Genomic DNA, 56,607 nt, shown 5'->3' on the forward strand with positions numbered 1-56,607 from the left:
GTGAGGACGACGAACTCGTCTTCATCACCTCCGACGCGCAGCTATTGCGCTTCGCCGCCTCCTCCGTGCGCCCGCAAGGCTGCCCGGCCGGCGGCATGGCCGGCATCAACCTGGGCGCGGGAGCGCACGTCATCGCCTTCACCAGCGTCGACGCGGATGCCGCGGCCGAGGCCATCGTCGTCACCGTCGCCGCCGGCAGCGAGACCCTGCTCGGCATCGACCCCGGCAGCGCGAAGGTCAGCGACTTCTCGGAGTTCCCGGCGAAGGGGCGCGCCACCGGCGGAGTGCGCGCACAGCGCTTCCTCAAGGGCGAGGACCAGCTCACGCTCGGCTGGGTGGGCACGCCGCCCGCCCTGGCGGTCGGGCCGGACGGAGCCGCGCGGCCGCTCCCGGACGGCGGCTCCAAGCGCGACGCCTCCGGCGTGGCGGTGGACTCCGTGATCGGCTCCGTCGGCCAGCAGATCGGCTAGGCGCCCGGCGCCCCGTCCGCGGCTCCGCGGTGCCGCAGCTCCGCGGTGCCGCGGCTGCCGCTGCCGCCGGGGCGCACCCTGCGCCACTTCGTCGCCCTCCGCGCCCGCTCATGTGGCCCGGAGGACGACGAAGTGGCGCAGGGCGAACGGGCCCAGGTCAGCGGCATGCTGTGTTCTCCACACTGCGCGTCGGCCGCCCCGCTCTCCACAGCGCGCGGTTGCACCCGTTGCGGACTCCCGGCGGGGAGCAGAATCCAGCCATGTCGAACCCATTTCCCACAACCCCCGACGGTCTCGTGCTCAGTCGGGATGCGGAGGCGATCGGTCTCCGCGAGACGCTGCTCACCGCTCGGAACGCGGCGCGGCTGCTTCCGCTCCGTCGAGGCGTCTACGTCTCGGCCGAGCATGCCGCCGCGCTGAGCCCGCTCGCCGGCTACCGGGCGCTGACGCTCGCCGTCGGACTCCAACGCCGCGAGCCGGTGTTCGCCGGGTTCTCGGCCGCCGTGCTGTGGGGCCTGCCGGTCGTCGGCCCGGTGCCGGGTGAGGTCTACCTGCTGGCGAGGGGCGCCTCTGGTCGGCGGCGCAACGGCGTCGTCGAGTTCGCCCGTCGTGACGCCGTGAGGGTGGACGAGCAGGACGGGCTGCTGTTGACGACGCTGCCCGACACCCTGCTTGATGTTGCGCGCACCTTTCCGCTCACCACCGCGCTCGTGATGGTTGATGCGGCCCTGCGCGTCAACCGGTTCGACGCAGTGCCGCCCCGTGTCACGCCGGAGGAACTTGTCGCCGCGTTCGAGCGCAGGCTGCCGTTCCCCGGAAGCGCCAGGGTCAGGGCAGTCTTCGACCGCGGCACGAGCCTCGCCGAGAGCCCGCTCGAAACGGTCAGCCGCGTTCAGATCGAGGGGCTCGGCTTCCCCGCACCGGTGCTGCAGCACTCGGTGCGCCTCCCCCGCAGCGGACGCACCGTCTTCTTGGACATGGCGTGGCCGGAGCACGGCGTCTGGGGCGAGGCGGACGGCGACGGCAAGTACCTCGGAAACGCCGTGAGTGCGGGTGACCGACGCTCCCCAGCGAGCATCGTGCTCGACGAGAAGAAGCGCGAGAACGCGGTGCGCGCGACGACGCGGTGGACCCCAGCGCGCTGGGACTGGCCTGAGGCGAACCGGGCGCAGCTCCTGCGGGCGATCCTGCTGGAGGCGGGCCTGCCGGTCACCCGCCGCGCGCGCCGGCTGCGCTGACTGCACTGAGTGCGCTGAGCGGGACGCGCTGCGCCACTTCGTGGGGCTGCGCGCCACCCTGTCTGGCGCGGAGGCCGACGAAGTGGCGCAGCGCGAGCGGGCGCGGGCGGGCGAGGGGCCGTCGGCACGCGCCGGGCGGCACGGGCGACGTATGCTGGATGAGCTGCGACGACGGATCCTCCTGCCGTCGAACGCATCTCGGCGCAGGCCCGCGCCAGCCGAGATTGCCAGGAGCACAGCATGATTCAGCGCACCACCGCGCGCGTGGCGGCCATCGCCGCCGCCGCCCTCGCCCTCACCCTCACCGGGTGCGCCCCGGCCACGGCGCCCGCACCGAGCGAGACGCCCCGGGCCGCGGCAGCACCGACCGCGACACCGACAGAGACCCCGGGCACCGAGCCCGCCCCGAGCACGGACAGCGCCTGGCCGGCCGGCTGGACGGAGGAGCTGCCGCACCCGACGAGCGGCACCGTGCTGTACAGCCACACCGAGCGCGCCGCGCTCTACAAGATCGGGCTGGTCTCCACCCCCGAGGCGTTCGGCGCGCTCGTCACCGAGTTCGGCGCCGCGGGCTACGCAGACGAGGCCGGGCGAGACGACGAGGGCGACGAGCACGCCGAGGTGCACAACTTCACGAAGGACGGCTGGCGCGTGATCCTCCGCGGTGTGAGCACCGGCGCCGGATTCGAGCTGCACTACCTCGCCAAGCAGGAGCGCTAGGCGGGAGCGCTAGCGCGAGCGCTGGCCGGCGCTAGACGTCGATGCGGTCGCGCGAGAGCGTCTCCGAGCTGTCCACGATGAACTCCTTGCGCGGGGCGACATCGTTGCCCATCAGCAGCTCGAAGACGCGGCCCGCGTTCTCCGCGTCGGACATGTTCATCCGGCGGAGGGTGCGGTGGCGCCGGTCCATCGTCGTCGTCGCCAGCTGGTCGGCATCCATCTCGCCCAGGCCCTTGTAACGCTGGATCGGGTCCTGGTAGCGCTTGTTCTGCTTCTTCAGCCCGGCCAGCACGCCCTGCAGTTCGGCCTCCGAGTAGGTGTAGATCGTCTCGTTCGGCTTCGAGCCGGGGTTCATCACGACGACCCGGTGCAGCGGCGGGACGGCGGCATACACCCGGCCCTCCTCGATCATCGGGCGCATGTAGCGGAAGAACAGGGTGAGCAGCAGTGTGCGGATGTGAGCGCCGTCCACGTCGGCGTCGCTCATGATGATGACCTTGCCGTAGCGGGCGGTCGACAGGTCGAAGCTCCGGCCGGACCCGGCGCCGATCACCTGGATGATGGCTGCGCACTCCGCGTTGCCCAGCATGTCGGCGACGGACGCCTTCTGCGTGTTCAGGATCTTGCCGCGGATCGGCAGCAGCGCCTGGTGCTCGCTGTCGCGGGCCACCTTGGCGGTGCCGAGAGCCGAGTCGCCCTCGACGATGAACAGCTCGCTGTTGGCGACGTCGTTGGAGCGGCAGTCGGCCAGCTTGGCAGGCAGCGAGGAGCTCTCCAGCGCGTTCTTGCGCCGCTGGGTCTCCTTGTGGGCGCGCGCTGAGATGCGCGACTTCATCTCGGCGACGACCTTCTCCAGCAGCAGCGAGGACTGCGCCTTGTCGTCGCGCTTGGTGGAGGCGAAGCGGGCGGCCATGCTCTTCGCGACGACGTTGGCGACGATGGCGCGCACAGCCGGGGTGCCCAGCACCTCCTTGGTCTGGCCCTCGAACTGCGGCTCGGGCAGGCGCACGGTGATGACGGCGGTGAGCCCGGCCATCACGTCGTCCTTCTCAAGCTTGTCGTTGCCGGCCTTCAGGCGGCGCGCGTTCAGCTCCACCTGCTGGCGCAGGAACTTGAGCAGCCCCTGGTCGAAGCCGAGCTGGTGGGTGCCGCCCTTGGGGGTGGCGATGATGTTGACGAAGCTCTTCACGACGGTGTCGTAGCCGGTGCCCCAGCGCAGGGCGATGTCGACCTCGCAGTCGCGCTGCAGCTCGGTCGGCAGCATGGCGCCGTGCTCGTTCAGCACCGGGACGGTCTCGGTGAAGTGGCCGGTTCCGTGCAGGCGCCAGACGTCGGTCAGCGGGGCGTCCGTGGCGAGGTGCTCGACGAACTCGGAGATGCCCCCCTCGAACTGGAACGAGGTGGTGTGCGGCTCCTCGCCGGTCTGGTCGAGGATGTCGATGGCGAGGCCGGGCACGAGGAATGCTGTCTGCCGGGCGCGGCCGAGCAGGTCCTCGACCTGGAAGCCTGCACCCTTGGTGAAGATCTGCCGGTCGGCCCAGTAGCGGATGCGGGTGCCGGTGACGCCCTTGGCCGTCTTGCCGACGACGCGCAGCTCGCTCTTCTTCTCGAACGGGGTGAAGGCGGCATCCGGGCTCGGGTTCTTCGGGTCGGCATCGGCGAAGACGCCGGGCTCGCCGCGGTGGAAGGACATCGCCCACGTCTTGCCGCCGCGGTCGACCTCGACGTCGAGCCGCTCGGAGAGGGCGTTCACGACGGAGGCGCCGACGCCGTGCAGGCCGCCGGACGCCGCGTAGGAGCCGCCGCCGAACTTGCCGCCGGCGTGCAGCTTGGTGAAGACGACCTCGACGCCGCTCAGCCCGGTCTTGGGCTCGACGTCGACGGGGATGCCGCGGGCCTTGTCGCGCACCTCGACGCTGCCGTCGGCGTGCAGCACGATGGCGATCTCGTTGCCGTGGCCGGCGAGGGCCTCGTCGACGGAGTTGTCGATGACCTCCCAGAGGCAGTGCATCAGCCCGCGGGAGTCGGTGGAACCGATGTACATGCCCGGGCGTTTGCGCACCGCTTCGAGGCCCTCGAGAACGGAGAGGTGGCGGGCGGAATAGTCAGAACTCACGACAGCCAAGCCTAGTAACTCTTGGCCCGTCTGCCGTGCGCGAAACACGTCTCGACGCGGCGGGATCCGGCCCAGGTCACGACTTGGGCGTCAATGCCTACGCGGTGAGCGAAATAGCACCGCGTTTGGGCATGGACGGCCCCTCCGCGTGCTTACATGGAGTGTCAGCAGATGTTGTGCAGACACCATGCATATCGGTTCGATGGAGGAGGAGCCCATGTCACAGATCACCAGCCCGAGCGGTGCGGTCGACGAGCTCGAGACCCCACACCAGCTGACGGCCCTCGACCGTTGCGACGCGTGTGGCGCACAGGCCTACATTCGCGTCGTGGTCTCGAGCGGCGAACTGCTGTTCTGCGCCCACCACGGGCGCAAGCACCAGGAGAAGCTCTCCGCGCTCGCGCACAGCTGGCACGACGAGTCCAGCCGCCTGCTCGAGGACAACGCCCGCTAAGACAGACCCAGCGCAGACAAACTCTGCGAGAGCTATTCGCTCTCAAGCCCGAGCCGCACCGCAATCTGATTGCGTGCGGCTCGTGCTATTTCATCGACGGATGCCGCGCGCTCCCCGCGCTGGTAGTCCAGCCCGGCCCGGCGGAACATGCGCCCGAGCAGCTCGTCGGCCAGGCCCGGGTTCTTCGCCAGGACCGGTCCGTGCAGGTGGGTGCCGAAGACGTCGCCCATGACGACGCCCTCCTGGCCGGAGCCGCGGCCGTTGCCGCTTCCGGAGAGCACCCGGCCGAGCGGGGACGCCTCGGCGTGGTTGTAGTCGCGGGCGTGGTTCTCGAAGCCGACCAGGCGGCCGAACTTGCTCTTGACGACGAGGTCGTCCGTCACGCGGGACTCCCGCGGCACGGCGCGGCCCGGCAGGATGCCGATGCCCTCGATCGCGCGCACGGGGCCGCCGTTGGCCCCGGCGAGCTCGATGCCGTGGCTGAGCAGCTCCCAGCCGGTGCCGACCGCGAGGATCGGGACGCCCTCCGTGCCCCAGCGGCGCAGCTCCGAGAGGAGGGTGCGCAGCTTGTCGCGGGCGGCCTCGAGCTCGTTGTCGGAGCCGGAGCCGATGACGACGGCGTCGACGTGGTCGGGCAGCTCGCTGGCGTCCTCGACCGCGACGACGCGCGCGCTCACCCCGGCCCACTCAGCCCGGCGGGCCAGGACGCGGGCGTTCTCGGCGTCGCCGTTGCTGTTCAGCAGGCTGGGGAAGAGCGTGACAATGGTGAGCTCGTCGCTCATTCGGGTGCCTCCACGGCGCTCAGCCCGAGGTGCGCGCGGGTGCGGCGCATCGAGTCGGCGGAAAAGATGACGGTCTTGACGCCGCGCGACGGCTCCGGCATCGCCAGGAACTCGTCGACGGCCTTGCCGAGGTCGCGCTCGATGCGGCCGATCTGCACGTTGTCGTAGCTGAGCTGCAGGGCCAGCTCGTCGGCCTTGGAACCGGAGACGATGTCGACGCGGCCGAGGCCGGAGGTGTCAACCGGCCAGAAGTAGCTGGGGTCGCGCACGTCGGAGCCGACCGCGAACAGGATCTGCTCGGTGTCCGGGTCGAGGTGGTCGATGTTCAGCTGGAAGCTGGCCGGGTTCTGCACCAGGACGAACTCGACCGTCGTGCCGCGCACCTGCAGCGTCTCACCGCGCCCGAAGACGGGCGGGATGGAGCCGATGGTGGAGACGGCGATGGCCGGGTCAAAGCGGGTGCCCAGCACGGCGCGGGCCGTGGCCAGCGCCGCGGCGGCGTCGACGGCGTAGTGGGTGCCGCGGGCGGGGAGGCGCACGGTGGTGACCGCTCCCCCGTCGATGGTCACCTCGGTGCTGCGCCCGGACACGGAGCGCACCAGCACACCGGCCTCTGACGGCATCCGCCTGGGCGTCATGGCGGCCAGGCCGAGCCCGCGCGGGTTCGCGTCGAGCACGTCGACGCTGACGCCGAAGCGGGGCGTGTCGACGGTGCCGCGGAGGCGGGTGACGATCTGCTCGAGGAAGGCGTCATCGGCGTTCACGACCACGGCCTGGGTGGCGCGGAGGGCGATCTTCTCCAGCATCCCCGCGACCATCTCGGAGTCGTGGAAGCGGTCGATCTGGTCGACCATGACGTTGGTGAGCAGGACCACCTTGGGCTTCAGCGCGTCGGCGATGAGGGCGCCGTGGCCCTCGTCCATCTCGAGCACGGCGATGTCGCCGGCGATCCTCCCGGTCAGGCTCGCCTCCTCCAACAGGGCCGACGTGAGGCCCTGCGAGATGTTGGCGGTCGACGGGTTCGTGAAGACCTTCTTGCCGTGGCCGCGCAGGGCGGCGACGAGCATCTTCGTCGTGGTCGACTTGCCGCTGGACCCGGTGACGATGACGAGTCCCTCCGGGAAGGAGTTCAGCGTCTCGGTCAGGAATCCGGGCGCGATCTTGTTGACGACGAGCCCGGGCACGGCCGAGCCCCCGCCGGGCTTGCGCAGGCGCGCAAGGACCCGGACGCAGCGACCAATCAGGATCGCCGGGGCATAACGGAGTCCCACCGGCCTACTCGAGGTAGTCGCGCAGCGACTGCGAGCGGCTCGGGTGGCGCAGCTTCGCCATCGTCTTGGACTCGATCTGGCGGATGCGCTCGCGGGTGACCCCGAAGGTGTCGCCGATCTGGTCCAGCGTCTTCGGCATGCCGTCGCCCAGGCCGAAGCGCATGCGGATGACGCCAGCCTCGCGCTCGGAGAGGGAGTCGAGCAGGCTCTCCAGCTGCTTCTGCAGCATGGTGAAGCCGACGGCGTCCGCGGGGACGACCGCCTCGGTGTCCTCGATCAGGTCGCCGAACTCGCTGTCGCCGTCCTCGCCGAGTGGCGTGTGCAGGGAGATGGGCTCGCGGCCGTACTTCTGCACCTCGACGACCTTCTCCGGCGTCATGTCGAGCTCGCGGCTGAGCTCTTCCGGCGTGGGCTCGCGGCCCAGGTCCTGCAGCATCTGGCGCTGCACGCGGGCGAGCTTGTTGATGACCTCGACCATGTGCACCGGGATGCGGATGGTGCGGGCCTGGTCGGCCATGGCGCGCGTGATGGCCTGGCGGATCCACCAGGTGGCGTAGGTGCTGAACTTGAAGCCCTTGGTGTAGTCGAACTTCTCGACCGCACGGATGAGGCCCAGGTTGCCCTCCTGGATGAGGTCGAGGAACTGCATTCCACGACCGGTGTAGCGCTTGGCCAGCGAGACGACGAGGCGGAGGTTGGCGCCGAGCAGGTGGCTCTTGGCACGCGCGCCGTCCTTGGCGACCCACTGCAGCTCGCGGCCGAGCTGCGACTTCTTCTCGGCGTCGGTCATGTGCGAGAGCTTGTCCTCGGCGAACAGGCCGGCCTCGATGCGCATGGCCAGCTCGACCTCCTCTGCCGCGTTCAGCAGGGCGACCTTGCCGATCTGCTTCAGGTAGTCCTTGACCGGGTCCGCCGTGGCGCCGGTGATGGCGCTGGAGTAGACGGGGACGTCGTCCTCGTCGTCGGTGACGGAGAGGACAAGGGCGCCGGTGGGCAGCGGCTCGGTGACGACGGAGCGCTTGGGCTGGCCGTCCTCATCCTCGTCGTCGACCTCGTCGGCGGCTGCGGCGGACTCGTCGACCTCGTCCTCGACGGCGGTCTTCTTGGCGGCGGCGCGCTTGCGCGGCGCGGCCTTCTCTGCGACCGGCGTCTCGGCTGCGGCCTTCTCGGCGGCGGCCTTGGTGGTGGTCGCCTTCGCGGCGGTCTTGCGCACGGGCGCCTTCTTGACCGGGGCGGCCACAGCCTCGGCGGACGCAGTGTCGGCGGGCTCGGTGGCGGCGTCTTCGCTCGCGGCGGGCTTCGTGGATCGGGTTGCCATTCGAGCACCTCTCAGACTGGCGAGCGACGGCACGCCCCGTCGGGGCAGCCATCTCTCGTTGTTGTTCCTCTCGGGGCGGAGCCACAAAAGGACATTACGAGGACCCATGTCAAGTCCTGGGCCGTCTCCCGAGCGCGAGCAAGGGAAACCCAAGTCAAGAACGGGTCCGTCTTTGATTATTGCACGGATTCGTGATCGCGGATGCCGCAGGCACCCGCTCCGGCGCTAGTGGCCCCGGCTGTGCCGCCACCGCCTGGACAGTGCAACCCAGATGGGGGCCACTTCTATTCCCTCTTCGTGGCGCATCTGGCGCCGCGTGCGGCCCCGGGCGCGCAGCAGCATCACGACGCCGAAACCGATGACCGCGTACTGCACCACGAAGGCGATGCGGAAGGAATCCGCGGAGTAGAGGTCACTCGGCTCCCCCGCTGCCTGCCGCGCCTGGTCGAGCAGGTCCAGCACGGCTCCGATCAGGAAGATCATCACGAAGCCGGCCGAGAAGCCGCCGATGTTCACGATCCCGTTCGCCGAGCCGAGGCTGCGCAGCGGGTTGAAGGTGCGGGCGAAGTCGAGTCCGATCAGCGAGCCCGGCCCGCCGATGCCGAGCACGACGACGAGAACGCAGATCACCCAGAACGGCGGCTCCCCCGGCCAGAGCAGCACGACGGTCCAGGCCACGGCGATGCCGAAGACGATGGCGAGCACGAGGGTGCTGCGCCGCAGCGGGAAGCGCGCGGTCAGGATCCCGATGATCGGCCCGGCCACCATGCCGGCACCGACCAGCACGAGCAGCATGGCGGCGGCCGTCTGCTCGCTGTAGCCGAGGCCGAAGACGAGGAAGGGGATCCCCCAGAACATGGTGAACACGGTGCCGGCCGACTGGGTCACGTAGTGCGACCAGAAGCCGAGCTGGGTGCCGGGGCGTTTCAGCGCGCCGCGCAGGTGCTTGATCGCGTCCGCCAGCGAGGAGGCGCGGTGCCCCTCCGGCGTGCCGGCCGGCCTGTCCCGCAGGGCGATGATGCCGAGCAGCAGGGCGAGCACCGAGACGGATGCCGCCGAGACGAACGCCGGGGTCCAGCCGAAGGTGTGCAGCACCCACGCGAGCGGGACGGCGGAGAGCACCTGGCCGAGCTGGCCGATGTTCCCGGCCCACTGGGAGAGCTGGGGCACGATCGGCCCGGCGAACCAGGAGCTGATCAACCGGATCAGGGAGATGAAGATGGCGGCGTCGCCCGCGCCCACCAGGATGCGTCCGACCACGGCCAGCGTGATGCTCGGCGCGAACGCCATGAACAGCTGGCCGGCCACCATCAGCGCCGTGCCGGCGAGCATGAGGGCACGCGGGCCGAAGCGGTCGATGAGCACGCCGACGGGGATCTGCATGGCCGCGTAGACGAGGAGCTGCACCACGGCCAGGCTGGAGAGCGCGGCGGCGGAGCTGTCGAAGCGGTCTGCCGCCGCCACACCGGAGATGCCGAGCGAGGTGCGCTGCATGACGGCGACGAGATAGACAAAGGCGCCGACGCTGAAAATCAACCAGGCTCGACGAGAATTCACTGATCTAGCCTAACCAGCCCGGGGCGGCCTCCCGCGCCACCGGGCGCCGCGCGCTACGGGGCGAGCGGCGGCTCGCCGTCGTTGTGCCGCTTGAAGGCGAGGAACTTCTCCAGCTCCGCCGCGATCTCGTCGGCGCTCGGCAGCTCGCCGTCCTCGTCGGTCAGCGGCGACCGCAGGGTGGTTCCGGCCATGTAGCTGTCGTGGCGCTCCTCGAGGGCGCCGACCAGCTTCGCCAGCTCGCCGTTCTCCGCCACCTGCGCGTCAATCTTGCCCAGGAACTCCCGGTTGGCCTCGCGGAGCCGGTCGGTCGGGAAGATCAGCCCGGTGGCCGCGCTGACGCTCTCCAGCGCCGAGATGGCGGCGGCCGGGTACTCGGTGTCGGCCAGGTAGTGCGGGATCAGCAGGATGAAGCCGACCGTTGGCCTGCCCTGCTCGGCGAGCCGGTACTCCACCAGGTGCAGTGCGTTGGCGGGCACCTGCGTGTGCGGGCGCCAGACGGACATCGCCGAGGTGAGCTCCTCGCGGTTGCCGCTGACGGTGACGCCGATCGGGCGCGTGTGCGGGACGGGCATCGGGATGGAGTGCACCCAGGTCGTGCTGGCCACCCCGAAACGGTCGACCAGGTCGAGCAGCGCCTGGCTGAACTGCTCCCAGCGGAAGTCGGGCTCGAACCCGGCCAGCATGAGGAAGGGCTGCCCGAGCTCGTCGCGGGCCAGGTGCACCCGGAGGGCCGGCGGCTGGTAGTCGGTGAGGTGGTCCTCGTCGAAGTAGATGATGGGGCGCCGCGAGCGGTAGTCGAGCAACAGGTCGGCGTCGAACTCGGCGACGACCACGTGGTTCATGGTGCCGAGCAGGTACTCGGTGAACTGGCCGACCGCGCCGCCGGCATCGGCGAAACCGGTCAGGCCCGCAACGAGGTGCAGGCCCTCTGGCACACTGGCGGCATCCGGGGTCAATCGATACAGTTCACTCGCGTCGCGCATAGCAACATGCTATGCGTGCGGGGCGGCGCCGGAACCGCAGAACGGCCATGCCGTGAGCGAACACCCTATTCCCGCACGCCTAGCATTGGGGGTATGACTTTCTCCCCTGCCCTCGTCAGCACCGAATCAGCCCTCAGCTCCGACGCGGACGTGCTCCTGCTCGCGGCCGTCTCCGTCGACGGCGCCCCGGTGCTGCGCGCGTCGGACGAGTTCGCCGAGCTCGGCGGAGCGCTCGCCGCCCTCGGCTTCACCGGCGCTGCCGAGCAGCTGGTGCGCATCCCCGCCACCGTCGGCGCGGCCGGCAGCATCGCCGTCGTCGGCCTCGGCAAGACCGTCTCCGCCGACAGCCTCCGCGGCGCGACCGCTGCGGCCGTGCGCACGCTGACCGGCGTCGACACCGTCGCCATCGCCATCCCCACCGCGGATGCCGCACAGGCCGCGGCCGTGCTGGAGGGCGCCGGCATCGGCAGCTACTCCTTCACCGAGTTCCGCAGCAGCACGCTGGAGCGCACCAAGACCCCGGCCGCCCAGATCACCGTGCACCTGGACGCGGAGGCAGCCGAGCTCGACGTCGAGTCCCTGCTCGGCCGCGCCGACGTGCTCAGCGAGGCGTTCGCCCTGGTCAAGGACCTCGTCAACACTCCCCCGTCCGAGCTGTTCCCGGCCAGCTTCGCCGAGCGGGCAGAGGCCGCCGCAGAGGGCCTGCCGGTCGAGCTGGAGATCTGGGACGAGGCCGAACTGGCCGCCGACGGCTTCGGCGGCATCCTCGGCGTCGGCCAGGGCTCCTCCCGCCCGCCGCGCCTCGTCAAGGTCAGCTACTCCCCCGAGCCGGCCGACGGCGGCAGCTTCAAGCACCTGGCCCTGGTCGGCAAGGGCATCACCTTCGACACCGGCGGCATCTCGCTGAAGCCCGGCGCCTCCATGGTCGGCATGAAGTACGACATGACCGGCGCGGCCACCGTGCTCGCCATCGCGCTCGCCGCGGCCAAGCTGGCGCTGCCCGTGCGGGTGACGGCCTGGCTCTGCCTGGCCGAGAACATGCCGTCTGGCACGGCGACGCGCCCGAACGACGTGCTGCGCATCCGCGGCGGCCAGACCGTCGAGGTGCTGAACACGGATGCCGAGGGGCGCCTCGTCATGGCCGACGGCCTCGCCGCGGCATCCGAGGAACAGCCGGACGCCATCGTCGACGTCGCCACGTTGACCGGCGCGCAGATCGTGGCCCTCGGCAGCCGCTACTCGGCCGTGATGGGCGATGACGCCCTGCTGGCCCGGGTGCTCCAGGCCGCCAGCGCCGCCGACGAGAAGATCTGGCCGATGCCGCTGCCGGAGGAGCTCCGCGCCACCATCGACTCGGATGTCGCCGACATCGCCAACGCGAAGATCGGCAACCCGGCCGGCGGCATGCTGCTCGCCGGCGTGTTCCTGCAGGAGTTCGTCGGGATGCAGGCCGACGGGGAGACGAGGATCCCCTGGGCGCACCTGGACATCGCCGGCTCCTCGCACAATGAGGGTGCGGCGTACGGCGCGACCGGCGCGGGCCCGACCGGGGTGACCCTGCGCACTCTGCTCAATCTGGCCGAGGACTATGCCCGCCCGTAGTAGGCTCGTATGGGCAAGAAATGCTTGCCAAACACGCCTGCTCGCTGGCCACAAACCCGCGGAGCAGAACAGGCCGATCGACCTGATGCAAAGGGAGTAACTGAGTGTCCGAGCAGAATTTTGACATTGTCGTTCTCGGTGGAGGAAGCGGTGGCTATGCGGCCGCGCTCCGGGCTGTACAGCTCGGCTTCACCGTGGCCCTGATTGAGAAGGACAAGCTCGGCGGCACCTGCCTGCACCGCGGCTGCGTCCCGACCAAGGCCTTGCTGCACACCGCGGAGGTGGCCGACGTCGCCCGCGACGCAGCCAAGTACGGCGTCAACGCCACCCTCAACAGCATCGACATGACCACCGTCAACGCGCACCGCGACGGCATCGTGACGAGCAAGTGGAAGGGCCTGCAGGGTCTGATCAAGGCCCGCGGCATCACCGTCATCGAGGGCGAGGGACGTCTCGTCTCCCCCACCAGCGTGCAGGTCGGCGCCGACACCATCGTCGGCAAGAACGTCATCCTGGCGACCGGCTCGTACTCGCGCTCACTGCCGGGGCTCGAGCTCGGCGGCCGCGTCATCACGAGCGAGCAGGCCCTCACGCTCGACTACATCCCGAAGAAGGTCGCCGTGCTCGGCGGCGGCGTCATCGGCGTCGAGTTCGCCAGCGTCTGGAAGTCCTTCGGCGCCGACGTCACCATCATCGAGGCCCTCCCGCACCTGGTGCCCAACGAGGAAGAGTCGATCTCCAAGCAGCTCGAGCGCGCCTTCCGCAAGCGCGGCATCGAGTACTCGCTCGGCGTGCGCTTCCAGAGCGTCAGCCAGAACGAGTCGGGCGTCGTCGTCACCCTCGAGGACGGCAAGACCATCGAGGCCGAGCTGCTGCTCGTCGCCGTCGGCCGTGGCCCGGCAACCGCGGGCCTCGGCTTCGAAGAGGTCGGCATCACCATGGACCGCGGCTTCGTCATCGCCAACGAGCGCCTCGCCACGAACGTGCCCGGCGTCTACGCCATCGGCGACATCGTCCCCGGCCTGCAGCTCGCGCACCGCAGCTTCCAGCAGGGCATCTTCGTCGCCGAGGAGATCGCGGGCCTGAACCCGATCATCGTCGAGGACATCAACATCCCGAAAATCACCTACTGCGACCCCGAGGTCGCATCGGTGGGCTACAGCGAGGCCAAGGCCGCCGAGAAGTTCGGCGCCGACCAGATCTCCAGCTACGACTACAACCTGGGCGGCAACGCCAAGAGCTCGATCCTCGGCACCGCCGGCTCCGTCAAGGTCGTCCGGGTGAACGACGGCCCCGTCGTCGGTGTGCACATGATCGGTGCCCGCGTCGGCGAGCTCATCGGTGAGGCACAGCTCGCTGTCAACTGGGAGGCATACCCCGAGGACATCGCGCCGCTGATCCACGCGCACCCCACCCAGAACGAGGCCATGGGCGAGGCATTCCTCTACCTGGCCGGCAAGCCGCTGCACGCGCTGTAAGCGCCGCGCGCCCCGACTGCAATAAGCTCAGAATGAATAACGCTTTGAAGGAGACAATCGCATGAGCGAATCCGTCAGCCTCCCGGCACTCGGTGAGAGTGTCACAGAGGGTACGGTCACCCGTTGGTTGAAGAACGTGGGCGACCGCGTCGAGGTCGACGAGCCGCTGCTCGAAGTCTCGACCGACAAGGTCGACACTGAGATCCCGTCGCCGATCGCCGGCGTGATCGAGGCAATCCTGGTGCAGGAAGACGAGACCGTCGAGGTCGGCACCGCGCTGGTCACCATCGGTGACGGCTCCGGCGCCGATGCGGCCCCCGCCGAGGCCCCCGCCCCGGCCGCCGCACCCGAGCCCGTCGCTGCTCCGGCCGAGGCCCCGGCCCCGGTTGCCGCCCCGGCCCCCGCTGCCGCTCCGGCCCCCGCGGCCCCTGCTGCTCCGGCAGCTCCCGCCGCACCGGCCTACGCTCCGGCCCCGCCCGCAGCACCGGTCTACGCCCCGGCCCCGCCGGCTGCCGCCCCGGCACCCGCTGCCGCCCCCGCGGCAGCACCCGCCGCCGCCGCCCCGGCAGCGCCGAGCGGATCGCACGCCTCCACCAGCGGCTACGTCACCCCGATCGTGCGCAAGCTCGCCAACGAGCAGGGCGTCGACCTCAACACCCTCACCGGAACCGGTGTCGGCGGTCGCATCCGCAAGCAGGACGTGCTCTCCGCACAGGCTCCCGCTGCCGGCGCCGTCGCCGCGGCCCCCGTCGTCGAGGTCTCGCCGCTGCGCGGCACCGTTCAGCCGATGTCGCGCCTGCGCAAGGTCGTCGCCGAGCGCGCCGTCATCTCGATGAACTCCACCGCACAGCTGACCACGCTGGTCGAGGTCGACGTCACCCGCGTCGCCATGCTGCGCGACAAGGTCAAGGCCGAGTTCCTCGCCAAGACCGGCAACAAGCTCTCCTTCATGCCGTTCTTCGCACTGGCCGCCGCCGAGGCGCTCAAGGCGTACCCGGTGATCAACGCCACCGTCGACGGCGACTCGATCGTCTACCCGGACCACGAGAACCTGAGCATCGCCGTGGACACCGAGCGCGGTCTGCTCACCCCCGTGGTGCGCGACGCGAGCTCGCTGAACATTGCAGAGCTGGCAGCCCAGATCGCCGATCTGGCCGGCCGCACCCGCGAGAACAAGCTCAAGCCCGACGAGCTCGCCGGCGGCACCTTCACGCTGACCAACACCGGTTCGCGTGGCGCGCTGTTCGACACCCCGCTGGTGTTCCTGCCCCAGGTCGCCATCCTCGGCACCGGTGTCGTCGTCAAGAAGCCCGTCGTCGTCAGCGACAACGGCATTGACTCGATCTCGATCCGCTCGATGGTCTACCTCGCCCTCTCCTACGACCACCGCATCGTCGATGGCGCAGACGCGGCCCGCTTCCTCACCACGGTGAAGGCGCGCCTCGAGGGTGCGGCGTTCGAATCGCAGCTCGGCTACTAGTAGTCGAACAGCTCTCGTAGCAGCCAACCGGCCTCGCCCCTGATCATCAGGAGCGAGGCCGGTTTCGCGTTGTCCCCCGACTCTCCCCGGCTGCGTGTCGTCAGTGCGAGCAGGGCCGCGCCGCCGTTCTGCTCGACCAGGCTGAGCGAGGCGGGGTCCACGGCGTCGGGCAGCAGCACGGCCCCGTCGAGCTGTGCGCGGCGGATGAGCGCGGCATCCGCCCCGGCCAGCGGCCCGCCGGGATCCAGCACCCCGTCCAGGCAGAGCAGCGACGACTCCCGGAAGCAGCCCTCCCGTCGGGCGAGCAGCCGGGCGGCGGCCGCCACCGGCTCGACCTCGACCCCTGCCTCCACCTCGACCTGTGCCGCCGCGCCGGGCGGAGGAGGATCCGTGGCCGGCGCGGCAGGCGCGGGTGCGACCGCCGCGCTCCCGTCTCCCCCGGGTGGCAGCAGCGTGATGGCCAGCACGAACAGCGCGCCGGCCAGGGCCGCCGCGACGACGACGGGCCGCCGGTGGGCGTGCAGGCGGTCCCGCAGGGCACCGGCCAGCCTGTCCTGCCCGCCCAACCACGCCAGACCGTCCGGCAGCGCCCAGCCCCGCCAGCGCGCGGGCGGCGGCCGGTTCGGCTCGTCAGCACCCTCCGCGGCCGGCTCCAGGGGCTGCCCGGCCAGGCGCAGCGGCATGCCCGCGGGGTCGCGCGGATCGGCGGCCGAGCGACCGAGACGCACGGAGAGGGGCCTGGCGAGGCCGAACAGCCGGCGCTCGAGCTCGGCCGCGCACGGCAGGAACGGGTGGGCGGCGACGCGCTCGTCCAGCCAGTCCAGCAGTTCCTGCACCTCGTGCGGGGCGGCGCTGCCCGCATCGACGGCCCCGCAGACCAGTCGGGCGACGGCCGCCAGACCCGCATACTCGGCGCGCAGCACCCGGGTGCGCTCGGCGCCCGCCGCCAGTGGGCGGGCTTCCGCCCAGCCGGCCAGGTGCGCCCACCCCGCCGCGTCGAGACGGACGGCCCCGGCATCCACCGCCCCGTGGCTCCAGCCGTGCCGGTGCAAACGGTCCAGGGCGACGGCCAGCGGCGCCAGGATGGTGACCGCCTCCCCCGCGCGGATCTGCCCCCGGTCGGCGAGGAACTCGGCCAGGCTGGGGCCGTCATCGCGCTCCAGCACGAGGCAGATCCGCCCGTCCGGCAGCGTGAGCACATCGTGCAGGGTGGCCGCTATGCCCGGCGGCAGCCCGCAGAGCACCGCGATCTCCCGGTCCACCCGCTCGGCGTCCGCGCCCGCGTGGAAGACGCGCAGGGCGAGGGGGCCGGCGTCGGCATGGGCGAGGTAGACGGCGGCGCTCCGCCCGACCGCCAGCCGCCGGATCACCCGGTAGCCGGCGAGGTGCGCTGGCGCCGCGGCGTCCGCGCCCCCGCCCCCGCCGAATGCGGCGGGGGCGTCCGCGTCCGCCCGTCGTCCGTCGCTTCGCCGCGTCCATCTCACGGGCCCATCCTGCGCCGAGAACCGGGCCGCGCCGGGGACCGGCCAGGGCCTGTGCAGAACTTCCGCGACCCGCCCCGCTGTGCACAACAGCCCACCCGACCGACGCGGTCACGGGGGCGCCGCCGACTCGGTATTCTAGAGAGCATGGCACGTAGCTCGGAGAAGTCTTCCACCCCCAAGCAACCCGGTCGCTTCAAGCAAATGTGGCAGGTCTTCCAAATGACCCGCCGCTACGACTCGAGCGCGCAGTGGCTCATGCTGCTCGGCTTCCTCGCCCCGATCATCGTCGGCGTGGTGCTCGGCATCGTGCTCGGCAACGGCAACGGTTTCACGATCGCCCTCTGGGTGGTCGCCGGCGTGCTCGCCGGCGTGCTGATAGCCCTGATCATCCTCGGCCGTCTCGCCGAGAAGGCCGCCTACTCGCAGATCGAGGGCCAGCCGGGGGCCGTCGGAGCCGTGTTGCGCAGCTCGCTGCGCCGTGGCTGGATCGGCAGCGAGATGCCGGTCGCCGTCAACGGCAAGACCCAGGATGCCGTCTACCGCGCCGTCGGCCGCGGCGGCATCGTGCTGATCGCGGAGGGCGCGTCCTCCCGCACCGCCCGCATGCTCGAGGACGAGAAGCGCAAGATCGGCCGCATCCTGCCGAACGTCCCGGTCGAGTTCGTGACCGTCGGCCGCGGTGAGGGCGAAGTGCCGCTGCACAAGATCCCGCGCAGCCTCTCCCGCATCAAGAACACGCTGAGCAAGGCCGAGGTGCTCGCCATCAACAACCGCCTGAGCTCGCTCGGCACCCAGCTGCCGATCCCCAAGGGCATCGACCCGTTCAAGGTGCGCCCGCAGCGCGGTCGCTAGCCAGCAACGACACGAGACGGATTCCGCAGCGCTGCGGCATCCGTCTCGTGCGTTAACGCCGCAACCCGCGCGCTCGGGCCAGAATGGAACCGATCGGCGACGAGCGGACATTCCAGGGTATGAGCACAAGCGACGAAGACGACTGGGCGCTGGCGTGTGCCGGCGACTCGGCCGCTTTCGGCGCCCTCTTCGACCGGCACCACGCCCGCGTGCTGCGGCACTGCCTGCGCCTCGTTCCGCTGGCGCACGAGGCGGAGGATGTCGCGGCCATGGTCTTCTTGGAGTGCTGGCGGAAGCGCCGCCAGGTGCGCTTCGTCGATGGCTCGCTGCTGCCCTGGCTGCTGGTGACGGCGACGAATGTCGCGCGCAACGCGAGCAGGAGTGCCCGTCGCTATCACGCACTGCTGGCGCGGTTGCCGGCGCCGGAGGAGTCGCATCGCCCCGACGATGCAGTTGACGAGGACGTCCGCGCTGCGTTTCTCGCTCTGTCGGGCACGGACCGCGAGATTCTGACTCTTCGCGTTCTGGAGGGATTCAGCGAGGCCGAGGCCGCTCGCGCGTTGGGCATCGCCCTCGGAACGGCCAAGTCGAGGCTGGCCCGCGCGAAAGCTCGACTCGCGGCCGGGCTCGGAGAGGCTGAGGTGCCCGCCGGCTTCGCGACACCCGCAGCCGCACCGCTGACGGAGGCACAACGATGAAAACCAATCCGGCACCCGATCGCACCTCCGCGCTCCGCAGCGCCCTCCTCGACGAGCACGCCGCCCGGTACCGGCGCTCGAAGGCCCGGCGGCGGCTGGGCGCCGCCGCAACGACTGGTGCGGCGGTCATCGCCATCGCACTGACGGCCGCGTTCCTCGTGCCAGGGCAGGGCGCGCCGGGCGGCACCCCTCAGGACGCCGCCCCCGTTCCTGACTACAGTGCCGTGACCAGCGGCGGCACCGCTGACATCGTTGTCTTCGGATCCCCGGCTGAACTCCTGCCGTATGCCAGCCTCGTCGTCACCGGGCGCGTTGTCGGTATCGATTCCCTCGAGGTCTCCGGAATCCTCGGGCCCGCCACCGTTCCGGTGCTGCGGCTCGATCGAGTCGAGACGACGCACGGCCAGCGCGAGCCCGGCGATCCGGAATCCGACACCATCGGCATCGTGTTGGAGTCCCCGGACCCGCACGTCGAGTACCTCCAGTCCGACGGCGCCCTCGAACGGCTCTTCCCGTGGGGAACTCAGGTCGAGGCCTATCTCCAGCCCGGATTCGACTACGAGGGCTTGGGGGTCCTCGATCCCTGGCGCACCGTGCCAGACCCGCGCGCGACTCGGACGCTCGTCGGCTACTGGCCCGTGCACCCACAGGCGCTGACGATCCAGCTGCCCGACACCGACGTCGTCTTCTGGCCGCTGTTCAACGGCATCCCGGTCATCGGCTTCGAGCCACCCCAGGGCTAGGCGGGGATCACGAGGATCAGCAGCCAGCTCCGGCGTCAACCGGGCTCCCGCCCGCCGGAGTCCAGGCGGAACGGCGGATACACGTCGGTCATCAGCCCGAGGTACGCGAGCGTCCGGTAGACCCAGCGGCTCACGCCGACCAAGAACTCGAACAGTGGTCGCGGGTACCGGCCGGTGACCAGCAGTAATGTCCCCGCGATCACCACGAGCAGGTTGAAAACGGAGTAGCCGCCGCTCGGCGGCCCGCCCTGCCAGTCCAGGAACACGTCCCACGGGTAGAGCATGATGACGCCGACGAACAGGCCGATCAGCACCAGGTGTGGGATCCCGAGCAGCCATTTGACGAGCACGCGGGGCGCGACAGGCGCTCGGGATAGTCAACGGAGAACTCCGCCGGGTAGTCGGTCTGGGCGAGCGTCATGGGCGGGTACCGGTCGGTTCCGAGGCCGGCGTAGACGTAGAAGCCGACTCGCCAGTGCCAGCGGAGCACCCCGACGGCGAAGTCGAACAACCGCCGCGGATACCTCCCGGTCACGAGGATCGCGGCGCCGGAGACGACGGTGGTGACCACGAGCGCTGCGGTGAGGCCGAGCAGAATCAGATAGTGCGGGATCGCAAGGATCATCTTCACCAGCCACAACCACCGAGAGAGCCGTGGATCGCGGGCGGCCTCGAGCCGCACCGGAGAGCGGGTGATCATGGGCCGGGCCCTTTCCTGTGGAGTCGGCATCAGCCGACGTCGATGACGACGTTGCCACGCTTGCGGTTGGTGTCGACGCGCCGGTGCGCGGCGGCGATCTCGTCGAGAGGGTAGCGGCGATCGATCACCGCACGGAGCCGACCCGCGTCCAGGAGGCACCCGAGGTGCTCGAGGTCGGATGCCAGGTAGGGCCCGGGTGCGGTTGCGACCGTCAGCCCGTGTCGCCTCGCCTGCGCGGGCGCCGTCACGAGCGAGCGGAGGTTGCCCGCCACCAGCAGGACGGCCCCGCAGGGCCTCAGCACCGGGCGCACCCGGGACACGGGCGCGTTGCCGACACAGTCGATCACAATGTCGTAGCGATCGGGCCCGCCTGCAAAGTCGGCGGCGTTGTAGTCAACGGTGCTGTCGGCCCCGAGCGAGCGCACCAGCTCGGCATTGCCGGCGCTGCTGACAGCGGTCACCTGGGCGCCGGCGGCGGCGCACAGTTGAACCGCCGCGGAGCCGACGGCACCGGAGGCGCCGTTGACCAGCACGCTGCTGCCGGGCTCCACGCGGGTCTGGTTGAGGAAGGCCCTCGCGGTGATGCCGCCGAACACCAGGGCCACCGCCTCGGCGAAGCTCGCGGTGGTGGGTTTGAGGGCGATGGCGCTGGACTCGTCGGCGACGGCGAACTCCGCGTGCCCGGCGAAACGGCTGCCGAGCATGGCGACCACCTCGTCGCCGGGCCGGAACCGGGTCACCCGCGCCCCGACCGACTCAACAACGCCGGCGACATCCATGCCGAGGATCGGCCGCCGGGGGCGCCTGATCCCGAGAACCAGGGAGGACGGAAGTGCCAACCCTGCTGGCACGTCCTTGCTGCGTGCGCGCCGGTCGGCGGCACTGACGGTGGTCGCCCGCACCCGGATCAACACCTCGGTGGCGCCGACCTCCGGCTGGGGCACCTGCTCGACGCGCACAACGTCCGGTCCGCCGAAGCGGTGGTACACGGCGGCCTTCATCGGGTCACCCCGTCGACGGCGGCACGGCGGCGGATGACCAGCTCGGCCACGGCCAGGTTGAGCGCCCACGCGGTGCCCATGACCACGGCGCGCGGAATCTCACTGTGCGCGCCGAAGAGGATCCCCGAGGGAATCAGCAGCAGGGCCTGCGTGCCCGCACCGAGGGCAATGGCGTACGCCCGCGTCATCCATTCGCTGTGCGTGACGAAGTCCCGGCGGATGATGGCGCGAACCGCCAGCGCGATGCTCGCCAGCATCGCCGAGCCGAACAACAGGCGCAGCACGAGCAGGGCGAAGCCGTCTCCGGCGGGGAGCTGGTAGAAGACGGCCATCCACATCCCCGAGAGGGCCGACAGCACGCCGGCGGGGATGAGGATGCGTCCGGCGGTGCGATGCCAGCGGGCACGACCACGACGGAGTGCGGGGACGAATTGGAACGCCCCCAACAGGCTGAACACGGTCACGCTCACGATGTGGGTCAGCACCGGGATCGGCGAGTCGAGGAAGCGCGCGTTCTGCGCCGTCTCGAGCGCCCCGCCGGTGATCTCGCTGAGCCTGGCTGCGCCCGCGAGGACGGGGATGAGGCTGAGCAGCACGAGCCCGACGGGCGCGAGCCACTGTCGCCGGCTGGCCCGGGTGGCCGCCGCGGCGGCGATGGTGGTGGTCATGGCGACTCTTCTCCCTGCGGTTCACGGTGTAGCTCATTCACGGAAATGAGGGTGGCGCCGAGGGCTCCGAGCCGGCGCAGCAGGCCGTGCAGGGCGGCCTGGTCGGCCACCGGGCCGGTGAGGACGGTCGTGCCGTCGACATCGCCCGCCAGCGTGAACCCGTCGAACCACTCGGCCCAGTTGTCGTCGAGCAGCCCGCCCAGGCGGACCTGGTACGTGTGCGTGTTGGTGGTCATACGCGCAATCTACGGAGGCGCGGGGTGAGCGGGCATCACCACACCTGGTGAGCGGGGTGGTGATTCGGTTAGAGCAGCCCCCGCTCGCGCGCCCGCCGAACGGCCGCCCGGCGGTTGCCGACCGCGAGCTTCTCGAAGATGTGCCGGGTGTGGGTGCGCAGGGTATTCACCGAGACGAAGAGCGCCCGGGCGATCTCGGGGCCGCTGAGCTCCGAGGCGAGCAGGGTGAGCACCTGCAGCTCTCGCTCGCTCAGGCGCGGCCCCTGCGCCCCCGCGGGTGCGACGGGCTGCCGCTGGAGCTGCCGGATCTCGGCGACGACGCCGAGTCGCCCGCCGGCCAGGGCCGCGTCGTGGAGCCGGCCGAGCAGCGGGCCGGCCGACGCGTCGCCCTGTGCGAGCAACAGCCGCGCCAAGGTGAGGTGGGAGTACTCGCGCAGGTAGTCGAGCTCGTCCTGTGGCGTCAGGCCCTGGGCGTCCAGCCAGGCCCGCGCCTCCGGCAGGTGGCCCTGCTCGATCCGGATGCGCGCCTTCATGGCGCCGATCGGGCGCGCCTCCGCAAAGAAGCCGCGCCGGTAGGAGCGCTCCGCCTCCTCCAGGAGGGCGAGGGTTTCCTCTGGCTGAGCCTGCGCCCGGCGGAGGAGCGCCTTCGACACGAACCAGCGGTAGCGGTGCTCTGAGGAGAATGCGCCGGCCCCGAGTGCCTCCGCCGCGGCGAGTTGCTCCTCCGCCGCGGCCAGCTCGCCCAGCTCGATCAGCACCTCGGCGAAGCCGCCGTGCAAATCGGCAGTGGGCGGCCCACCACCCAGCCGTGCGCGGGCCTCGCCGAGCGCGGACTCGTAGGCGCGGCGCGCCTCCCCCAGCCGCCCGAGGGGCACCAACATGTCTGCGCACACCATCGTCGTGCTGAGGGCGTCGGTCAGGTTTGCGGCCAGTCGGAGGCTGTGGCCGGCATCCGCGAACGCACGCAGCCCGCCCTCCAGGTCGCCGCCGGCCCAAAGCCCGAGCCCGAGCAGCCCCGCCGCAGCGCCCCGCCCGAGGTGTTCCTCCGGGCCCGCCAGCTCCAGTGCGCGGCTCGCATGCCGGGTGACGCCGGGCACGTCCCCGGCGGCCAGGGCGACGGCGGCGCGGTAGAGCGCGATGGTGATCGGCAGCGCGTCCAGTTCGGCGCCGGGCTCCGACTCGTGTGCGGGTGCGCCCGGCGCCAGCAGCCGCTCGGCGGCCACCAGCCGGGGCTCGACGGCCGCGATCTCGCCGGCGACGAGAGCCGACCAGGCGGAGAAGACCAGCAGCACGGGGCGGCGGGCCATCGTGTCAGCTGGCAACAGCGAGAGCCAGCGGAGCAGCGCCGCATCCTGTCTGCTCTTCCGGACGCCGGGGATGCTGGCCTCGATCAGCCGCGCGGCCCTGGGCAGGTCGCCGGCCGCCAGCGCATGCCGGACCGCCTCCTCCAGCGCGTCGTGGTGCTCGAACCACGCGCTGGCGCGCGCGTGCAGCACCGCGGCCCGTTCCGCGCCGGGGCCGAGCAGCCGGGAGCGCAGCACGTCGGCAAAAAGGTGGTGGTAGCGGCACCACTCGCGCGCCTCGTCCAGCGGCACGACGAACAGGTTCGCCCGCTCCAGCGCGGCCAGCATCGCGCCGCCGCCGGTGGCCCCGGTGACCGCGTCGCAGAGCGGGCCGCTCAGCCGGTCCAGGATGGCCGTGTCACGGAGGAAGTCGCGCGTCTCCTCTGGCGCCCGCTCGAGCACCTCCTCGATGAGGTAGTCGATGACGAAGCGGTTGCTGCCGGCGAAGCCGGCGATGAAGGCGGATGCGTCGGCACGGTCTCGCATCGACAGCGCCGCCAGCTGCAGGCCGGCAATCCAGCCCTCCGTGCGCGTCTCGAGCGCTGCCACGTCCTCCTGCGAGAGCGAGAGTCCCATCGCGGTGTTGAGGAACTCGGCCGCCTCGGCGGGCGTGAAGCGCAGCTCACCGGCGCGCAGCTCGGTCAGCTCGCCCCGGGCGCGCAGTCGCGCGACGGGCAGCAGCGGGTCGGAGCGGCTGGCAATGGCGATGTGCAGACTGGCGGGCAGGCGGTCGAGCAGGAAGCCGAGTGCGTCGAGGATCGCGGCATCCTCGATCACCTGGAAGTCGTCGAGGACGAGGACGATCTCCTGCCCGCTGTGCGCGGCCTCGTTGATCAGCAGGGCGAGCCCTGCCTCCAGGCTCGGTTGGCCCGCGTGCGCGTGGACGCCGATGGCCGGATCGGCGGAGTGGAGCGCGGCGCTCAGGTAGGCCAGGAACCGCGCGGGGTCGTTGTCGCCCTCGTCGAGCGAGAGCCAGGCCGCCCGCACTCCGGACCGGGCACGGAGCGCGGCGACCCACGCGCTGAGCAGGGTGCTCTTGCCGAAGCCGGCCGGGGCAGAGACGAGGCTCAGCCGTCGACCGCCGCGGAGGCCGGCATCCAGCTCGTCCACCAGGCGCGGCCGGTCAACGGCCTGGGAGCGTGGCGCTGGCGCGAAGAGCTTCGTGGCCAAGATCGGCGTCACCATGCGCCCATGCTAGTGCGGGGCGGAGTTGCGGGGCCCGTGCCGCCTAGACCCAGTGCTGCCTAGGCGCGGATCAGCACCGTGCCGGCGACCTTGTCGTGGAAGCCGCGCTGGTCCGAGTCCCAGACCAGGGCGGGGATGACGACGACGAGCAGCAGCGTGCGCACCAACACCCGCCAGAACGCGGGGCTGTGGCCGTCGAGGCCGATCAGGCGCATGCCGAACACGCGGTGCCCGATGCTGGCGCCGAGCGCTGCGATCGCGAGGACCTGCAGAACGGCGAAGAGGCCCAGCGTGTAGAAGGAGTACGCGAGCGACTCGTAGGGCGCGAGGAGCAGGGCAAGGCCCATGGCGATGGCCCAGTCCACAGCGATACCGCCGATGCGGCGCCCGGCGCGGGCGACGGAGTGGGCGCCCTCGTTCGGCAGGCCGAGGCGCTCCCCCGGCCACTTGCTCGGGGGGAGCTGGCCGAAGGTTTGCTTGGCGGCGATGTTTCGGCCGGTGGGGCGGGGAGTTCGGGAAGCAGACATCGCAGCCCAGTCTACCGATCGGCCGGCCACGTAACATGCTCGAAACATTCGCGACATTCACGAGTAATTCACCGGTCATAATCTCGGGGCAGGTTGCGCGGAGTAGCCGTACTGGTTCCAGATCTGGGAGAATTCCGACATGTTTAGCGATTCATCTGAGGTGCTCAGCTTCATCAAGGAGACCGACGTCAAGTTCCTTGACATCCGGTTCACCGACCTGCCCGGCGTGCAGCAGCACTTCAACATCCCCGCGGCCACCGTCGACGAGGAGTTCTTCACCGTCGGCCAGATGTTCGACGGCTCCTCGATCCGCGGCTTTGCGACGATCCACGAGTCAGACCTGCAGCTGATCCCCGATGTGAGCACCGCCTACATCGACGTGTTCCGCAAGGAGCGCACCCTGGTGATGCTGTTCGACATCTACAACCCGCGCAACGGCGAGATCTACTCGAAGGACCCGCGCCAGGTCGCCCGCAAGGCCGAGAAGTACCTGGCGTCGACCGGCATCGCCGACACCGCCTTCTTCGCCCCGGAGGCCGAGTTCTACATCTTCGACGACGTGCGCTACGAGGTCAACCAGCACACCAGCTTCTACTCCGTTGACTCCAGCGAGGGCGCCTGGAACTCGGGCAAGCAGGTCGAGGGCGGCAACCTCGCCAACACGACCCCCTACAAGGGCGGCTACTTCCCCGTCAGCCCCGTCGACCAGCACGCCGACCTCCGCGATGACATCAGCCTCAAGCTCATCGACGCCGGCCTGCAGCTCGAGCGCAGCCACCACGAGGTCGGCACCGCCGGCCAGGGCGAGATCAACTACCGCTTCGACACCATGGTGCACGCGGCCGACGACATCCTGAAGTTCAAGTACATCGTCAAGAACACCGCCAACCAGTGGGGCAAGACGGCCACCTTCATGCCGAAGCCGCTGTTCGGCGACAACGGCTCCGGCATGCACACCCACCAGTCGCTGTGGAACGACGGCAAGCCGCTGTTCTACGACGAGAACGGCTACGCCGGCCTCTCCGACATCGCCCGCTGGTACATCGGCGGCCTGCTCAAGCACGCCCCGGCCGTTCTGGCCTTCACCAACCCGAGCGTGAACTCGTTCCGCCGCCTGGTGCCCGGCTTCGAGGCGCCCGTCAACCTGGTCTACTCGGCCGGCAACCGCTCCGCCTGCATCCGCATCCCGATCACCGGCTCCAACCCGAAGGCCAAGCGCATCGAGTTCCGCGTTCCGGATGGCGCGAGCAACCCGTACCTGGCGTTCGCGGCCCAGCTGATGGCCGGCATCGACGGCATCAAGAACCGCATCGAGCCGCACGAGCCCGTCGACAAGGACCTCTACGAGCTGCCGCCCGAGGAGGCCAAGTCGATCCCGCAGCTGCCCGGCTCGCTCGAGGCGGCCCTCGACGCGCTCGAGGCCGACCACGACTTCCTGCTGCAGGGCAACGTGTTCACGCCCGAGCTGATCGAGACGTGGCTCGACTACAAGCGCGAGCACGAGATCAAGCCGCTGCAGGCACGCCCGCACCCGTTCGAGTTCGAGCTGTACTACGGCGTCTAACCCGCCGATCCCGCAGCACAACAGAATGGCCCGCACCGGCAGGTGCGGGCCATTCTGCATCCCCTTGCTACGATCGGAATGACTGCACTCCCGCCGGGGGACGACCCTCGGCCGCCACCATTTCGAGGACGACCTCGGCACAGAGGTCGGCTCATGCAAGACTCCCCCGAACCACGCGATGACTCCTGACCGGCGTGGGTGCGCTGCACCACGCCGGAGCGCGCCCGCCACACCGTGCTCCTCTACCTCGCCGCCTTCCTCATCGTCGGCGCGGCGGCGCTCTCAAGCCCCGACGCCGTGCCGTGGATCGAGCTGGCGATCGTGTCCGCCGGCACCGTCTGGGCGTTCGCGCAGTGGCGGTTCGTGCGACGACAGCAGCAGCGCTTCGATGCGGGGCTGCACGAGTTCCTGCAGGAGCTCGAATCGCCGCCATCCGGCAGATGACCCGGTGGGCGGGCCAAGAACCACGAGAGACCGGGTCAGGACGCGCGCTGCGCCCGCTGCCTGCGACGCTGCGCGCCCAGTGCCAGGCCGAGCCCCGTCAGCAGCACGAGCAGGCCGGCGAGGGCGATGCCCCCGTCGACGCCGGTGGTGGCCAGCGGGGCCGCCGCCGCGGTTGTCGGCCGGGGCGTCGGCACGGCCGTCGGCACGACCGTCGGCTCGGGTTGGGGCGCCGGCGCCAGCGCGAGGCCGACGAGTAGCTCTGCCTCGACGTACCCCGCGTCGCCCTCGAACCCAATGGCGAGCTCGGTCGCGGCAGCGGATGCCGGCGTGATTTCGCATTCGGCGCGGCCCGTGGCATCGGTGCGGGCGACACACGTCGCGTCGCCGAGTCGGAACGTGACGCTCCGCGCTTCGAGGTGGGCAGGTGACGGGGCGACGAGCATCGCCAGTCGGGCGTGCTGTCGCTGGTCGCTGGCGGCCGCCGTGCTCAGCTCGGCGGCGACCCGCAGCGGGGAGCCGACGGTTCCCTCCCGCTCGCCCGCGTACCTCAGCACGGGCGTCGCCTTGATGACGGAGATCGGCCGCGCCGCCGCGGAAGGCAGGTAGTCCGGGGTCCCGGCGAAGTCGGCCTCCAGCGTGTGCGCGCCGACGGGGAGCGCGTCGACCGTGCACCGTGCGGTGCCCACGCCGTCGATGATCGTCAGCGCCACGTCGGTGCAGCCCGCGAGGGCTGCGCCGGCGCTGCGGAAGCTCAGCGTGCCCGCGCCGCTCGGTGTCACCGTCGCGACAAGCACCAGCGGGGTGCCGAACTCCGTGCGGGATGCGGCGTCGAGCGTAGTGACGGTTGCAGCCGCCGCGATGCTGAGCGCGGCGGTCGTCGTGGCCACCCGGTAGTCGCCGTCGCCGGCGTAGCGCACCTCGAGCTCGGCGTCACCGGCCTTCACCGGCGTCACCTCGCAGACCGCATGGCCGGCGGCATCGGTCGCCGCGGTGCAGCTCTGCCCGTCGAGCGCGAAGCTGACGTCGCGGCCCGCGAGCGGGGCGCCGCCGGCGCTGCGGCTGCTGAGCGTCGCCGACACCGTCAGCGGCCGTGCGACGGTTCCGACGGCGTCGCCGGAGTATGCCAGTGCGGTGACGCCCGGGCTGACCACGATGGTGCCGTCAGCGCTGGACTCGAGGTAGTCGGCGTTGCCCGTGTAGCCGGCGGTGATGGCCGTGGTGCCGACCGGGAGGGTACTCAGCGTGCACTCGGCCGTGCCGACGCCGCCAACGACGGTGAGCTGCACATCGACACAGCCGCTCACGGCATCCCCGGCGGCCGTGAAGGTCACGGTGCCGGTCGCGGCCGAGGGCGCCACCGTCGCCACGATCGTCGCCGGGGATCCGAAGGTCGCACCGGTGCTCTCCACCGTGGTGATGCTCGCGGCCTGGCCGATCGTCACGCGGGCCGTGCCTCTCTGCGCTGAGTAGCCGGCGTCTCCGACGAAGGAAACGGTCACGTCGCCGGACTCGGCGACGTGGTGCGCATCGAAGGTGCAGCGGACGTCGCCGGCCGCATCGGATGTCACGGCGCAGTCCTGGCCGGCCCAGCTCATCGTCAGCGGCTGGCCAGCCATCGCGGTGCTCGTGTCGCTGGTGATGTTCGCGGTCACGTCGAAGGACTGGCCGATGACGCCCGTTGCCGGGCCAACGCTCACCACGGGCACCGCCTTCACGACCGTCACGATGACGTCATCGCCCGAGTCCAGATAGTTCTCGCCACCGAAGAAGGAGGCAAACACCTGCGTGCGGCCGAGGGCAAGCGAAGAGGTCGAACAGGTCGCCGTCCAGACGCCGTCGACTCGGGTCAGGGCCACGGAAGTGCAGAGAAAGGAGCCGTTGGACTTCCGGAAATCAACCCGGCCTCCGCTCGGGTCGGTCGTGACAACCGTGGCCGTGATCGTCACGGGTCGCCCGACGATGCCGATCAGCGCCGACGCGGTCGTGTCGGTGCGACCGGGCCGCACCTCCACCGTGTTGCTGCGGTACCCGATGTCGTAGTGCACGTTGCCGGCGAAGTCCGCTCCGACGAAGAGGTTCGAGCCGGCCAGCGTGGGAGTGAACGTGCAGCTGGCCGCGCCGTCGGCGCTACTGTTTGCGGGGCACTGGCGCCCCTCAAATGTGAACCGGATAGGGGTTCCGGTCCAATCCGTGCCCGCAGCGAGTTGCACCGTCGCGGTGAACGGCACGCCGACCTCCGTCGGGCCGGAGAGAGTCATGCGCGCGATGGCGCCAGACCGTTTCGTGGAGCTCACCGTGACGGTGTCCGACGATTCGTCGTAGGCGGCGGCGCCGCTGTAGCTGGCGGTGACCATCGTGTCGGTGACCGGGAACGAGCTCGTTTCGCACGTCGCGACCCCCGCGGTGAGGGGTCGATCGACGCATCCGGCGATCGCCCCGGCCCCCGTCGAGAAGGTCACCGTGCCGGTGGCCGCCGCCGGTGACACCGACGCCGTCAGCGTTCTCGGCGTGCCCCAGTCGGCCGCGGCATCCGCGGTCAACTCCGTGATGGTGGCCTCCGTGACCATCGTGAGCGAGTGTGCGCCGCTGGAACGGCCGTACAGACCCTGTTGCGTAAAGTCGAGGGACGGACGGCCGGCGATCGTCACCGAAGCTGATTGCTGGGACGCCACGTGGGTCCCCTGCACCGCAGACGCGGGGACGACGGCGATGCTCACTGCTCCGACACTGACGACGGCGGCGCAGAGGCCGACCACCAACACCCGACAGGCGGCTCGCATCCGTGGACGACTGACCCGTGGCACTGTTCCCCGTTCCGCACGGACCCGGTTTGGGTGATCCGCGCACATGGCATTGCAAAACTTAACGACCTGCAATACCACCGTCAACTCCCCGTTCGGGGCACGAGCCCGGCGGAGCCCCGAACGGGTGACCTGAGCCTCAGCGCGAATGCGCTGCGGACGCTCCGGTCGCTAGGCGGCGAGGATGCGCTGCTTCTGCGCCTCGAACTCGGCGTCCGTGAGAACGCCGGCGTCGCGGAGCTGGCCCAGCTGCGTCAGCTGCTCGATCACGGACGCCATGCCCACCGCCGGGGCGGCGGGTGCCGTGGGCTGTGCTGCAGGCGGAGCTGCCTGCGCTGCTGCGGCATCCTGTGCGGCCCAGCGCTGCTGCTGGCGACGGTGTGTGCTGCCGATCACCCGGGTGGCGATCGAGGCGCGGGCTGCCGTGCGCAACAGGCTCATGAGTGGCTTCCTTCTTCGAGTGCGTGCTCCAGGTCGGCGATGTCGACCCCGCCGGCGAGCATCTCGGTGACGCCGGCGCTGGCCCAGACGGCCGCGGCGGCGGCGAGCGAGCGGTCCTCGTAGACGATCACGATGGCCAGCTGACCGTCGGCGAGGTCGGCGGCGACGGCCGCCAAGTCCTCGGCGTCGAGGATGCCGGACTCTGCCCCATCGAACACCGAGAGGTCCAGGCCCGTCGTGCCCGTGAGCTCGGCGATGGCCCGTTTCACCGGGGCGCCGTCCACGCCCAGCGCGACGAGCTCGATGTCGAGCACCTCGATGATGCCCTGCTGCACACGCTCGAGCACGGCGCTCAGCCCAGGGCCGAAGTCTGCGCCGTCCTCACCGGCGAAGACAAGGAAGGCGACGGGGCCGGAGAATTCCTCGGTGGCCACGGTTAGCCCTTCCGTCCGGTGATGGCACGACCGACGTTGAGCGCGCCGAGCACGATCAGCGCGATGGCGAGGAACCACCAGAGGAACACGGCGCCCCACAGCGGGCTGCTCAGCAGCGTGAGACCGGCGATCACCGAGAGGATCGCGAAGAGCACGGTGAGTGCCTTCGATCCGGACTGCCCCAGCGTGAACAACGACGTGAACCCCTCGATGACCCACATGACGCCAACCATGATGGTGAGGAAGAGGGCGAGGAATGCGGCCGACTGCTGCAGGGAGCTGAAGGCGTACACACCGGCGATGACATAGAGGACGCCGAGGAGCACGTGCCCGATCCGGCCGCCCGCCCCGAGGGACTTCGAGAAGATCCCCAGCGCGACGTAGACGATTCCCGCGATGATCGCGTAGAGGGCGATGAGCCCGGTCAGCGCGACGGCGGCCTTCGTCGGCCACGCGAGCACCGCGATGCCGAAGCCGACGGCGGCGAGGCCGCCGACGAGGAGGGCAAGCCGCGCGCCCCTGGCCGGGGCGGGAGCGGCTGGCGCAGCGGTGGATGGAGCAGAAACGGATGGCGCGGTCATTCGGGTTCCTTCGGCTTGTCGGCTTCAGACGCGCAGGCAGGCGTCGCGCCCACTCTATCCACGGGCACCGTATTCGGGAACGACAAGTCCCCTAAATTGGTCCCGCCAGCGTCGATCTTCTCAACCCGCTGTGAAGCCCGCGCATCCGTTGCGAGTGCCCCGAACCGGGTGTAGACCTGAGGGAAGATCGACCGAATCGGAGAGAATCATGCCTGACAAGTCGCCTCACGACCACCACGGCAAGAAGCCGCCGGCGAAGACACTCAAGGAGAAACGCGCCGCGAAGCACGCGAAACTACATGACCCCATGCTGGACATGAACTCCGCGTCCGACGCGGTGAACAAGAACAAGTAGCGGCGTCGCCGGCTCAGCCGGTGCTCGGCGTGCCCCGCTCGGGCACGCCATAGAACTCGCGCTCGAAGACGGCACGCGCCCGCCGCGTGACGGCGAGGTAGTCCTCTTCGAGCCGGTTGGCCGCGCCCGGCGGGTAGTTCAGCAGCCGGGCGACGCCGCCCAGCTGGATGCGATCCCTAGGCAGGAGGTCGCCGGTCTTGTTGATCCACAGGGTCATCGCCGAGCGGGCCCGGGAGGCCAAAAGCCAGGCGGCGCGCAACGTCTCGGCGTCGGCGCCGTCGACCAGGCCGGCATCCACCGCGGCCTGCAGCGCACGGAGCGTCGACGGGGTGCGGAGCCCCTCCACGGAGGCGCCGTGCTGCAGCTGCAACAGCTGCACGAACCACTCCACGTCGCTCAGCGAGCCGCGGCCGAGTTTGAGGTGGCGCAGCGGGTCCGCGCCCTGCGGCAGCCGCTCGCTCTCGACCCTGGCCTTGATTCTCTTGACCTCGCGCACCGCGCTGTCGGCGATCTCCTCCGGGTAGCGCACGACGTCGGCGGCGGCCATGAAGTCGGCCAGCAGGGCGGGGTCACCGACGGCGCCGCGGGCGCGCAGCAACGCCTGCGCCTCCCAGGTCAGCGACCAGCGCGCGTAGTACGCCTTGTAGGAGTCGAGGGAGCGCGTGACGGGGCCGTTCTTGCCCTCGGGCCGCAAGCCGATGTCGAGGTCGAGCGGCAGCCGGCTGTCCTCGCTCAGCCTGTTCAGGGCGGCGACGATGGCCTGGGAGCGCTTCTGCGCCGGTTCCGGCTCCAGCCCGGCCGGCCGGTAGACGTACATGACGTCGGCGTCCGAGCCGAAGCCGAGCTCCTGCCCGCCGAAGCGGCCCATGGCGATGACCGCGAACTCGATGCCGTCGTGCGCCTCCCCGCTCTCGGTGGCGGCGACGGGGCCGCGGATGGCGCGCACCAGGCCGTCGATCAGGTTCTCGGTCACATCGCTCAGGCCCTGGCCGAGCTCCTCCACGGTGCAGAGATCCAGGGTGGCGGCAAAGGCGAGCCGCAGCACCTCGCGCCGGCGGATGCCGCGGAGCACCGCGGCGGCGGCATCCGGGCTCTCATGCCGCGCCAGCACAGCGCGGGTCTCCTCCGCCAGGGAGGCGCGGCTGCGGGGGCGCAGCTCCTCATCGCCCTCCAGCCAGGCCACCGACTCGGGGGTCAGCTCGAGCAGCTCGCCGATGAAGCGGGAGCCGGAGAGCACCCGGGTGAGCCGCTCGGCGGCACCGGAGGAGTCGCGCAGCATGCGCAGGAACCAGTGCGTGCCGCCCAGGCTGTCGCTCAGCCGGCGGAAGGCGAGCAGGCCGTAGTCCGGGTCGGCGCCGTCGGCGAACCACTGCAGCATCACCGGCAGCAGGTGGCGCTGGATGGTGGCGCGGCGGGAGACGCCGGCGGTGAGCGCGGCGATGTGGGCGAGCGCGCCGCGCGGGTCGACGAAGCCGATGGCCGCCAGGCGCGCCTCGGCCTGCGCGCTGGTCAGGTTGAGGCCCTCAGCCGGCAGCGCGGCCACCGCGGAGAGCAGCGGCCGGTAGAACAGGCGCTCGTGCAGGCCGCGCACCCGCTGCTTGCCGGCCGCCCAGCGGGCGCGCAGCTCGCCGGCGCCGCCGGCCAGCCCGCTGGAGCGCGCGAGCACCCGCAGGGCGTCCTCGCTGCGGGGCATCAGGTGGGTGCGGCGCAGCCGCTGCAACTGCAGCCGGTGTTCGAGCAGGCGCAGCATCCGGTAGTCCTGGGCGAACTCGGCCGCCTCGACCCGGCCGATGTAGCCGGCATCCGCCAGCGCCACCAGGGCGGGCAGCGTGCCCCCGTGCCGCACGCTCTCGTCGCTCTGGCCGTGCACGAGCTGCAGCAGCTGCACGGTGAACTCGATGTCGCGCAGGCCGCCAGGGCCGAGTTTCAGCTGCACGTCGACCTCATCGTCGGGGATGTGCGCCGTCACGCGCTCGCGCATGCGCTGCACAGACTCGACGAAGCCCTCCCGATCGGAGCTGTTCCACACGGCGGGGGCGAGGGCGCGCACGTAACGCTCCCCCAGCTCCCGGTCGCCGGCCAGCGGGCGGGCCTTCAGGAGCGCCTGGAACTCCCAGTTCTTGGCCCAGCGCTCGTAGTAGGCGAGGTGGGATTCGAGGGTGCGCACGAGGGCGCCGTCCTTGCCCTCCGGGCGCAGGTTCGCGTCCACCTCCCAGAGCCCCGGCTCCACCAGCGGCTCGGAGATGCCGCGCATGGTGAGCAGGGCCAGCCGGGTGGCGATGTCGACGGCGCGGGCGTTGTCGAGCCCGTCGCCGGCCTCGGCGATGAAGATCACGTCGACGTCGCTGACGTAGTTGAGCTCGTGCGCGCCGGCCTTGCCCATGCCCATGATGCTGAGCCGAGTGGCGTCCACCTCCGCGGCAGCGAAGAGCCCGAAGGCGGCCGAGCCGGCGGATGTCACCGCGCGCCGGGCCACGGCCAGCGAGGCGTCCAGGGTGGCCCCGGCCAGGTCGGCCAGCGCCCCGGCGATGCCGTCGATCCCAGCGACCGGGTCGTACTGCTCGAGGTCGAAGGCGGCCAGCCGGGCCAGCCACCAGCGGTAGCGCACGCGCAGCCGCGCCCAGGCCGCCTCGTCGCCGCCGGCGCTGCCCACCGCGCTGCCGGAGACGGCGGCGAGCAGGTCGGCGCCCAGCTCTGCGGCATCCGGCAGCGCGGCCAGCGGCTCCGCCACGGCGGCGAGGGCGGCCGGCTGGCGCAGGAAGAACTCGGCCAGGCCCTCCGAGGCACCGAGCACGAGGGCGAGGCGCGCGGCCGTGTCCGGATCGGCCAACAGGGCGCCCGTCTCGACGGGGGCCTGCCGGAGCAGCGCGGTCAGGCTGCGCAGCGCGGAGTCGGCGTCGGCGGCCCGCGACAGCGCGCCGAGGATGCCGCGCGCGGGCGTGCCGCTCAACTCCTCGAACTCGGCCAGGCCGTCGGCCGCCGCGCCGAGTTCGAGGAAGCCGGCGCGGGCGAGCTCGGTCAGGCTGAAGCGCGCGGAAGCCATCTGCCGCGGTCTAGAGGATCTCGAGGTTGTTGCGCAGCTCGAACGGGGTCACCTGGTTGCGGTACTCCCGCCACTCCTTGCGCTTGTTGAGCAGCACGTAGTTGAACACCTGCTCCCCCAGCGTCTCGGCGACGAGCTCCGACTCCTCCATGTACTGGATGGCGTGGTCGAGGCTGGCCGGCAGCTGGGCGTAGCCGAGCGCGCGGCGCTCGGTGTCGCTCAGGCTCCAGACGTTGTCCTCGGCCTCCTCCGGCAGTTCGTACTCCTCCTCGATGCCCTTGAGGCCGGCGGCCAGCATGAGCGAGAAGGAGAGGTATGGGTTCGCGGCGGAGTCGATGGCACGGTATTCAATGCGCGCGCTCTGGCCCTTGTTCGGCTTGTACAGCGGCACCCGGATGAGCGCGGAGCGGTTGTTGTGCCCCCAGCAGACGAAGCTGGGCGCCTCGTCGCCGCCCCAGAGCCGCTTGTAGGAGTTCACGAACTGGTTCGTGACGGCGGTGATCTCGGGCGCGTGCTTGAGCAGGCCGGCGATGAAGTGGCGGCCGGTCTTGGAGAGCTGGTACTGCGCGCCCGGCTCGTAGAAGGCGTTGGCGTCGCCCTCGAACAGGGACAGGTGCGTGTGCATGCCCGAGCCGGGGTGGTCGGAGAAGGGCTTCGGCATGAACGTGGCGTAGACGCCCTGCTCGATCGCGACCTCCTTGATGACCGTGCGGAACGTCATGATGTTGTCGGCGGTGGTCAGCGCGTCCGCGTAGCGGAGGTCGATCTCGTTCTGGCCGGGGCCCGCCTCGTGGTGGCTGAACTCGACCGAGATGCCGAGGTCCTCCAGCATCCGCACGGAGCTGCGGCGGAAGTCGTGCGCGGTTCCGCCCGGAACGTTGTCGAAGTAGCCGGCCGAGTCGACCGGGATCGGACCGTTCTTGCCGTACTTCGAGGACTTCAGCAGGTAGAACTCGATCTCGGGGTGCGTGTAGAAGGTGAAGCCGCGGTCGGCCGCCTTCGCCAGCGTGCGCTTGAGCACGTTGCGCGGGTCGGCGACGGCCGGCGCCCCGTCGGGCGTGCTGATGTCGCAAAACATGCGCGCGGTCGGGTCGACGTCGCCCCGCCAGGGCAGGATCTGGAAGGTGCTGGGGTCTGGGTGCGCGAGCAGGTCAGACTCGTAGGTGCGGGTGAGGCCCTCGATCGCGGAGCCGTCGAATCCGAGGCCCTCCGTGAACGCGCCCTCCACCTCGGCCGGGGCGATGGCCACCGACTTCAGCGTGCCGACGACGTCGGTGAACCACAGGCGGATGAATTTGACGCCCCGTTCCTCAATGGTCCGAAGAACGAAGTCACGCTGCTTGTCCATTCATGCCCTTTCTCGCTGGCTTCCAGAGTAGTGCGTAGCCGCCGCGTCTGCGGGCGCTCGATAGACTGCCGCTATGTCTGAGCAAGCAGCCGAAGTCTCCAACCCCTACGGCGGGTCCAACACCGCCGGGCCGAAGCGCGTGCGCACCCGGCATTTCCAGATCGCCAAGGACAACGGCGTCAAGATCACGGGGCTGACCAGTTACGACCAGCTCACGGCCCGCATCTTCGATGAGGCCGGCATCGACTTCCTGCTCGTCGGCGACTCCGCCGGCAACACGGTTCTCGGCTACGACACCACCCTGCCAGTCACCGTCGACGAGCTGATCCCGTTGACCAGGGCCGTGGCATCCGCGGCCAAGCGGGCCCTCGTCGTGGCCGACATGCCGTTCGGCTCCTACGAGGTGAACCCGGAGGAGGCGCTGCACACCGCCATCCGCTTCATGAAGGAGACCGGGGCGCACGCCGTCAAGCTGGAGGGCGGTGAGCGCAGCGCGCAGCAGATCCGCCGCATCGTGCAGGCCGGCATCCCGGTCATGGCGCACATCGGCTTCACCCCGCAGAGCGAGCACGGCCTCGGCGGCCACATGATCCAGGGCCGCGGTGCCGGCGCGGATCAGCTGCTCGCCGACGCCCTCGCGGTTCAGGATGCCGGCGCCTTCGCCGTCGTGCTCGAGATGGTGCCCGCCGCGGCCGCCGCCGCGGTCACCGCCGCGCTGACGATCCCGACCATCGGCGTCGGCGCCGGGCCCGACGTCGACGGCCAGCTGCTGGTGTGGACCGACTTCGCCGGCATGGGCGAGGGGCGCGTGCCCAAGTTCGTGCGGCAGTACGCCAATGTGCGCCAGGTGCTACTGGACGCCGTCACGGAGTTCCGCGGCGACGTCGACTCGGGCGCCTACCCCGCGGCAGAGCACAGCTACGAGTAGCGCGGGCTAGCGGTCCTCTGCGTCCTCGGCGTCCCACTTCGCGGAGTTCTCGCGCAGCTTCTCCAGCGCGTGCTCCGCGGCCTGCTGGGTCGGGAACGGGCCCACCCGGTCGAGTGACGGCGAGGCATAGCCGAATTCCACTGCGCCGGTTCGCATGTTGTACCAGAACTGTTTGTCTCCACGCTCGGTCATAAGCTTGATCCTATGCCCAAGGATTCTGCCGGTCACCTGATTGCCGGGCGGCTCTCGCCCCAGCGTGTCGTCCCCGCCCACATCATTCGCCCCGAGTACGTCGGCAAGGCCACTCCCGCCGAGTACACCGGCGACAACGTCTACACGCCGGAGCAGGTGGAGCTGATCCGAGAGTCCGGCCGCATCGCCGCCGACGCGATCGCCGCGGCCGGCGCCATCATCGCGCCGGGCGTGACCACCGAGCAGCTGGATGCCGTCGTGCACCAGTACCTGCTCGACCACGACGCCTACCCCTCCACCCTCGGGTACCGGGGTTACCCGAAGTCCAGCTGCACCTCCGTCAACGAGGTCATCTGCCACGGCATCCCCGACGACACCGTGCTCGAGGACGGCGACATCGTCAACATCGACGTGACGGCGTTCCGCAACGGCATGCACGGCGACCTCAACCACACCTTCATCGTCGGCTCCGCCAGCGAGGAGGTGACCCTGCTCGTCGAGCGCACCCGGGAGGCCCTGGCCCGCGGCATCAAGGCCGTCGCCCCCGGCCGCGAGGTCAACGTCATCGGCCGCACCATCGCCTCCTACGCGAAGCGCTTCGGCTACGGCGTCGTCCGCGATTTCACCGGCCACGGCGTCGGCTCCGCCTTCCACAGCGGGCTGATCATCCCGCACTACGACTCCGCCCCCGAGTACAACGACGTGATGGTGCCCGGCATGGTGTTCACGATCGAGCCCATGCTCACCCTCGGCGGCCACGAGTGGGACCTCTGGGCCGACGACTGGACAGTGACCACGCGCGACAAGAGCATGACCGCGCAGTTCGAGCACACCCTCGTCGTGACCGAGCGGGGCGCCGAGATCCTCACGCTGCCGAGCACCGAGTAGATTCATCCCTATGACTGAACCGCGCACCCTCCCCGCCCGCACAGCCATCGGAATCGACATCGGCGGAACCGGCATCAAGGGCGCTGTCGTCGACCTCGGCACGGGCGAGCTGCTCTCCGACCGCCGCAAGGTGGCCACCCCGGACGGTGCCAAGCCGGCCGACATCCTGGAGGCCACCGACCGCATGCTCGACGGCCTCCGCGAGGAGTTCGGCGCGCTGCCCGTCGGCGTCTGCTTCCCCGCGATCGTCAAGGGCGGCCGCACCCTCTCGGCCGCGAACATCTCCGACGACTGGATCGGCCTGCCCGCCGAGGCCATGTTCGAGGAGCGCCTGCAGGTGCCCATCCACTTCGTCAACGACGCGGATGCCGCCGGCCACGCCGAGGTGCGCTTCGGCGCCGCGCGCGGCCGCTCCGGCGTCGTGCTGCTCACCACGCTGGGCACCGGAATCGGCTCGGCGCTGCTCCACAACGGAGTGCTGGTGCCGAACACCGAGCTCGGCCACCTCGAGATCGACGGCCAGGGCGCCGAGAAGGGCGCCGCGTACTCGGCCAAGGAGCGGGAGTCGCTCAGCTGGGAGCAGTGGGCGGAGCGCCTGCAGCGCTACTACAGCCACCTGGAGCTGCTCTTCTCCCCCGACCTCTTCATCGTCGGCGGCGGCGTCTCCAAGAACTACGCCGACTTCCTGCCCCTGCTCCACCTGCAGACGGAGATCGTGCCCGCCGTGCACCGCAACAACGCCGGCATCCTCGGGGCCGCCGACCTCGCCGCGGCCGGCCACGGCCTGGGCAAGCACGCCGCCCCGGTGGCGGGAGCGTGAGCGACGCCCTGTTCGAGGAGCACCTGGCCCGCGGCGCGGCACCGGCCGCCGCCTGGGGCCTGTTCGACGCCGACGGCCTCCGGCACGCCCGCCAGTCCGGCGTCGCGGCCGACACCGCCTTCCGCATCGCCTCCTGCACCAAGAGCTTCACCGCGGCCGCGCTGCTCGGCCTCCGCGACGACGGGCTGCTCGGACTCGACGACCCGATCACCCGCGCTGTGCCCGGCCTGAGCCTGGCCGGGCTGCCCTCGGCGGGCTCCGCGGTGCCGACGGTGCGGATGCTGCTCACCATGTCCTCCGGGCTGCCCACCGACGACCCGTGGGCCGACCGGCAGGAGGCCATGACGGCGGCGGAGTTCGACGCCCCGCTCGCCGCCGGCGTGCGCTTCGAGGCCGAGCCGGGCACCCGCTTCGCGTACTCCAACCTCGGCTACGCCCTGCTCGGTCGGGTCATCGAGGTCGTCAGCGGCCAGAGTTACCAGAGCTTCGTCGCCGAGCGGCTGCTCACCCCGCTCGGGCTGGCCAGCACCGGCTTCGACGCCTCGGTGGCCGCGCCGGGCGGCGTCGCCGTCGGCCATCGCCGCCACGCCGGCGCCTGGGAGCCGCTGCCGTTCACCGGCCCCGGCGCCTTCTCGGCGATCGGCGGGCTGTTCAGCACGGTTTCCGACCTGGCCCGCTGGGCCGGCTGGCTGGCGTCCGCCTTCGATGCGGATGCCGACGACGCCGTGCTCAGCGCGGCCAGCCGGCGCGAGATGCAGCAGCTGCACCGCCTCGACCAGACCGTGACCGAGCGCCCGACCGGCTACGGCTACGGCCTGTTCGTCGAGCAGTACTCGCCGAGAAGCCGGGTGGTGTCCCACTCCGGCGGCTACCCCGGGTTCTCGGCGCACATGCGCTGGTCGCTCGAGCAGCGGCTCGGCGTCGTGGCGTTCTCGAACGCCACCTACTCGCGCGTGTCCGCGACGGCGACCGCCGCGCTCGACGCCCTGCTCGCAGAGCGCGAGGCAGCGGCATCCGCCCCCGTTCCGGAGCTCTGGCCGGAGACGCGCGCAGCACAGACCGCCGTCACGGAGCTGCTGGCCACCTGGGCGGGCGGGGGCGAGACGCCGCTGGATCCAGCGCTGTTCTCGGAGAACGTGGCACTCGACCTGCCGCTCGAGCGCCGCACCGCGGCCCTCCGGCTCGCCCTCGCCGACATCGGCGGCCTGACCGCCGGCTCTCCGACGGACGCCTGCTCGGACGGCCCCGCGCACCTGGCCTGGTTCCTGCCGGGGGCCAGCGGGCGCCTGCGCGTGGAAATCCGCCTGACGCCGGAGGCGCGCCCGCGCGTGCAGACCCTGCTCGTCGCCGTCGACCGCGCGGGCCGCTAGCCGGCGCGGCCCCCTCGGGCAGTTCGTGCGGGCCCGCTCAGGGCTTCGGGGGCTGCGCTGCTCGTTCCTCGCGGCGCGGCCCCCTCCAGCCGACGTGCATCCTCCCGTTGGCTCGAGGGAGCGCCAGCGACCGAAGCCACCCCGGCCCCCGGCGGTCGGCCCACCCACCTCCGCTGGTCGAGTAGGCGCGCCAGCGCCGTATCGAGACCCGGCGACCCGACCTCGCCGGCCGCTAGCGGCGCGGATGCCGCGGGCAGCAGTTCGCGCGGAGAGCCGACGTGGAGAGAGCCGACCGCAAACGAGCGCCCGCAGTGCGAGGGTGCCGTGAGGATTGGGCGGGGCACCGTAGGGAAGCTGTGAGGATGCTGGCTGCCCGCCGCACCGAGGTGTGAACTGTTGCCGTGGCCACGGGCCACGGCCAGGCGGAACCCCGCCGGGCCCCGTCTGACCGGGAGTCTGCTCGTGCTCGATCTCATCTTCATCGGAGGCATCGCTGCGCTGATCGCGCTGATTGCCCTCATCGCGCGGGGGGTGGAGAAGCTGTGAGCGGCGATGTGCTGCGCAGCCTCATCGACCTGCTGAGCGCCGCCCTCGCCGTGGCCGTCCTCGGCTACCTGGTCTACGCCCTCCTGAAACCGGAGCGCTTCTAGATGCCGCCGCTCGTGCTCTTCGCGCTGCAGCTCCTGACGCTCGCGCTGCTCATTGCCCTGCTGTACCGCCCGCTCGGCGACTACATGGCCACCGTCTACAGCTCGACGCGGCACCTGCGTGTCGAGAAGGTGATCTACCGGCTGACCGGCGTCAATCAGGACGCCGAGCAGACCTGGCCCATCTACTTCCGGAGCGTGCTCGCGTTCTCCGCCGTCGGCATCCTGGCCGTGTACGGCCTGCAGAGGCTGCAGGCCTTCCTCCCGTTCGCGCTCGGCCTGCCCGCCGTCAGCGAGCAGCTCTCCTTCAACACGGCCATCTCCTTCGTGGCGAACACCAACTGGCAGTCCTACTCCCCCGAGGCGACGATGGGCTACAGCGTGCAGCTGCTCGGCCTCGCCGTGCAGAACTTCGTTTCTGCCGCGGTCGGCATCGCGGTCGCCGTGGCCCTGGTGCGCGGCCTCGCCCGCGCGGCCAGCCCCACCCTCGGCAACTTCTGGGTGGACCTCATCCGCGGCTCGCTCCGCATCCTGCTGCCGTTCGCCGCGCTCGCCGCGGTGGTGCTCATCGCCGGTGGCGTCATCCAGAACTTCACCGGGTTTCAGGATGTCGGCACGCTCGCCGGCGGCACCCAGTCGATCCCCGGCGGCCCCGTCGCCTCGCAGGAGGCCATCAAGCTGCTCGGCACCAACGGCGGTGGCTTCTTCAACGCCAACTCGGCGCACCCCTTCGAGAACCCGACGGCCTGGGTCAACCTGGTGGAGGTGTTGCTCATGCTCGCGATCCCGTTCGCCCTGCCGCGCACCTTCGGCCGCATGGTCGGGGACAACCGTCAGGGCTACGCCATCCTCGCGGCGATGGGCACCTTCTTCGTGCTCTCCGTCTCGCTGTTGAGCGCGCTCGAGCTGGGCGGCCGCGGCACTGCGCCGATGCTCGCCGGCGGCGCCATGGAGGGCAAGGAACAACGATTCGGCGAGCTGGGCTCCGCCCTCTTCGGCACGACGAGCACGCTCACCTCCACCGGCGCCGTCAATTCCATGCACGACAGCTACACCGCGCTCGGCGGCGGCACCACCATGCTCAACATGATGCTCGGCGAGCTCGCCCCCGGCGGCGTCGGGTCCGGCCTGTACGGCATGCTCGTCATCGCGATCCTCGCGGTGTTCATCGCCGGCCTGATGGTCGGCCGCACCCCGGAGTACCTCGGCAAGAAGCTGGGCGCCCGCGAGATCAAGCTCGCGAGCCTCTACATCCTGACGACGCCGACCCTGGTGCTGGCCGGCACGGCGTTGAGCTTCGGCGTCCCGGTCATCCGGGAATCGGTAGTCGGCACCTCGATCCTGAACCCCGGTCTGCACGGCTTCTCCGAGGTGCTCTACGCGTTCACCTCCGCCGCCAACAACAACGGCTCCGCGTTCGCCGGCCTGACCGCGAACACGCCCTGGTTCAACACCGCGCTCGGGGTTGCGATGCTGCTCGGCCGCCTCCTGCCGATCCTGTTCGTCCTGGCCCTCGCCGGATCGCTGGCCGTGCAGAGCAGGGTGCCCGTCACCGCCGGCACGCTCCCCACCCACCGACCGTTGTTCGTCGGGCTGCTCTGCGGCACGGTCGTCATCGTCTCCGCTCTCACCTATTTCCCGGTGCTCGCACTGGGGCCGCTCGCGGAAGGACTGCTCTAACCATGTCAACGACCACCGAAGAACGCACCGAGAGCTCGGTGCACCGCCACAAGGACACGGCCGCGCCGTTCGGATCCCGGCAGCTGCTGGCCGCGCTCCCCGTCGCCCTCCGCAAACTGCACCCCCGCCAGATGTGGCGCAACCCGGTCATGTTCATCGTCGAGGTCGGCGCGGCGCTCACCACGCTGATCGCAATCACCGAGCCCCTCACCGGAGGTCCCGTCGAGTCCGGCGGCACGGCCATGCCGGCCGCCTTCACCGTCTCCATCGCCCTCTGGCTCTGGCTCACCGTGCTCTTCGCGAACCTCGCCGAGGCTGTCGCGGAGGGGCGGGGCAAGGCCCAGGCGGAGAGCCTGCGCGCCACCCGCACCAGCACGATCGCCCACCGGGTCCCCCGCTATGACGAGACGGCAGACCCGGGGGCACTCGTCGCCGCCAGCGAGGCCATCGCCTCAGCGGACCTCCACCTCGGCGACGTCGTCGTCGTGACCGCCGGCGAGCTGATCCCCGGCGACGGCGACATCGTCTGGGGCATCGCCTCCGTCGACGAATCGGCGATCACCGGCGAGTCGGCCCCCGTCGTGCGGGAGTCCGGCGGCGACCGCAGCGCCGTCACCGGCGGCACCCGGGTGCTCTCGGACCGCATCGTGGTGCGCATCACCAGCAAGCCGGGCGAGACCTTCGTCGACCGGATGATCCGGCTGGTCGAGGGCGCGAGCCGGCAGAAGACGCCCAACGAGATCGCGCTGAACATCCTGCTGGCCACGCTGTCGATCATCTTCGTCGTCGTGGTGGTCACCATCGGCCCGATGGCCGGATACTCGGATGCCGCCCCCAGCGTTCCCGTGCTGATCGCCCTGCTGGTCTGCCTCATTCCCACCACGATCGGCGCGCTGCTCTCCGCCATCGGCATCGCGGGCATGGACCGCCTGGTGCAGCGCAACGTCCTCGCGCTCTCCGGTCGGGCCGTGGAGGCCGCCGGAGACGTGACGACCCTGCTCCTCGACAAGACCGGGACGATCACCTACGGCAATCGCCAGGCCGCCGAGTTCATCCCCGTCGGCGGGGCGGGCATGGCCGAGCTGGTGACGGCGGCTCACGCGGCATCGCTGGCGGACCCGACCCCGGAGGGAAGCTCGATCGTGCGGCTCGCCGAGCAACTCGACCCCACCCTCACCCGCGTGCAACAGGCGTCGGGCACGGTCGTGCCCTTCACGGCGCAGACCCGGATGAGCGGCATCGACTACCCCGACGGGGCGATGCTCCGGAAGGGAGCCGGCTCCATGGTGGCCGCCTGGGCGGCCGAGTCCGGCGCCCTGGATGGCGACACGGAGGGCGAGCTGCGGGCCGCCGTCGAGCGGATCTCCGAAGCGGGCGGCACTCCCCTCGTCGTGGCCGAGCGGCGGGCAGACGGGCAGAGCCGCGTGCTCGGGGTCATCTCCCTGAAGGACGTCGTCAAGGCCGGACTCGGTGAGCGCTTCGCCGAACTGCGCCGGATGGGCATCCGCACCGTCATGATCACCGGCGACAACCCGCTGACCGCCAAGGCCATCGCGGCGGAGGCCGGCGTCGACGACTACCTGGCGGAGGCCACGCCGGAGGACAAGATCGCATTGATCCGGCGGGAGCAGGCCGGCGGCAACCTCGTCGCCATGACCGGGGACGGCACCAACGACGCCCCGGCGCTGGCCCAGGCCGACGTCGGCGTCGCCATGAACACCGGCACCTCGGCCGCGAAGGAGGCCGGCAACATGGTCGACCTGGACTCCGACCCGACCAAGCTGATCGACATCGTGCGCATCGGCAAGCAGCTGCTCATCACCCGCGGCTCGCTCACCACTTTCTCGATCGCGAACGACGTGGCCAAGTACTTCGCCATCATCCCGGCAATGTTCGCCGGAGCGTTCCCCGGGCTCGAGGCGCTCAACGTGATGGGCCTCAGCTCGCCGGCATCCGCGATCCTCTCCGCGGTGATCTTCAACGCCGTCATCATCGTGATCCTGATCCCGCTCGCCCTGCGCGGCGTGCGCTACAGGGCGGCGTCGGCCTCCCAGATCCTGCGCCGAAACCTGATCATCTATGGCCTCGGCGGCGTCATCGCGCCGTTCATCGGGATCAAGCTCGTCGACCTCGCCGTCAGCTCGCTGCCCGGCTTCTAGACCCACAACACGAAGGATTTCCCCATGGCTGCAACACGTGGCACACTCCGCCAGTACGGGGTGGCGGTGCGGGCGCTGCTCGTGCTGACGCTGATCCTCGGCGTGCTCTACCCGCTCGTGATCACCGGCATCGGCCAGCTCGCGCTGCCACAACAGGCGAACGGGTCGCTCCTCCGCGTCGACGGCCGGGCGGTCGGCTCCGCCCTGATCGGGCAGTCGTTCTCGGATGCCGAGGGCACCCCGCTCCCGCAGTGGTTCCAGCCCCGGCCCTCCGCCGCAGGCGCGGGCTACGACGCCGCCGCTTCCGGCGGCAGCAACTGGGGCCCGGAGAACCCCGACCTGGTGGCGGCCATCCAGGAGCGCCAGTCGGCGATCGAGGAGCTCGACGGCGTGGGCGTCTCCGCGATTCCCCCGGACGCGGTCACCGCCTCCGGCTCCGGGCTCGACCCGCACATCAGCCCGGAGTACGCCAGAGCGCAGGTGGACCGGGTAGCCGCGGCGCGCTCGCTTGCGCCTGCTCGGGTGGCGGCGCTCGTCGAGTCTATGATTCAGGGACGGGATATCGGCTATCTCGGCGAACCGACCGTCAACGTGCTGGCGCTGAACGCGGCGCTGGCCGGAATGGATGAGAAGAACTAGTGTCGCGAGGTCGTCTGCGGGTACTCCTCGGCGCCGCACCGGGGGTGGGCAAGACCTTCACGATGCTCGAGGAGGGGCGCCGGCTGCGCCTGGCCGGCAAGGACGTCGTGGTCGCGCTCGTGGAAACCCACGGCCGCGAGGGCACGGCCGAGATGCTCGACGGCTTCGAGATCGTGCCGCGCACCGTCAGCGAGCACCGCGGCGTGCTGCTGGACGAGATGGACGTGGACGCCGTGCTGGCCCGGCATCCGGAGATCGCCCTCGTCGACGAGCTTGCCCACACCAACGCCCCCGGCGGCCGCAACGCCAAGCGCTGGCAGGACGTGGCCGAGCTGCTGGAGGCCGGCATCGACGTCCACTCGACCGTCAACATCCAGCACATCGAGTCGCTGAACGACGTCGTGCAGCAGATCACCGGCGTTCCGCAGCGGGAGACGATCCCGGATGCCGTGCTGCGCGGCGCCGACCAGATCGAGGTCATCGACCTCGCCCCGCAGGCCCTGCGGGACCGCCTGGCCGAGGGGCAGGTGTACCCGGCCACCCGCATCGACGCGGCCCTGTCCAACTACTTCCGGCTCGGCAATCTCACCGCGCTGCGCGAACTGGCCCTGCTCTGGCTGGCGGACGAGGTCGACAGCTCGCTGCAGAAGTACCGGGCCGAGCACGGCATCGACGCCAAGTGGGAGGCCCGCGAGCGGGTCGTCGTGGCCCTGACCGGCGGGCCGGAGGGCGATGTGCTGCTGCGCCGCGGCGCCCGCATCGCCGCCCGCTCCGCGGGCGGCGAGCTGCTCGCCGTGCACGTGACGAGCCACGACGGCCTGCGCGCCGCCCACCCGGAGGCGCTGGCGCGCCAGCGGGCCCTCGTCGAGCAGCTCGGCGGCAGCTACCACCAGGTGATCGGCAGCGACGTGCCGACCGCGCTCGTCGACTTCGCCCGCGCCAGCAACGCCAGCCAGCTGGTGATCGGCGTGAGCCGGCGCAGCCGGCTGCTCGCCCTGCTCAGCGGCCCCGGCATCGGCCAGACGGTGATCCGCGAGTCCGGCGACATTGACGTGCACATCGTGGCCCACTCGCACGCCGGGCTGCGCTTCGCCCTCCCCCGGTTGACCGGCGGGATCACCCGGCGCCGCCGCGTGGCCGGCTTCGCGATCGCCCTGGTCGTCGGCCCGCTGCTGACCTGGCTGCTCTCGGCCACCAGCTCGATCGAGTCGATGGCCAGCGATGTGCTGGCGTTCCAGCTGCTGGTCGTCGTCGTCGCCATGGTCGGCGGGTTCTGGCCGGCCATGTTCGCCGCCGTGCTCTCCGGGCTCAGCCTCGACTTCTTCTTCGTCGCGCCGCTCTACACGATCACCATCGCGCATCCGCTGCACCTGGTGGCCCTCGCCCTGTTCATGGTCGTGGCCGCCCTGGTCAGCCTTGTCGTCGACCAGGCGGCCAAGCGCAGCCGGATCGCCGCCCGCGCCGCCTCGGAGTCCGAGCTGCTCGCCACCATAGCCGGCGGGGTGCTGCGCGGGGAGGACGCGCTGCAGGCGCTCGTCTCGCGCACCAGGGAGGCGTTCGGCCTGAACGGGGTGCGGCTGCTGGCCGGCGAGGAGGTGCTCTACTCCGACGGGGAACCGGCCGATGCCGAGCACACGACGCTGCTGCCCGTCGGCGAGCGGGCGGTGCTCGAGCTCTCCGGCCGCGACCTGGAGGCGAGCGACCGCCGCCTGCTGGCCGTCATCGTGGTGCAGATCGAGGCCACCCTCGAGCACAACGCGCTCACCGCGACCGCGAACGAGATCGGCCCGCTGGCCGAGACGGACCGGGTGCGCAGCGCACTGCTGGCCGCGGTCGGGCACGACCTGCGCCGGCCGCTCGCCGCCGCGACCGCCGCCGTGACCAGCCTGCAGTCGCACGGCATCTCGCTCAGCGCGGGTGACCGCGAGACGCTGCTGGCCACGGCGAGCGAGAGCCTGGACGCGCTCGCCGCGCTCGTCACGAACCTGCTCGATGTCAGCCGGGTGCAGGCCGGAGTGTTGGCCGTGACCCTCACCGATGTCGACATCGACGACCTCCTGCCGCCCGCCCTCGACGAGCTGGCGCTGCACCCGGGGGCGATCAGCATCGAGCTTCCCCTCGACCTGCCGGCCGTGCGCGCCGACGAGGTGCTGTTGCAGCGCGTCATCGTCAACCTCATCGCCAACGCCGTGCGCTACTCCCCGGAGGGCAAGCCGCCGGCACTGTCGGCCAGCGAGTTCGGCGGGGCCGTGCAGTTGCGGGTCACCGACCACGGGCCAGGGGTGCCCTCCGATCGCAAGGACGAGATGTTCGTGCCGTTCCAGCGCCTCGGCGACACCGACAACCTGACCGGGATCGGACTCGGCCTGGCCCTGGCCAAGGGCTTCGTCGAGGGCATGGGCGGCACGCTGGAGGCCGACGACACCCCCGGCGGCGGCCTGACCATGGTCGTCACCCTCCCGGCATCCACCACCCCCACCGAGAACAGCGCAGAATGATGGCAGCCCTATGAAAATCCTCATCGCCGACGACGACCCGCAGATCCTGCGGGCGCTGCAGATCACCCTCTCCGCGCACGGCTATGACGTGGTCGTGGCCAGGGACGGGGCGGAGGCCATCGCCCTCGCGGCGGCGCAGCGGCCGGAGCTGCTGGTCGTCGACCTCGGGATGCCGCAGCTGACCGGCATCCAGGTGATCGAGGCGGTGCGCGGCTGGAGCTCCGCCCCGATCCTGGTGGTCTCCGGCCGCAGCGATTCCGCCGACAAGGTGGACGCCCTGGACGCCGGTGCCGACGACTACGTGACGAAGCCGTTCGCCGTGGACGAGCTGCTCGCGCGCATCAGGGCGCTGACCCGGCGCACGCCGACGGCCAGTGATGAGCCCGTCATCCGCTTCGGCAACATCACGGTGGACCTGGCGGCCCGCCAGGTGACCCGGCGGGTGTCGACGGGCACGGCGGGCGACACCGACGAGATCGTGCGACTCACCCCGACCGAGTGGCAGGTGCTGGAGGTGCTCGTGCGCAACCCGCGCCGGCTGGTGAGCAGGCAGGTGCTGCTGACCGAGGTGTGGGGCCCGCAGTACACGAACGACACGGGCTACCTGCGGCTCTACCTCTCGCAGCTGCGGAAGAAGCTGGAGCCGACGCCGTCGGAGCCGCGCTACCTGCTGACCGAGTCGGGCATGGGCTACCGCTTCAACCCGGACGCGGGGTAGCCGGCGCAGGGTAGCCCGCGCAGGGGGTGGGGGCGAATGGGCCGGCTATTACGCCGGGTTCTGTCCCCGCCGCACCGAGGTGCGGCGCTGGACGGCCATCTATCTCGGGACTACGTTGCCGCAGCCCTCTAGCGGTCTACCCGAGAACGCGACGAGCAGCCGCATCGTTCTCTGTCTGACCTTGCTCCGGACGAGGTTTACCGAGCAGATCAGGTCACCCTGATCCCTGGTGGTCTCTTACACCACCGTTTCACCCTTACCGCGGGCCGAAGCCCGAGGCGGTCTGTTTTCTGTGGCACTGTCTCGCGGGTTGCCCCGGGTGGGCGTTACCCACCGTCCTGCTCTACGGAGCCCGGACGTTCCTCGGCACGGGGCCGAAACCCCGTGACGCGACCGTCTTGCCGACCCATTCGCACCTCCAGCCTATCGCGGCTGGAGGTGGGCTCCCGACTAGCTGAGCGGGATGCCGGACTCGTCCGTGCGGATCAGGATGCGGTCGCACTCCGGGCAGAACAGCACGTCGTCCCAGGCCGCCTGGCGCACGGCCTCGAGGTCGGCGCCGGTCAGGGTCATGTTGCAGCCGTGGCAGGTGCGTGCGCGCAGCAGGGCCGCGCCGATGCCGCCGCCGAGGGTGCGGCGCTTCTCGTAGAGGGCCAGCAGCTCCTCGCTGACGGTCTTGGCGACGGCGGCGCGGTCGCGCTCGGTGTCGGCCTGCTGGGCGGCCAGCTCGACGGCGGCGCGGTCGCGCTCCTGCTCGAGCACGCTCACCTGGTCGACGACGGCATCGCGCTCGGCGAGGATGGCGGCCAGTGCGGCCTCCTTCTCCTCGACGCGCTCCATCACCGTGAGCTCGATCTCCTCGAGGTCGTTCTTGCGCTTGGCCAGCGACGCCAGCTCGGCCTCGAGGGCCTGGATGTCCTTGACAGAGGCGCTGGCCTGCAGCCGCTCGGAGTCGCGCTTGATGCGCGCCTCGACGACGGCGGCATCCGACTCGAGCCGGCCGAGCTCGGTGCGCGCGTCGTCGACCTCGCCGGTGGCGATCGCGAAGCGGCGGCGCACCTCGTCGAGTGTCTTGCCGAGTTCGGCGAGGGCGGCCTGCTGCGGCAGATTCTTCAGCTGGTGGGCAATCTGCTGCAGTCGGGTGTCAACTGCCTGCAGGCGCAGCAGGTTCTTCTGTTCCGCTTCGGGTGCCTTCACGTGTTTCTCCTCATGGTGCTGCGTAGGTGGTGCTGCGTAGTTGTGTGCTTGTGCATCACTGCGTGATGACGAAGTTCCAGGGGTCGGTGTTGAGCTCGCTCACGAGCACCTCGACGCCGGGAAGCGCCAGGCGCAGCTGCGCCGCCGCCGACTCCAGCCAGAGCCACTCGCTGGCCCAGTGCGAGACGTCGATGAGCGCGGGCCCGCCGCCGAGGCGGGCCTGCTCGCGGGCCTCGGACGCCGGGTGGTGGCGCAGGTCGCTGGTGATGTAGACATCGGATGCCAGCACGGCCGGGCGGGCGAGGAGCGAGTCCCCTGCGCCACCGCAGAGCGCGATGGACTGCACCGGGGCGTCGTACTCGCCGGAGACGCGCACCCCGCCGGCGGTCGCCGGCAACAGCTCGGCCACGGCGCGGGCCAGCCGGCCGAGGGTGGTCGGCTCGGGCAGGGAACCGACGCGGCCGATGCCGACGCGCGGGTCGATGGTGCCCCCAGCGCCCGGGTCGATGGCGACGGCATCCACGAGCCCCAGCCGCCGGGCGATGACGTCCGAGACGCCGTCGATGACGACGTCCGCGTTCGTGTGCGCCGTGAGCAGGGCGCAGTCGGCCTTGATCAGGCGTCGCAGCAGCGAACCCTTGTAGCGGTCCTCTGCGACGCTGGTAACCCCGCGGAGCAGCAGCGGATGGTGCGCGATCAGCAGATCGGCGCCCAGCTCGATGGCCTCGTCGACGGTGTCGGAGACGGCGTCCACGGCGAACACGATCCGTGTGATCGGCGCCTGGACGTCACCGCTGACCAGACCGGGGGCGTCCCACGGTTCTGCGCCGTCGAGCGGCCACAGTTCGTGGGCTACCCGGATAACGTCGGCAAGAGTGGTTGTCACCCGTCCAGCCTACCGGTGCCCTCACCGGGCCGCTTCAGCCTCCGCGCAATTGGGGGTGGCCGGTTCTCCAGAGAAACGATCCTGCGTCCAGGAGAGGAGGTCGCCGATCAGCGGCGAGCCGGGGCCGACGATGCCCATGTGGTCGAGGCCGGCGTACTCCCGGTACTCCAGCTCCTGCCCGCTCGCGCAGCGCTCGGCGAGGTAGGCGCGTTGCATGGCCGGGTCGACCAGGGGGTCGGCCCCACCCTGGCCGACGAAGAGCGGGGAGCGGATGTCGCCGCGCGGCGTGTTGGCGCGGAGCCGCTCGCCGAGCACGCCCTGCGTGGGGTCGCTGCGGAAGATGCTCATGTCCTGGTCGATGGAGAGGGCGGCGAGCACCGAGACGAGCGCGCCCGGCGCGGACAGGCAGCGGGTCGACATCTCGCGCACGAGCGTGCGGGCAGAGGGCTCGAGGTACTCGGCGCGGGTGACGTCCGGGTAGTGCGCGAAATAGGCCTCGGCGACGAACGAGGCGAAGACGCTGCCCCCGGTCACGGACGGCAGGTGGTTGACGAGCCCGATGGTGTCGCTGGCCGGGGCGAGGGCGACCACGCCGGCAATGTCGAGCTCCGGCGCGTAGCTCTCGGCCATCTGCCCGGCCCAGAGGGAGGCGTGCCCGCCCTGGGAGTGGCCCCAGATCGTGGTCCGGCCGCTCAGCGCGATCTCCTCCATCTGGCTGGCGGCACGCACGGAGTCCAGCACGGAGCGGCCCTCTCCCCCGCCGACGAGGTAGGGCTGGGCGCCGGCCGTGCCGAGGCCGGCGTAGTCGGTGGCGATGAGCGACCAGCCCTCGTCGAGGATCTGGTCGAGGGCGGGCAGGGCGCCGGCCCCGATCGGGTCGGCCAGCAGTGACGGCGCGCAGTCCGTGGTGTAGCCGGTGGTGCCGTGCGCCCAGGCGATCGCATCACGCGGCGCGTCCGTGCCGGTGGCCGAGGTGAGCACAATGCCGCTGGCCAGGGTGGGCGCGCCCGTGTCCGTTGTCGTCGTGTACAGGATCCGCCAGGCGACGGCCGAGTCGGGGATGCCCCGCTCGAACGGCTCGACGCGCAGCAGCTCGCCCGGCTCGCCGGAGAGCTCGTGCGGCGCGGTGTAGAAGGCGTCCGAGTGGGCGACGCCCGGCTGGATCGTCCAGGTCAGCGCGCTGGCGCCGAGGGCGAGGATGACGGCGCCGATCGCGCCGCCCAGGCGCGCCCAGCGCCGGAGCAGGCTGGGCGCGGCGCCCGCACCATCCGCCGGGCGCTCGCCGAACCAGATCAGCACGGCCGACCAGATGGTGGCCGTTCCGAAGATGACGGTGCGCGCGCCGAACAGCACGGCGACGACGAGCAGGGTGACGTCCGGCCAGAACAGGGCGAGCACGCCGAATGCGATGTCGGCGAGGCCGAACAGCAGTGCTGCGGCGCGCTGGTCGGCGCTGCCGCGCATGACGCCGGCGGTGCTCACCACGCCGGTGGCGAAGAGCACGACGGCCAGGAACACCGGCAGCACGTCGATGGCGAGCCCGAGCCAGACCAGGACGATGAGGCCGGCGGCGATCCAGGCGGCGCCGAGCAGGCGGGTCAGCCGGGGCGTGGCCTCCCGGCCGGCGGTGAGCAGGTCGGCGAGGCCGGAGACGATGAAGCTCAGGCCGACGTACACTCCGAGCGTCGCCAGCGAGCTGAGCGGGCGCAGGATGATGAGCGCGCCGAACACGACGCAGGCGAGGCCGACGAGCAGCAGCACCCACCACGGGGCGCGGGCGACGAGGCGCGGGAGCGCCCTCGTGCGGTCGGCGCGAAGGGGGGTTTCGGGGAGAATCTGTGGTTCGCTGTGTTGCACTCAGCCATAGTGCCGTATCTCAGCGGGTCTTGCTCCGCCACTCCCGCCACACCAACCAGACGATGATGACATCCAGCAGGAGCAACAGCCCGGCCCCGTGTTCGACGAGTCGGTCGGTGGCCGAGTCGCTGTCGGGCGTGTTGCCAGGGCGGCGGTGAGGCCGAAGCGGAAGCCCAGCTCGCGCGCCCGTCCGGCCCGCTCGGCATCCCCGGCGCCATGCCGGCCGCACCGGAGTCTGCTTAACTTGGAGGCGAACGGCCGATCTCCCGGCCGTGGAGGGAGAACCATGATTTCCAGCGACACCACCGAGGCGCTGGTCGCCGCTCTGCGCGGCACCGGCGGGCGCACCATCCCCGAGGTGCTCGCCGTGCTGGCCTCCCTCGGCGTGGACGTCGAGGGAGAGAACGCCATGCTGTTCGGGGAGTACGTGGTGGCGTGGTTGGGCATGAGCGCGGATGCCACGGCAGCCCTCAACGCGCTCGTCGCGGACGAGCGCGTTGAGGTGCTGCCGAGCAGCGAGGCCGCCTACCTCGCCGTCGGCTACGAGGCCCCGTTCCCCGCGATCACCGCCGCGGAGCTGTCACAGCGGTTCGATGAGCCGCGTTGGCTGCCGACCGAGCTCATCGTGCGACGCTAGCTCCAGATGTCGTCGCCGCGAATGCTGGCATCCGCACCGCCGTCGACGTAGATGGTCTGGCCGGTGACGTGCGTGTTCTCCTCGCTGGTGAGCCAGGCGAGCAGGCCGGCGATGACGACCGGCTCCGAGTGGTAGTTGAGCGGCATCGGCACGTTGGCGTCGACCATCGCGACACTCTCCGGCGTCTCCAGCAGCATCTTGGTCATGGCGGTGAGCACCGTGCCGGGGGCGACGGCGTTGAGCGGGATGTGCGCGCCGGCCCAGGTCGGGGTGATCGACTCCCGGCGCACCCAGCGGCTGACCGCGCGCTTGCTGGACGGGTAGTTGAGGTACCCGATCTTCGGGCCCTGGTCGGCGAGGGCGCCGCCCACCTCGAGGGCCTTCGCCTCGTCGCCGGAGAGCAGGGCGTCGACGAGCTCGACCGAGTTCGGCTGCAGGGTGGCCATCGAGCTGACCACGGCGGCACGCGGGGCGGCCGACTTCGCGAGGGTCGGGGCCAGCGCCTCGAGGAACTCGGTCACGCCGAAGTAGTTGACGGCGACGGTCAGCGGGATGGGGGCGGAGATGCCGGCCGCGGCCACGACGGCGTCGATCTGGCCGTCTGCTGCGTCAATGGCGCCCTGCGCGGCGGCCTGGCGGCCGGCGGGGGTCGACAGGTCTGCGATCACCTCGGCGTCGCGCATGTCGACACCGATCACCCGGAAGCCGCGCTCCCGCAAAAGCTCGGCCGTGGCGGCGCCGATTCCCGATGCTGAACCTGTTACAACGTATGTGCGTGTCATGCGGCAAAACTACGACCGAATGCTGAGAGCCGCTATCGGTCGATGCTGCTACAAATTGACCTGTGAGGCCTCCGCCGGCGCGGAAATCCGGCACGCGGGCCTGCGGGTCAGGCCACCCCGGACCGCGCCACGATGACGGCGAGCTGGGTGCGGTTTCGGATCCCCCACTTGGTCTTGATCGCCGAGAGCGCCGATTTGACGGTCGTCTCGGCCACGAAGAACTGGGCGGCGAGCTCGGCATCGCTCGCTCCGGTGACGAGGGCCCGGGCGAAATCGAGTTCGCGGTCGGTGAGCAGGGAGAGCTTCTCGAGGGCGTCGCGGCGCGCATCGGCGCTGTGCGAGTCCTGCACCCAGTGGGTGAGCTGGCGCGCGGCCCGCGGCGAGAAGGCGGCGTCGCCGGCCGCGACGTGCCGGACGGCATCGATGATGCGCCGCGGGTCCTCGTCCTTGAGCAGGAATCCGACGGCGCCGGCCGCGACGGCCTCCAGCACCTGCCCGTCCTCATCGAAGGCCGTCATCATCAGGACCCGCGGGGCCCCTGGCTGCCCGTGCGGTACGGAGCGCACCACCGCCACGCCGTCCATCCCCGGCATCCGCACGTCACAGAGAATGACGTCTGGCGTCAGGCTGCGGATCGCGTGTGCCACCTGGTAGCCGTCGCTGCAGCGGCCGACCACCAGGAGGTCATCGGCAGTGCCGAGCAGCGCGGTGATGCCGGCGGCGGCCAGGGCGTCATCGTCGACGACGAGAACGCGGGTAGGGCTGGTGGGCTGATCCGAGCGTGGCACCGCGCCAGTCTAGCGACGGTGCCACGGCAGCCAGGCGACGACCGCGAAGGCGCCTTCGGGCGTCGGGCCGGCCTCGAACGCACCCCCGACGATGGCCACGCGTTCGCGCATGCCGATCAGCCCGTTGCCGCCGCCGGTTGAGGCCGGCGCTGTCTCGGGCATCAGCCAGTTGGCGGTGCGGAGGGTGAGGCCCGTCTCCGGCCCGCCGCGCAGGTCGATCGAGAGCGAGGCCCCCGGCGCGTGGCGACGCACGTTCGAGATGGCCTCCTGCACGATCCGGTAGCAGGCGTGCGCGACCTCCGGGTCGCAGGATGCCGCGTCCGAGACGAACAGCTGAGTGCGGATGTCGGTGCCCTCCGTAGTCGCCGCGTCGACGAGGGTGCCGATATCGAGCAGTCCGTTTCTGGCACCCATCCGCAGCTCCGGGTTGCGCAGCACGCGGACGACGTTGCGGAGGTCGTCCAAGGAGTGCTGGGCCGACTCCCGCACCGCCCGCGCCGCGGCGGAGGCCTTGTCGTCGGCGTCGCCCACCTGGAGTTCGAGGGCGCCGGCGTGCAGGGAGACGGAGCTCAGGCGGGCGGCCAGCGTGTCGTGGAGCTCACGGGCGATCCCCTGCCGCTCGCGTTCGATCGACACCTCCTGGTGCAGCGCGGCGATGTTGCGGGCGGCGGTCACATTGCCCAGCTGCGCCGCATCCCGCTCGGCCCGCACCTGCCGGGAGAAGCCGAATGCCGCGAACGGGGCGACGGCCAGGGCGGCGACAACAGGGACCACCCAGAACAGGGCGTGCCTGGCCGGGGTGCCCGCTTCACTCCCGCCCACGAACAGCGCGAGGAACGAGGTGCGGGAGCCGACATCCCAGTAGAAGGAGACCATCGTTGCGGCATACGTCGCCCCGACCAGCGCCCAGCGCACCCGGCCGCTCCGGGCGGCGGTCACAGCGGCCAGCGCGATGAGAGCCGGAAGCGGCGTGGTCGGGATGATCAGCGTGAGGGCCGTCGCGAGGCCGGAAACCACGGTGGGAATGCGATGCCGCCAGACGAGCAGCACGCTCACCGCGAGCATCGGGAACGCCCCGACCATCGCCAGCACCTGCACGGGCGGCGCGAACGTGCTCTCGCCGGCACCGTGGGTGCCGGCCGCGGCCAAGGCCATGAACGCGCACAGCACGGCGAGGGCGATCGACCCGACGAGCGACCAGGCTCGGCGGGCACGAGAGGGCTGCACGGCCGGGGTGACGGATGACGCCCAGCCGCCAGCTTGCAGGGGCGGCGCAGCGGTCATGTATCGATCGTATGGGGCAGGACTGACGCTGCCCGACCGTCTTTCGTGCGGATTGCGGGGCAGGCGTTCCATCCTTTCGGTCGGAGCGCACGGCCGGAAACGGGGTGACGGCCCGGGCCCCGCCAGTGGCGTTCTGGATGTGGCCGATCGGCCCCCTTTCGCACCTATCAGGAGGCATCCGTGTTCTCACGCTTCATCTACCGTCGTTCCGCACTCGTCGCCGGGGCGGCGTTTGTCGTCACCGCGGCGCTCACCGGTTGCAGCGCCGGCGCCTCTACCGGCGGCAACTCGACCGTCGGCGACTCGTCCGGCAGTGCCGCCGTCGAGGAGGCGCCGGCAGAGGCCGTGGCGGCGCCGGAGACGCCGGGACTCAACGTGCCGGTCACCGTCGGCGCCTTCGAGTTCACCGCCCTGTCGGCTGCCGACGCGGGCACCACGGTCGGCGCAGAGCCGTTCACGCAGACGGCTCAGGGAACCTACTACCAGCTGGACCTCAAGATCATGAACGTCGGTAACGATTCGCAGACCTTCATCGTGAACTACGTCACGCTTGAGGATGCCGAGGGCAAGAGCTACGACGCCGACTCCAGCGCCTCCCTGTACGCCGGCGGCGACGCCCAGACGTGGCTGGCTGCGATCAACCCCGGCAATGCCGTGCAGGGCCCGATCCTGTTCGACATCCCGGCCGGCGTGACGCCGGTGAAGCTGCACGTGAGCGAC

The 56,607-nt window shown here is 71.0% G+C and carries 52 protein-coding genes and 1 other RNA gene (2 of these 53 running past the window's edge); 25 read left to right on the forward strand and 28 right to left on the reverse strand.

What is annotated here, in order from left to right; all coding sequences use genetic code 11:
- From BLT62_RS10445 to BLT62_RS10455, 3 genes are all read left to right on the forward strand, one after another.
- Positions 1-470: the final stretch of a DNA gyrase/topoisomerase IV subunit A gene (locus BLT62_RS10445; protein ID WP_083363998.1), read on the forward strand. Its footprint begins 2,011 nt before the window's first position; only the last 470 of its 2,481 coding nucleotides appear in the window; its start codon lies beyond the left edge, outside the window; the stop codon is at positions 468-470.
- A gap of 260 nt (positions 471-730) precedes the next feature.
- Entirely contained in the window at positions 731-1,708 is a 978-nt protein-coding gene (locus tag BLT62_RS10450; RefSeq protein WP_083363999.1) for a hypothetical protein, read from the forward strand.
- A 240-nt stretch (positions 1,709-1,948) separates the two neighbouring features.
- A complete protein-coding gene (locus tag BLT62_RS10455) occupies positions 1,949-2,428 on the forward strand; it encodes a hypothetical protein (RefSeq protein ID WP_083364000.1) in 480 nt (159 codons plus the stop codon).
- 31 nt (positions 2,429-2,459) lie between these two features.
- On the opposite strand, the gene BLT62_RS10460 is transcribed toward BLT62_RS10455, so the two are convergent.
- Positions 2,460-4,544, reverse strand: coding sequence for a DNA gyrase/topoisomerase IV subunit B (locus BLT62_RS10460; RefSeq protein WP_083364001.1), 2,085 nt, complete (start codon positions 4,542-4,544; stop codon positions 2,460-2,462).
- 217 nt (positions 4,545-4,761) lie between these two features.
- Here BLT62_RS10460 and BLT62_RS10465 point away from each other — a divergent pair, with 217 nt between their 5' ends.
- Entirely contained in the window at positions 4,762-4,998 is a 237-nt protein-coding gene (locus tag BLT62_RS10465; RefSeq protein ID WP_067227241.1) for a DUF7455 domain-containing protein, read from the forward strand.
- Between the two features lie 32 nt (positions 4,999-5,030).
- Here BLT62_RS10465 and BLT62_RS10470 read toward each other — a convergent pair whose 3' ends face one another.
- The 5 genes from BLT62_RS10470 to BLT62_RS10490 form a co-directional block, all read right to left on the reverse strand.
- The gene (locus tag BLT62_RS10470) at positions 5,031-5,780 is read right to left on the reverse strand and encodes a type 1 glutamine amidotransferase (RefSeq protein WP_083364002.1); all 750 of its coding nucleotides are present in this window, start codon (positions 5,778-5,780) and stop codon (positions 5,031-5,033) included.
- Positions 5,777-7,051 carry a MurT ligase domain-containing protein gene (locus tag BLT62_RS10475; RefSeq protein ID WP_156786309.1) on the reverse strand — a complete coding sequence of 425 codons (1,275 nt, stop codon included), beginning with the start codon at positions 7,049-7,051 and terminating at the stop codon, positions 5,777-5,779. The genes BLT62_RS10470 and BLT62_RS10475 overlap by 4 nt, the downstream gene beginning before the upstream one ends.
- A gap of 4 nt (positions 7,052-7,055) precedes the next feature.
- Entirely contained in the window at positions 7,056-8,369 is a 1,314-nt protein-coding gene (locus tag BLT62_RS10480) for an RNA polymerase sigma factor (protein ID WP_083364004.1), read from the reverse strand.
- Positions 8,370-8,594: 225 nt separating this feature from the next.
- On the reverse strand, positions 8,595-9,926 hold the full coding sequence (locus BLT62_RS10485) for an MFS transporter (RefSeq protein WP_083364005.1): 1,332 nt from the start codon (positions 9,924-9,926) through the stop codon (positions 8,595-8,597).
- A 53-nt stretch (positions 9,927-9,979) separates the two neighbouring features.
- On the reverse strand, positions 9,980-10,909 hold the full coding sequence (locus BLT62_RS10490) for a proteasome assembly chaperone family protein (protein ID WP_083364006.1): 930 nt from the start codon (positions 10,907-10,909) through the stop codon (positions 9,980-9,982).
- A 93-nt stretch (positions 10,910-11,002) separates the two neighbouring features.
- Between BLT62_RS10490 and BLT62_RS10495 the strand changes: the two genes are divergently transcribed.
- From BLT62_RS10495 to sucB, 3 genes are all read left to right on the forward strand, one after another.
- Positions 11,003-12,511 (forward strand): leucyl aminopeptidase, encoded by a 1,509-nt coding sequence (locus tag BLT62_RS10495; protein ID WP_083364007.1) that lies wholly within the window; start codon positions 11,003-11,005, stop codon positions 12,509-12,511.
- Positions 12,512-12,615: 104 nt separating this feature from the next.
- Entirely contained in the window at positions 12,616-13,989 is a 1,374-nt protein-coding gene (gene lpdA, locus BLT62_RS10500; RefSeq protein WP_083364008.1) for a dihydrolipoyl dehydrogenase, read from the forward strand.
- A gap of 61 nt (positions 13,990-14,050) precedes the next feature.
- Complete coding sequence (gene sucB, locus BLT62_RS10505) at positions 14,051-15,469, forward strand: 2-oxoglutarate dehydrogenase, E2 component, dihydrolipoamide succinyltransferase (protein WP_083364009.1); 1,419 nt, start codon at positions 14,051-14,053, stop codon at positions 15,467-15,469.
- Here the strand turns inward: sucB and BLT62_RS10510 are convergent.
- Complete coding sequence (locus BLT62_RS10510) at positions 15,466-16,953, reverse strand: protein kinase family protein (protein WP_156786310.1); 1,488 nt, start codon at positions 16,951-16,953, stop codon at positions 15,466-15,468. The two genes, sucB and BLT62_RS10510, sit on opposite strands and share 4 nt — an antisense overlap.
- Positions 16,954-17,097: 144 nt before the next feature.
- Here BLT62_RS10510 and BLT62_RS10515 point away from each other — a divergent pair, with 144 nt between their 5' ends.
- The 3 genes from BLT62_RS10515 (at position 17,098) to BLT62_RS10525 (ending at position 19,246) form a co-directional block, all read left to right on the forward strand.
- The gene (locus tag BLT62_RS10515) at positions 17,098-17,805 is read left to right on the forward strand and encodes a DUF4191 domain-containing protein (protein ID WP_083364011.1); all 708 of its coding nucleotides are present in this window, start codon (positions 17,098-17,100) and stop codon (positions 17,803-17,805) included.
- 83 nt (positions 17,806-17,888) lie between these two features.
- Entirely contained in the window at positions 17,889-18,503 is a 615-nt protein-coding gene (locus BLT62_RS10520; protein ID WP_231919101.1) for an RNA polymerase sigma factor, read from the forward strand.
- Positions 18,500-19,246 carry a hypothetical protein gene (locus tag BLT62_RS10525; RefSeq protein ID WP_083364013.1) on the forward strand — a complete coding sequence of 249 codons (747 nt, stop codon included), beginning with the start codon at positions 18,500-18,502 and terminating at the stop codon, positions 19,244-19,246. Before BLT62_RS10520 ends, BLT62_RS10525 begins: the two co-directional genes overlap by 4 nt.
- 35 nt (positions 19,247-19,281) lie before the next feature.
- On the opposite strand, the gene BLT62_RS17980 is transcribed toward BLT62_RS10525, so the two are convergent.
- The 7 genes from BLT62_RS17980 to BLT62_RS10555 form a co-directional block, all read right to left on the reverse strand.
- Positions 19,282-19,560 (reverse strand): DUF4389 domain-containing protein, encoded by a 279-nt coding sequence (locus BLT62_RS17980; RefSeq protein WP_197675127.1) that lies wholly within the window; start codon positions 19,558-19,560, stop codon positions 19,282-19,284.
- Positions 19,554-19,946, reverse strand: coding sequence for a DUF4389 domain-containing protein (locus BLT62_RS17985; protein ID WP_197675128.1), 393 nt, complete (start codon positions 19,944-19,946; stop codon positions 19,554-19,556). Before BLT62_RS17985 ends, BLT62_RS17980 begins: the two co-directional genes overlap by 7 nt.
- 29 nt (positions 19,947-19,975) lie before the next feature.
- Positions 19,976-20,947, reverse strand: a complete 972-nt coding sequence (locus tag BLT62_RS10535) for an NAD(P)-dependent alcohol dehydrogenase (protein WP_083364014.1) — start codon at positions 20,945-20,947, stop codon at positions 19,976-19,978.
- Positions 20,944-21,615 (reverse strand): DUF2306 domain-containing protein, encoded by a 672-nt coding sequence (locus BLT62_RS10540; protein WP_083364015.1) that lies wholly within the window; start codon positions 21,613-21,615, stop codon positions 20,944-20,946. Before BLT62_RS10540 ends, BLT62_RS10535 begins: the two co-directional genes overlap by 4 nt.
- Entirely contained in the window at positions 21,612-21,851 is a 240-nt protein-coding gene (locus BLT62_RS10545; protein WP_083364016.1) for a hypothetical protein, read from the reverse strand. Before BLT62_RS10545 ends, BLT62_RS10540 begins: the two co-directional genes overlap by 4 nt.
- A 68-nt stretch (positions 21,852-21,919) precedes the next feature.
- Positions 21,920-24,379 carry a LuxR C-terminal-related transcriptional regulator gene (locus BLT62_RS10550; RefSeq protein ID WP_083364017.1) on the reverse strand — a complete coding sequence of 820 codons (2,460 nt, stop codon included), beginning with the start codon at positions 24,377-24,379 and terminating at the stop codon, positions 21,920-21,922.
- A gap of 59 nt (positions 24,380-24,438) precedes the next feature.
- Positions 24,439-24,906, reverse strand: a complete 468-nt coding sequence (locus BLT62_RS10555) for an RDD family protein (protein WP_083364018.1) — start codon at positions 24,904-24,906, stop codon at positions 24,439-24,441.
- Between the two features lie 139 nt (positions 24,907-25,045).
- Here BLT62_RS10555 and glnA (BLT62_RS10560) point away from each other — a divergent pair, with 139 nt between their 5' ends.
- Both glnA (BLT62_RS10560) and BLT62_RS10565 read left to right on the forward strand, forming a co-directional pair.
- A complete protein-coding gene (glnA, locus tag BLT62_RS10560; RefSeq protein ID WP_083364019.1) occupies positions 25,046-26,470 on the forward strand; it encodes a type I glutamate--ammonia ligase in 1,425 nt (474 codons plus the stop codon).
- A 198-nt stretch (positions 26,471-26,668) separates the two neighbouring features.
- Positions 26,669-26,914, forward strand: coding sequence for a hypothetical protein (locus BLT62_RS10565; protein ID WP_083364020.1), 246 nt, complete (start codon positions 26,669-26,671; stop codon positions 26,912-26,914).
- 35 nt (positions 26,915-26,949) lie between these two features.
- Here BLT62_RS10565 and BLT62_RS10570 read toward each other — a convergent pair whose 3' ends face one another.
- The 4 genes from BLT62_RS10570 to BLT62_RS10585 all read right to left on the reverse strand — a co-directional run bounded on the left by BLT62_RS10570 (position 26,950) and on the right by BLT62_RS10585 (position 31,171).
- Positions 26,950-29,481: an Ig-like domain-containing protein gene (locus BLT62_RS10570; protein ID WP_172829684.1), complete on the reverse strand. Its 2,532-nt coding sequence runs from the start codon at positions 29,479-29,481 to the stop codon at positions 26,950-26,952.
- Between the two features lie 405 nt (positions 29,482-29,886).
- Complete coding sequence (locus tag BLT62_RS10575; RefSeq protein ID WP_083364022.1) at positions 29,887-30,156, reverse strand: SHOCT domain-containing protein; 270 nt, start codon at positions 30,154-30,156, stop codon at positions 29,887-29,889.
- The gene (locus BLT62_RS10580; protein WP_083364023.1) at positions 30,153-30,590 is read right to left on the reverse strand and encodes a hypothetical protein; all 438 of its coding nucleotides are present in this window, start codon (positions 30,588-30,590) and stop codon (positions 30,153-30,155) included. Before BLT62_RS10580 ends, BLT62_RS10575 begins: the two co-directional genes overlap by 4 nt.
- 2 nt (positions 30,591-30,592) lie before the next feature.
- The gene (locus tag BLT62_RS10585; protein ID WP_083364024.1) at positions 30,593-31,171 is read right to left on the reverse strand and encodes an HdeD family acid-resistance protein; all 579 of its coding nucleotides are present in this window, start codon (positions 31,169-31,171) and stop codon (positions 30,593-30,595) included.
- Positions 31,172-31,379: 208 nt separating this feature from the next.
- Between BLT62_RS10585 and BLT62_RS17680 the strand changes: the two genes are divergently transcribed.
- Positions 31,380-31,526, forward strand: coding sequence for a hypothetical protein (locus BLT62_RS17680; RefSeq protein WP_156786311.1), 147 nt, complete (start codon positions 31,380-31,382; stop codon positions 31,524-31,526).
- A gap of 13 nt (positions 31,527-31,539) precedes the next feature.
- Here BLT62_RS17680 and BLT62_RS10590 read toward each other — a convergent pair whose 3' ends face one another.
- Both BLT62_RS10590 and glnA (BLT62_RS10595) read right to left on the reverse strand, forming a co-directional pair.
- Positions 31,540-34,569 (reverse strand): bifunctional [glutamine synthetase] adenylyltransferase/[glutamine synthetase]-adenylyl-L-tyrosine phosphorylase, encoded by a 3,030-nt coding sequence (locus BLT62_RS10590; RefSeq protein ID WP_083364025.1) that lies wholly within the window; start codon positions 34,567-34,569, stop codon positions 31,540-31,542.
- 10 nt (positions 34,570-34,579) lie between these two features.
- Positions 34,580-35,917 carry a type I glutamate--ammonia ligase gene (gene glnA / locus BLT62_RS10595; protein ID WP_083364026.1) on the reverse strand — a complete coding sequence of 446 codons (1,338 nt, stop codon included), beginning with the start codon at positions 35,915-35,917 and terminating at the stop codon, positions 34,580-34,582.
- 73 nt (positions 35,918-35,990) lie between these two features.
- Here glnA (BLT62_RS10595) and panB point away from each other — a divergent pair, with 73 nt between their 5' ends.
- A complete protein-coding gene (gene panB / locus BLT62_RS10600; protein WP_083364027.1) occupies positions 35,991-36,845 on the forward strand; it encodes a 3-methyl-2-oxobutanoate hydroxymethyltransferase in 855 nt (284 codons plus the stop codon).
- A 6-nt stretch (positions 36,846-36,851) separates the two neighbouring features.
- Here the strand turns inward: panB and BLT62_RS10605 are convergent, their stop codons facing one another.
- Complete coding sequence (locus BLT62_RS10605; protein WP_083364028.1) at positions 36,852-37,037, reverse strand: hypothetical protein; 186 nt, start codon at positions 37,035-37,037, stop codon at positions 36,852-36,854.
- A 12-nt stretch (positions 37,038-37,049) separates the two neighbouring features.
- On the opposite strand from BLT62_RS10605, the gene map reads away from it, so the two are divergent.
- The 9 genes from map (at position 37,050) to BLT62_RS10650 (ending at position 48,456) form a co-directional block, all read left to right on the forward strand.
- Positions 37,050-37,925 carry a type I methionyl aminopeptidase gene (gene map / locus BLT62_RS10610; RefSeq protein ID WP_083364029.1) on the forward strand — a complete coding sequence of 292 codons (876 nt, stop codon included), beginning with the start codon at positions 37,050-37,052 and terminating at the stop codon, positions 37,923-37,925.
- A 10-nt stretch (positions 37,926-37,935) separates the two neighbouring features.
- Entirely contained in the window at positions 37,936-38,745 is an 810-nt protein-coding gene (ppgK, locus tag BLT62_RS10615; RefSeq protein WP_083364030.1) for a polyphosphate--glucose phosphotransferase, read from the forward strand.
- Positions 38,742-40,115, forward strand: coding sequence for a serine hydrolase domain-containing protein (locus BLT62_RS10620; protein WP_083364031.1), 1,374 nt, complete (start codon positions 38,742-38,744; stop codon positions 40,113-40,115). Before ppgK ends, BLT62_RS10620 begins: the two co-directional genes overlap by 4 nt.
- A 542-nt stretch (positions 40,116-40,657) precedes the next feature.
- On the forward strand, positions 40,658-40,765 hold the full coding sequence (gene kdpF / locus BLT62_RS17685) for a K(+)-transporting ATPase subunit F (protein ID WP_197675129.1): 108 nt from the start codon (positions 40,658-40,660) through the stop codon (positions 40,763-40,765).
- Positions 40,766-42,442 carry a potassium-transporting ATPase subunit KdpA gene (kdpA, locus tag BLT62_RS10630; protein WP_083364033.1) on the forward strand — a complete coding sequence of 559 codons (1,677 nt, stop codon included), beginning with the start codon at positions 40,766-40,768 and terminating at the stop codon, positions 42,440-42,442.
- Between the two features lie 2 nt (positions 42,443-42,444).
- Positions 42,445-44,601 carry a potassium-transporting ATPase subunit KdpB gene (gene kdpB, locus BLT62_RS10635; RefSeq protein ID WP_083364034.1) on the forward strand — a complete coding sequence of 719 codons (2,157 nt, stop codon included), beginning with the start codon at positions 42,445-42,447 and terminating at the stop codon, positions 44,599-44,601.
- A gap of 24 nt (positions 44,602-44,625) precedes the next feature.
- Positions 44,626-45,240, forward strand: coding sequence for a potassium-transporting ATPase subunit KdpC (gene kdpC, locus BLT62_RS10640; protein ID WP_083364035.1), 615 nt, complete (start codon positions 44,626-44,628; stop codon positions 45,238-45,240).
- Positions 45,240-47,738: an ATP-binding protein gene (locus BLT62_RS10645; protein WP_083364036.1), complete on the forward strand. Its 2,499-nt coding sequence runs from the start codon at positions 45,240-45,242 to the stop codon at positions 47,736-47,738. The genes kdpC and BLT62_RS10645 overlap by 1 nt, the downstream gene beginning before the upstream one ends.
- Before the next feature lie 10 nt (positions 47,739-47,748).
- The gene (locus BLT62_RS10650; protein ID WP_083364037.1) at positions 47,749-48,456 is read left to right on the forward strand and encodes a response regulator; all 708 of its coding nucleotides are present in this window, start codon (positions 47,749-47,751) and stop codon (positions 48,454-48,456) included.
- Between the two features lie 33 nt (positions 48,457-48,489).
- Here the strand turns inward: BLT62_RS10650 and rnpB are convergent.
- From rnpB to BLT62_RS10670, 4 genes are all read right to left on the reverse strand, one after another.
- Positions 48,490-48,865: RNase P RNA component class A (gene rnpB / locus BLT62_RS10655), an RNA gene on the reverse strand.
- Between the two features lie 41 nt (positions 48,866-48,906).
- A complete protein-coding gene (locus BLT62_RS10660; protein WP_083364038.1) occupies positions 48,907-49,653 on the reverse strand; it encodes a zinc ribbon domain-containing protein in 747 nt (248 codons plus the stop codon).
- 55 nt (positions 49,654-49,708) lie between these two features.
- Complete coding sequence (locus BLT62_RS10665; protein WP_083364039.1) at positions 49,709-50,539, reverse strand: Nif3-like dinuclear metal center hexameric protein; 831 nt, start codon at positions 50,537-50,539, stop codon at positions 49,709-49,711.
- 21 nt (positions 50,540-50,560) lie between these two features.
- A complete protein-coding gene (locus BLT62_RS10670; protein WP_197675130.1) occupies positions 50,561-52,396 on the reverse strand; it encodes a lipase family protein in 1,836 nt (611 codons plus the stop codon).
- Positions 52,397-52,682: 286 nt separating this feature from the next.
- Between BLT62_RS10670 and BLT62_RS10675 the strand changes: the two genes are divergently transcribed.
- Positions 52,683-53,033 carry a hypothetical protein gene (locus tag BLT62_RS10675; RefSeq protein WP_083364040.1) on the forward strand — a complete coding sequence of 117 codons (351 nt, stop codon included), beginning with the start codon at positions 52,683-52,685 and terminating at the stop codon, positions 53,031-53,033.
- On the opposite strand, the gene BLT62_RS10680 is transcribed toward BLT62_RS10675, so the two are convergent.
- The 3 genes from BLT62_RS10680 to BLT62_RS10690 all read right to left on the reverse strand — a co-directional run bounded on the left by BLT62_RS10680 (position 53,030) and on the right by BLT62_RS10690 (position 55,887).
- Positions 53,030-53,815 carry an SDR family oxidoreductase gene (locus tag BLT62_RS10680; protein WP_083364041.1) on the reverse strand — a complete coding sequence of 262 codons (786 nt, stop codon included), beginning with the start codon at positions 53,813-53,815 and terminating at the stop codon, positions 53,030-53,032. The genes BLT62_RS10675 and BLT62_RS10680 overlap by 4 nt on opposite strands.
- A 107-nt stretch (positions 53,816-53,922) precedes the next feature.
- A complete protein-coding gene (locus BLT62_RS10685) occupies positions 53,923-54,603 on the reverse strand; it encodes a response regulator transcription factor (RefSeq protein WP_083364042.1) in 681 nt (226 codons plus the stop codon).
- 9 nt (positions 54,604-54,612) lie between these two features.
- Complete coding sequence (locus tag BLT62_RS10690) at positions 54,613-55,887, reverse strand: sensor histidine kinase (RefSeq protein ID WP_172829685.1); 1,275 nt, start codon at positions 55,885-55,887, stop codon at positions 54,613-54,615.
- A gap of 180 nt (positions 55,888-56,067) precedes the next feature.
- Between BLT62_RS10690 and BLT62_RS10695 the strand changes: the two genes are divergently transcribed.
- Positions 56,068-56,607 carry the 5' portion of a DUF4352 domain-containing protein gene (locus BLT62_RS10695; protein WP_083364044.1) on the forward strand. 39 nt of this gene lie beyond the right edge of the window, so 540 of the gene's 579 nt are visible here — the first part of the coding sequence; it begins with the start codon at positions 56,068-56,070; the stop codon falls past the right edge of the window.

This window comes from Microterricola viridarii, assembly GCF_900104895.1.
Taxonomy (GTDB): Bacteria; Actinomycetota; Actinomycetes; order Actinomycetales; family Microbacteriaceae; genus Microterricola; species Microterricola viridarii.

Excerpts from the sequence above, each read along its gene's own strand:
- kdpA (WP_083364033.1), top strand. The coding sequence starts at position 40,766 with ATGCCGCCGCTCGTGCTCTTCGCGCTGCAGCTCCTGACGCTCGCGCTG.
- BLT62_RS10450 (WP_083363999.1), top strand. The coding sequence starts at position 731 with ATGTCGAACCCATTTCCCACAACCCCCGACGGTCTCGTGCTCAGTCGG.
- BLT62_RS10575 (WP_083364022.1), bottom strand. The coding sequence starts at position 30,156 with ATGAGCCTGTTGCGCACGGCAGCCCGCGCCTCGATCGCCACCCGGGTG.
- BLT62_RS10605 (WP_083364028.1), bottom strand. The coding sequence starts at position 37,037 with ATGACCGAGCGTGGAGACAAACAGTTCTGGTACAACATGCGAACCGGC.
- BLT62_RS10680 (WP_083364041.1), bottom strand. The coding sequence starts at position 53,815 with ATGACACGCACATACGTTGTAACAGGTTCAGCATCGGGAATCGGCGCC.
- BLT62_RS17680 (WP_156786311.1), top strand. The coding sequence starts at position 31,380 with ATGCCTGACAAGTCGCCTCACGACCACCACGGCAAGAAGCCGCCGGCG.
- sucB (WP_083364009.1), top strand. The coding sequence starts at position 14,051 with ATGAGCGAATCCGTCAGCCTCCCGGCACTCGGTGAGAGTGTCACAGAG.
- BLT62_RS10555 (WP_083364018.1), bottom strand. The coding sequence starts at position 24,906 with ATGTCTGCTTCCCGAACTCCCCGCCCCACCGGCCGAAACATCGCCGCC.
- BLT62_RS10490 (WP_083364006.1), bottom strand. The coding sequence starts at position 10,909 with ATGCGCGACGCGAGTGAACTGTATCGATTGACCCCGGATGCCGCCAGT.
- BLT62_RS10520 (WP_231919101.1), top strand. The coding sequence starts at position 17,889 with ATGGAACCGATCGGCGACGAGCGGACATTCCAGGGTATGAGCACAAGC.
- ppgK (WP_083364030.1), top strand. The coding sequence starts at position 37,936 with ATGACTGAACCGCGCACCCTCCCCGCCCGCACAGCCATCGGAATCGAC.
- panB (WP_083364027.1), top strand. The coding sequence starts at position 35,991 with ATGTCTGAGCAAGCAGCCGAAGTCTCCAACCCCTACGGCGGGTCCAAC.
- BLT62_RS10585 (WP_083364024.1), bottom strand. The coding sequence starts at position 31,171 with ATGACCGCGCCATCCGTTTCTGCTCCATCCACCGCTGCGCCAGCCGCT.
- BLT62_RS10525 (WP_083364013.1), top strand. The coding sequence starts at position 18,500 with ATGAAAACCAATCCGGCACCCGATCGCACCTCCGCGCTCCGCAGCGCC.
- BLT62_RS17985 (WP_197675128.1), bottom strand. The coding sequence starts at position 19,946 with ATGATCACCCGCTCTCCGGTGCGGCTCGAGGCCGCCCGCGATCCACGG.
- BLT62_RS10455 (WP_083364000.1), top strand. The coding sequence starts at position 1,949 with ATGATTCAGCGCACCACCGCGCGCGTGGCGGCCATCGCCGCCGCCGCC.
- BLT62_RS10515 (WP_083364011.1), top strand. The coding sequence starts at position 17,098 with ATGGCACGTAGCTCGGAGAAGTCTTCCACCCCCAAGCAACCCGGTCGC.
- glnA (WP_083364019.1), top strand. The coding sequence starts at position 25,046 with ATGTTTAGCGATTCATCTGAGGTGCTCAGCTTCATCAAGGAGACCGAC.
- map (WP_083364029.1), top strand. The coding sequence starts at position 37,050 with ATGCCCAAGGATTCTGCCGGTCACCTGATTGCCGGGCGGCTCTCGCCC.
- BLT62_RS10690 (WP_172829685.1), bottom strand. The coding sequence starts at position 55,887 with ATGACCGCTGCGCCGCCCCTGCAAGCTGGCGGCTGGGCGTCATCCGTC.
- BLT62_RS10540 (WP_083364015.1), bottom strand. The coding sequence starts at position 21,615 with ATGACCACCACCATCGCCGCCGCGGCGGCCACCCGGGCCAGCCGGCGA.
- kdpB (WP_083364034.1), top strand. The coding sequence starts at position 42,445 with ATGTCAACGACCACCGAAGAACGCACCGAGAGCTCGGTGCACCGCCAC.
- BLT62_RS10480 (WP_083364004.1), bottom strand. The coding sequence starts at position 8,369 with ATGGCAACCCGATCCACGAAGCCCGCCGCGAGCGAAGACGCCGCCACC.
- glnA (WP_083364026.1), bottom strand. The coding sequence starts at position 35,917 with ATGGACAAGCAGCGTGACTTCGTTCTTCGGACCATTGAGGAACGGGGC.
- BLT62_RS10470 (WP_083364002.1), bottom strand. The coding sequence starts at position 5,780 with ATGAGCGACGAGCTCACCATTGTCACGCTCTTCCCCAGCCTGCTGAAC.
- BLT62_RS10675 (WP_083364040.1), top strand. The coding sequence starts at position 52,683 with ATGATTTCCAGCGACACCACCGAGGCGCTGGTCGCCGCTCTGCGCGGC.
- BLT62_RS10545 (WP_083364016.1), bottom strand. The coding sequence starts at position 21,851 with ATGACCACCAACACGCACACGTACCAGGTCCGCCTGGGCGGGCTGCTC.
- BLT62_RS10590 (WP_083364025.1), bottom strand. The coding sequence starts at position 34,569 with ATGGCTTCCGCGCGCTTCAGCCTGACCGAGCTCGCCCGCGCCGGCTTC.
- BLT62_RS10535 (WP_083364014.1), bottom strand. The coding sequence starts at position 20,947 with ATGAAGGCCGCCGTGTACCACCGCTTCGGCGGACCGGACGTTGTGCGC.
- BLT62_RS10495 (WP_083364007.1), top strand. The coding sequence starts at position 11,003 with ATGACTTTCTCCCCTGCCCTCGTCAGCACCGAATCAGCCCTCAGCTCC.
- BLT62_RS10570 (WP_172829684.1), bottom strand. The coding sequence starts at position 29,481 with ATGGTCACGGAGGCCACCATCACGGAGTTGACCGCGGATGCCGCGGCC.
- BLT62_RS10650 (WP_083364037.1), top strand. The coding sequence starts at position 47,749 with ATGAAAATCCTCATCGCCGACGACGACCCGCAGATCCTGCGGGCGCTG.
- BLT62_RS10465 (WP_067227241.1), top strand. The coding sequence starts at position 4,762 with ATGTCACAGATCACCAGCCCGAGCGGTGCGGTCGACGAGCTCGAGACC.
- kdpC (WP_083364035.1), top strand. The coding sequence starts at position 44,626 with ATGGCTGCAACACGTGGCACACTCCGCCAGTACGGGGTGGCGGTGCGG.
- BLT62_RS10550 (WP_083364017.1), bottom strand. The coding sequence starts at position 24,379 with ATGGTGACGCCGATCTTGGCCACGAAGCTCTTCGCGCCAGCGCCACGC.